Raw genomic sequence first — 56708 nt, forward strand, 5'->3', positions numbered from 1 at the left:
CGACGACGAAGTCGATCTGTCCGGCACCCCTATCGAAGCCTGGGTGGCCTTGGCCTTTTTCTGGATGCTGGGTGCCACGGTGTTTTACCAATTCATCACGCGCTATGTGATGAACAACTCGGCCTCCTGGACGGAAGAGATCGCCCGTTACATGCTGATCGCCACTGTGTTCACAGGTGCCACCATCGGTGTGGCCAAGAACAACCACATTCAGGTCGATTTCTTTTACCGCTTCATGCCCGACTGGCTCAGCCGCTTCATGGGCACGCTGGTCGATGTGATGCGCATCGCTTTCTTCGCTGCCGCCACTGTACTGACAGGCCAGATGATGGAAAAACTCGGCAGCTACAAGATGACCATCATCGACTTGCCGATGAACATCGTCTACGGCGTGGTGATGGCCGGCTTTGCCGCCATGACGCTGCGCGCCATCTGGGTGGCCCGCGTGCATTGGCAACGCGGCTACACCGTGCTGCAACGCCCCGAGTCTGAAATGACCGACCGCTGAAACGCCCTTAGAAAGTTCTCCATGCTGAAGATCCTTTTCCTCATCCTCATGAGCGGCGGCATTCCGGTGGCCATTGCGATGGCTGGCGCTTCTTTGCTGTATTTGTTTTTTGTCGAAAGCTCGCCACCCTTTGTGGTCATCCACCGCATGGTGTCGGGCATCGACAGCTTCCCTTTGTTGGCCGTGCCCTTCTTCATCTTGGCCGGCAACCTGATGAACAACGCGGGCATCACCAACCGCATCTACAACTACGCGCTGGCCCTGGTGGGCTGGCTCAAGGGCGGCCTCGGCCACGTCAACGTGGTCGGCTCGGTCGTGTTTGCGGGCATGAGCGGCACCGCCATTGCTGACGCTGCGGGCCTGGGCACCATCGAGATCAAGGCCATGAAAGACCATGGCTACAGCACCGAGTTTGCGGTGGGTGTCACGGCGGCCTCGGCCACGCTCGGCCCCATCATCCCGCCCAGCTTGCCCTTTGTGATTTACGGCATGATGGCCAACGTCTCAGTCGGCGCCTTGTTTTTGGCGGGCATCTTGCCAGGCATCCTGATGGCCTTGCTGATGATGGTCACCGTGGCCTATTTCGCGCATAAAAACGGCTGGGGTTCCGACGTCAAATTCGAGTGGTCCAAAGTGATCAAGGCCTTGATCGAAACCGCCGTGGTCATCGGCTGGCCCCTGTCCATCTGGTGGTTGGTCACGGCCATGGGCACCCCACCGCAAATCACCGTGTTCGCTGCCTTGTTCGTGCTGTTCGCAGCCGACAAGCTGTTCAACTTCCAGGCCGTGCTGCCCATCATGACGCCCGTGCTGCTGATCGGCGGCATGACGACCGGGGTGTTCACCCCCACCGAGGGCGCGATTGCCGCCTGCGTCTGGGCGATTGCGTTGGGTTTCTTTTGGTACCGCACACTCAACTTCAAGATGTTCGTGAAGATCTGTCTTGACACCGTCGAGACCACGGCCACCGTGCTCTTCATCGTAGCCGCTGCCAGCATTTTTGGCTGGATGCTCACGGCCACCGGTGTGACGGCCGCCATCAGCGAATGGGTGTTGGGCTTCACACAAACGCCTTGGGTCTTCCTGTTGCTGGCCAACGCATTGATGTTGTTTGTCGGTTGCTTCCTGGAGCCTACAGCGGCCATCACCATCTTGGTGCCGATTTTGGTGCCGATCTGCCAGAAGCTGGGCATTGACCTGGTGCACTTCGGCCTGGTCATGGTGCTCAACCTGATGATTGGCTTGCTGCACCCCCCCATGGGCATGGTGCTGTTCGTGCTGGCCCGCGTGGCACGCCTGAGTGTTGAAGCCACCACCCGAGCCATCTTGCCCTGGCTGTTCCCGTTGCTGGGCAGCCTGATCATCATCACTTACGTGCCCAGTCTGGTGCTGTGGTTGCCTAAACAGTTTTATTGAGGCTTGGTCATGAGTTCTTTCATTCGCTTGCATCCCGCCGATGACGTCGTCATTGCCCGCGCCCAGCTCATGAGCGGCAGCACGGTGGACGGCGTGGCCGTGCGCGGCTTGATACCGCCGGGCCACAAGGTGGCGACACGCGCCATCGCGGCGGGCGAGCCGGTGCGCCGCTACAACCAGATCATTGGTTTCGCCTCACAAGCCATTGCCCCCGGTGAACATGTGCACACGCACAACCTCAACATGGGGGCTGAAAAAGGCAACTTCGAGCGCGACTACGCCATCGGGCAAGACGTCAAAGCCGAGCCAGTGCGCAAGCAGGCCACCTTCATGGGCTACAAACGCTCGGATGGTCGCGTGGCCACACGCAACTACATCGGCGTGCTGTCCAGCGTGAACTGCTCAGCCACCGCAGCACGCGCCATTGCCGACCATTTTTCCAAACGCAACAACCCGCAAGCGCTGGCCAACTTTCCAAATGTGGACGGCGTGGTGGCGCTGACCCACGGCACTGGCTGCGGCATGGACACCGAAGGTCTGGGCATCCAGTTGCTCGAACGCACGCTGGCCGGTTATGCCACGCACGCCAATTTCTGGGGCGTGGTGGTGGTGGGCCTGGGCTGTGAAGCGAATCAACTGAACACCTGGCTGGCGCACAGCAGCCTGCGCGAGGGCGACACGCTCAAGGTCTTCAACATCCAGGACACGGGCGGTACGCGCCTCACCGTCGAGAAAGGCATTGCCTTGATCGAAGAAATGCTGCCCCGCGCCAACGCGATCACACGCGAGCCTTGCAGCGCCGAGCACATCACCGTAGGCCTGCAGTGCGGCGGCTCGGATGGGTATTCTGGCATCAGCGCCAACCCCGCTTTAGGCGCGGCGGTGGACTTGCTGGTGCAACACGGTGGCACCGCGATCCTGAGCGAAACGCCCGAGATTTACGGGGCCGAGCATTTGCTCACACGCCGCGCAGTGAAGCCCGAAGTGGCGCACAAGCTGATCGAACGCATACGCTGGTGGGAAAACTACACCGCCATCAATGGCGGCGAAATGAACAACAACCCCTCACCCGGCAACAAGGCGGGCGGCCTGACCACCATCCTCGAAAAGTCGCTGGGCGCAGTGGCCAAGGGCGGCACCAGCAACCTGCAGGCGGTGTACGAATACGCCGAACCCGTCACCGCCAAAGGCTTTGTCTACATGGACACGCCGGGCTACGACCCGGTGAGCGCCACGGGCCAGGTGGCCGGTGGGGCCAACCTGATTTGCTTCACGACCGGACGCGGCAGCGCCTACGGCTGCGCACCCTCGCCCAGCCTGAAGTTCTCGACCAACACCGCTTTGTGGAAAAAGCAGGAAGAAGACATGGACCTGAACTGCGGCGAAATCGTGGACGGCGGCGTGAGCATTGCTGAGATGGGTCAACGCATTTTTGAAATGATCCTGGCGGCAGCATCGGGCGAACCCACCAAGAGCGAGCGCCACGGCTACGGCCAAAACGAATTTGTGCCGTGGCAAGTCGGCGCGGTCATGTGAAGGCACCGTCATGAGTCACACCATTTCTGCGCAAGAACTGCGCGTCAAAGTCGCCCGCATCATTGAGCAAGCAGGCAGCGCGCCTGCCGAGGCCGCACAAGTGGCCGACAATCTGGTCATGGCCAACCTGAGTGGGCACGACTCGCACGGCGTGGGCATGGTGCCGCGCTATGTGGACGCCGTGCTCGAAGGCGGCCTGTCACCCAACACGGGTGTGAAAGTGCTGCTCGACACCGGCCCGCTGCTGAACCTCGACGGCCAGCGCGGCTATGGCCAGATCACTGGCGTGCAGGCCATGCAAATGGGCATCGCGCGCGCCAAGCAACACGGGGTGTGCACCGTGGCCCTGAGCCGCTCGCACCACCTGGGCCGCATCGGTCATTTTGCCGAGATGGCCGTGGCGCAAGGCCTGGTGTCGGTGCATTTTGTGAACGTGCTCTCGCGCCCCGTGGTCGCGCCTTTTGGTGGCGGCGACGGGCGCTTTGGCACCAACCCCTGCTGCATCGGTGTGCCCATGGGCAGCCGCGCGCCCTTTGTGCTCGACTTTGCCACCAGCCGCGTGGCGCAAGGCAAGATGCGCGTGGCCCACAACAAGGGCGAGCAAGTTCCGCCCGGCTATTTGATCGACGAACACGGCCACCCCACCACCGACCCTGGCGTGGTGGTGGTGCCGCAGTCCAACGGCCTGTTTGGTGCACTCATGACCTTTGGCGACCACAAAGGCTTTGGCATGGCCATGGCCTGTGAGCTGTTGGGCGGCGCGCTCACCGGCAGCGGCACCTGGCACCGCGAAGCGGACCATCAGCGCGCCGTGCTCAACGGCATGCTGACGATGCTGATCGACCCGGTGCGCTTGGGTACGCAAACCATGTTTGAGCAAGAAGCCCTGGCCTTTGCCGACTGGCTGCGCCAAAGCCCGGATGCCCCCGGCAGCGATGGCGTCAAGCTGGCAGGGGAACCCGAACGCACCGCACGCGCTGAGCGCGAGCAAAACGGCATCTGGATCGACGACGCCACCTGGGCCGAGATCGAGGCGTCCGAGAAAAAGCTGCAGACAAGGCCATGATGCGATCGCAGTCTGAAGCCTGTGCAAGAGCCCACCCCCTGGATGAATTTGGCGCAGGCAGTCCATCCAGTCAGGGCGTGTTCCACGCCCATCGCGCACAGGGGTGCGCTCCCACATTCAAACGCCCATACTTTTGACGCCATGCACCTGAGCGCCCACTCACTCTCAACGCTGCCCGCAGACATTCAAACACCTGCGTATGACCGCACGGCCCATGATCCTGGCGTTGTGCACCTCGGATTAGGCGCCTTTCACCGAGCACACCAGGCCATGGTGTTTGACCAGCTGCTGGCCGGTGGCGACACGCGCTGGGGCATCCACGGCGTGGGCATGACGCGGCCTGATCTGGTAAACCAGCTGCGCGCACAAGACGGCCTGTATGCCGTGCGCATTGCCGATGGACAAGGCGTGAAGTGGCAAGTGCCCGGTACGTTGTGGCGCATGAATGTAGCGGCCACTGAGCGCGATGCAGTCGTGCAAGCCATCGCCGCGCCCAGCACCCGCTGGGTCACGCTCACCGTGACCGAAAAAGGCTACACACCCGCCTTGGCGCAACTGCTGCTGGACGGTTTGCGCCTGCGCCAGCAAGCGGGGCTTTCGGGCATCACCATCGCCTCGTGCGACAACCTGCAAGGCAACGGTCACAAGCTGCAGGCCCTGGTCAAAGCTGCCGCAACACCACAAGACGCCGACGTGCTGGGCTGGCTGGACGCGCACTGCGCCTTTCCGTGCAGCATGGTCGACCGCATCGTGCCGGCCGCCACGTCCGAAGTGATGGCCGCAGCCCAAGAGGCCTTGGGCGTTCAAGATCAATGCGCCCTGAGCACCGAAGGTTTTTGGGAATGGGTGATCGAAGACCGCTTTGCCGACCCGCTTGATGCCGCCCTGCTGCAAAGTGCCGGGGTGCGCGTGACGGGCGATGTACACAGTTACGAAGAAGCCAAACTGCGCATGCTCAACGGCAGCCATTCGGCCATGGCACTGATGGGCGCGGTCACCGGCAGGCCATTCATTGCCAGCTGCATCGGTGAGCCACACATCCGCAGCTTTGTTCACCGCCTGATGAGCCGTGAGGTCGCGCCGCACCTCAGTCGCAGCGACTGGGCCGACTACCGCGACGCGCTGATCGCCCGCTTTGGCAACCCGTATCTGAAGCACAGCGTGCACCAGATCGCCACCGACAGCTCGCAAAAAATCCCGCAGCGTTGGCCGCCTTCGGTGCTGGGGCAAATCGCACAAGGCACTTCTTTTGAACACCACGCACTGGCAGCAGCTGTCTTCTTGTGCTACACGCTGGGCGTGGACGAACAAGGCCAGGCCTACACCCTGAACGACCCGCAAACCGAAAGCCTCATGGCTCTGGGTGCCGCACAGCGCAATGAGCCCGAAGCCTGCGTGCACGCCCTGCTGGCCCGCGAAGACCTGTGGGGCAAGGCCCTGCCCAGCAACACCGCTTGGACCGCCCGCGTGACGCACTGGCACCAGCAGATTTTGCAGCACGGCGTGGACGCGGCCATCCAACATTTGCTGCAACAAGAAGTCTGAGCACGGAGGCCACGCCATGAAAATCACCGCCGCCCGCGTCATCGTCTGCAGCCCTGGCCGCAACTTCGTCACCCTCAAGATCGAGACCGACCAAGGCGTCACCGGCATCGGCGACGCCACGCTCAACGGCCGCGAACTGGCCGTGGTCAGCTACCTCGAAGAGCACATCATCCCCTGCCTGATCGGGCGCGACCCGCAGCAGATCGAAGACATCTGGCAATACCTCTACAAAGGTGCCTACTGGCGGCGCGGCCCAGTGACCATGAGCGCCATTGCGGCCGTGGACACGGCGCTGTGGGACATCAAAGCCAAGATGGCCAACATGCCGCTGTACCAGCTGCTGGGTGGGCGCAGCCGCACGGGCGTGATGGTCTACGGCCACGCGAATGGCCGCGACACCGCCGAAACGGTGGACGAAGTTTTGCGCCACAAGGAAGAAGGCTACCTGGCCATCCGCGCCCAAAGCGGCGTGCCGGGTCTGAACAAGGTCTATGGCGTGAGCGGTGCGAACCGCATGTACGAGCCCGCTGATGGCAGCCTGCCCGGCGAACACGACTGGAGCACCGAAAAGTATTTGCGCCACACCCCCGGCCTGTTTGAAGCCGTGCGCGAAGCCGTGGGGCCTGACATCCATTTACTGCACGACGTGCACCACCGCCTGACGCCGATTGAGGCGGGGCAGCTGGGCAAGGCGCTGGAGCCGGTGCGCATGTTCTGGATGGAAGACCCGACCCCGGCCGAAAACCAGGACGCCTTCCAGTGGATACGGCACCACACCACCACGCCCATCGCGGTGGGGGAGATTTTCAACAGCATCTGGGACTGCAAAACGCTGATCGAAAAACAGCTGATCGACTACATCCGCACCACCGTGGTCCACGCGGGCGGCATCACCCACCTGCGGCGCATCGCCGACCTGGCTAGCCTCTACCAAGTGCGCACCGGCTGCCACGGCGCGACCGACCTGTCACCCGTGTGCATGGGCGCGGCCCTGCACTTTGACACCTGGGTGCCCAACTTTGGCGTGCAAGAGTTCATGCCGCACAGCGAAGAAATGCTCTCAGTTTTTCCGCACGACTATCACTTTGAGCGGGGCATGATGCACTGTGGCGAAACACCCGGCCACGGGGTGGACATTGACGAGAAGCTGGCGGCCAAATATCCGTATCAACGGGCTTATTTGCCCGTTAACCGGTTGCAGCATGATGGGACTTTGTGGAATTGGTGAGCGACAACAGGTCAGTTCGTTGTTAAACCTACTAGATTTCGGAATGACAGGATCTACCACAAATAGCAGCTATTCGGTTGCTATGCGAAGGAGACTCTGGACATGCCATTTTGCGACTCGAGAAATTCATTAGACCAAGAACTCGCGCACACTGATGCCAAATGCTTTTTCAAGAAACTCTACGGTTCTTGGCTGGCCATCCAATGACGCACGAACGTGCGTTGTGGTGTAAATACCGGACTTGGGCTCCCACTTAGCTTCGAGACGATCTACAGCCTTGAGCCACCTAACTGTAGAAACATACTCGCATAGCACTATTGACGACGAATTTTCAGCCATGCCCGAACAGCGTAGTTGATTACTAAGCAGTGGTTTATTTCCAATACAAACTTGACTGATCGGTTTCGCTTCTGATGTGAGCGTTCCAATGCCAACGAATCCGCGGCCTTTAAGGTAGGCGGCTACAACATCGCCTTTTTTGAAGCCAAGCATGGCATCTCGCCATCGTTCGCCTTGACCGGCAGAGATGAATCCAAATTCCTTGTAGTCATCCCAATTGCGTGTAGGGCCTTCACCGATGTTGTAGTAATAAAAGCCAGACTGATAGTCAAAACCCGTAAGTTCCAGATGAAGTGTGCTGTGAGGGCGAAAATTACTTGCGTAGTGCCCAGAGGCGATATTGGTCAGTTGCCGCCCAAGCTTCCAAAGTAGCGTCTTCTCAACTAACAGAGCGTCATGTTCCGAAAGACCCTTTGCAATGACTCTGACTATTGGTTGAAGCCCTTCTTTAATGATCGCAGCTATGCGTCTGGCCTTTTCTGAGTCCGAACCATCTGATAGGTGAGCGTCCTTCCTCGATCCGCGCCCTTTTCCGTAGTAAAACTCCTCATAGTTACGGGGGTCGATATAAACGTAAACGTAGTAATCCTGCAAGGTGCTCATTGCTGATGGGTTTAAATTATTTAGATTGCACTACCCCAGAGGGACACCCTCCACTTATAGCATCCGTGCCAGCGCCGCCTGCAAATGCTCCGAAGGCAGCCGCTTGAAGCCCGAACGGGCAAAGCGCTGCAAGCGCCCTTGCATGAATGCCACCAGCAAAGAGGCTACCAACTGCGCGTCAGCGGTGGGGGTTGCCGACTCGATGCCTTTGAGGGATTGACGCAGCTGCGCCTCGATCTTGTCAAACAACAAGTTGATGCGCTCTTGCAAGCGTTCGTGCTCCAGCACCAACGCATCGCCAATCATCACGCGGCTCATGCCCGGGTTCTTCTCGGCAAACTGCAGCAACAAGGCTACGATGCGGCTGGCTTGCACAGGGCCTGCGGGCTCGCGGTCGGTGACCTGACGGATCAGGCCGATCACCGATTGGTCGACAAAATCAATCAGGCCTTCAAACATCTGCGCCTTGCTGGCAAAGTGCCGGTACAAGGCCGCTTCGCTCACGCCGATCTTGGCGGCTAAACTGGCCGTGGTCACCCGCTCTGCACCGGGTTGCTCCAGCATGGCGGCCAAGGTTTGCAAAATCTGCAAGCGCCGCTCGCCCGGACGTGGGCGCTTGCGTGCAGGCGTTGCATCTTCGTCTGAAAAACGCTCGCTTTGTGCTTCTTGGTCGGCCATGTCTCCCCCCTCTTTTTTAATGCTGGTCGCGCGGCCCTGCGTTTGCCTTCAGCGGCTGCGGATCATGGTGCCGAAGGCTTGTTCGGACAGCACCTCCAGCAGCATCGCGTGGGGCACGCGGCCGTCGATGATGTGCACCGCGTTGACGCCACTCTTGGCCGCGTCCAATGCGCCGGCAATTTTGGGGATCATGCCGCCGCTGATGGTGCCGTCGGCGCACAGCTCGTCAATGCGGCTGGGCGTTAGCTCGGTCAGCAGTTGGCCTTCTTTATCGAGCACACCACGGATGTTGGTGAGCATGAGCAACTTTTCGGCCTGCAGCACGGTGGCCAGTTTGGCGGCCACCACGTCAGCGTTGATGTTGTAGCTTTCGTTGTTAACGCCAAAACCAATGGGGCTGACCACGGGGATGAAGGCGTCGTCTTGCAGGCATTGCAGGATCGCGGGGTCGATGCTTTCGATGTCGCCCACCTGGCCCACATCGTGTTCTTTGGTCGGGTCCTGGCTGTCCACCAGGCGCAGTTTTTTGGCACGAATCAGGCCGCCGTCACGACCCGTGAGGCCCACGGCTTTGCCGCCTGCGCGGTTGATCATGCCCACGATGTCTTGTTGCACTTCGCCGCCCAGCACCCACTCCACCACTTCCATAGTTTCGGCGTCGGTCACGCGCATGCCCTGAATGAACTCGCCCTTTTTTCCCAAACGCTTGAGGGCCGTCTCGATCTGCGGACCGCCGCCGTGCACCACCACCGGGTTCATGCCCACCAGCTTGAGCAGCACCACGTCTTCGGCAAAGGCTTGCTGCAAGGCCGGGTCGGTCATGGCGTTGCCACCGTATTTGATGACCAGTGTCTTGCCGTGGAACTTGCGGATGTAGGGCATGGCCTGCGCCAGGATTTGGGCTTGGTCGTGCGGTGCAACGGTGGAGGCAGCAGTGGTGTCGGTCATGGTGCGAAACGGGGTTGTCAAAGAAGGTTCAAAAAGTTCTGGGGATTGTGCCGCAAGCCTGTGACCGCTCAGAGGATCTCGGCCAGCATGCGGTTGACGCCTTGTTGCCACGGCGGCAGCACCAACCCAAAGGCTTGTTGCAGCTTGTGGGTGCTCAAGCGCGAGTTCAAGGGCCGCTGGGCGGGCGTCGGGAAGGCGGTGGTGGGCACGGGGGCGATGTCGGTCACTTTCAGGCCCAGCTCGGGTTGGATGTGTCGCGCCTGCGCGATCACATGGCTGGCATAGCCGTGCCAGCTGGTCTCGCCTGCGGCCACCAGGTGGTACAGCCCGCCCAGTGCCGGTTGCTGCATGGCGCTGCGGATCGCATGGGCCGTCACATCGGCGATCAGATCGGCCCCGGTGGGTGCACCATGCTGGTCATCAATCACGGTGAGGCGTTCGCGTTCACCGGCCAGGCGCAGCATGGTCTTGGCAAAGTTGCCGCCCCGCGCCGCATACACCCAGCTGGTGCGAAAGATCAGGTGCTTGCAGCCGCTGGCGGCAATGGCTTGCTCGCCTTCGAGTTTGGTCTGGCCGTACAGACTCAGCGGCCCGGTGGCATCGTCCTCTTGCCAAGGCTGCTCGCCCTCGCCTTTGAACACGTAGTCGGTCGAGTAATGCACCAACCAAGCACCAATTTCGGCAGCGGCCTGCGCCAGCGCGGCAGGAGCGGTGGCATTCAGGCAGCGGGCAACGTCGGGTTCGGACTCGGCCTTGTCAACCGCCGTATGGGCGGCGGCATTGACGATCACGTCGGGTCGCCAGTCGCGCACCGTTTGCGCCAGGCGCTCGGGCTGGCTCAAATCGCCGCAGTGCGTGGTGCTGTGCCGGTCCAGCGCCAGCACTTCACCCAAAGGGGCAAGGCTGCGTTGCAGCTCCCAGCCCACCTGACCGTTTTTGCCGAGCAGCAAGATCTTCATGCTTGGCGGCCTGCGTAGTTCTTGCTCACCCAATCACGGTAGGCGCCGCTTTGTACGTGCTGCACCCACTCGGGGTTGGCCAAGTACCACGCCACGGTTTTGCGGATGCCCGTCTCAAAGGTCTCGGCGGGCTTCCAGCCCAGCTCGGCTTCGAGCTTGCGGGCGTCAATGGCGTAGCGGCGGTCGTGGCCTGGGCGGTCGGTCACGTAGGTGATCTGCGTGGCATAGCTTGTGCCGTCGGCCTTGGGGCGCAGCTCGTCCAAGAGCTTGCACACAGTGTGGACGATCTCGATGTTGGGTTTTTCGTTCCAGCCGCCCACGTTGTAAGTCTCGCCCAAGCGCCCGGCTTCGAGCACACGGCGGATCGCGCTGCAGTGGTCTTTGACGTAAAGCCAGTCACGGATCTGCATGCCGTCGCCATACACGGGCAAGGGCTTGCCTGCCAGCGCATTGACGATCATCAGCGGGATGAGCTTTTCGGGGAAATGGTAAGGGCCGTAGTTGTTGGAGCAGTTGGTGGTGAGCACCGGCAAGCCATAGGTGTGGTGCCAGGCGCGCACCAGGTGGTCGCTGGCGGCCTTGCTGGCGCTGTAGGGGCTGTTGGGCTCGTAACGGTTCGTTTCGGCAAAGGCCGGATCAGATTGGCTCAGCGAGCCATAGACCTCGTCGGTAGAGACGTGCAAAAACCTGAAGCCGCCTTTTGTGGGGGCCTGAGCCTGCACCCCTGTGGGAGCGAGCCCCTGCTCGCGAATGTCTGAATCAAGCAAGCCGCTCCAATACCCCCGCACCGACTCCAACAGCCTGAAGGTGCCCACGATGTTGGTCTCAATGAACTCCCCCGGGCCATGGATGGAGCGGTCCACATGGCTTTCGGCGGCAAAGTTGACCACGGCACGAGGCTGGTGCTCGGCCAACAGGCGGCTGACCAAGGCTGCATCGCCGATGTCACCTTGCACCAACTGGTGGCGTGCGTCGCCTTGCAAGCTGGCCAGGGTCTCGGGGTTGCCCGCATAGGTGAGCTTGTCGAGGTTGATGACGGCCTCGTTACTGGCGGCCAGCCAGTCGAGGACAAAGTTGGCGCCAATGAAGCCGGCGCCGCCGGTGACGAGAATGGTCATGAGGATGCGGATCAGGTGGGTGCCACGGGACGCGGCACCACTGTGTTGCGATTTTAGAAGCATTGCGCTTGAACGCAGGTTAAAGTGGCAGCTTGTTCAGGAAGTACACCATGGCCAAATCAAACGACACCACGCGCAACAAAAGCAGCGCCACCGCGCCACAAGACAGCACCACGCCACCGGCCCAACATGTCTGGCTGGCAGGCTTGGGAGCCATGGCCAAAGCCCAGGAGCAAGGCAGCAAAGCCATTGAGACCCTGGTGAATGACGGTTTGGCCTTTCAGCGCAAAAGCCAGGCCGAAGCGCAGCAACGCTTGCACGAAGCCACCGAACGACTGAGCCACATGGCCAGCGACTTTGGCCAGCAAGCCACAGGCCGGGTGGACAAACTGGAGCACTTGTTTGAAGACCGCGTGGCCAAGGCATTGCACCGCCTGGGCATGCCAGCGCTGCTGGACATTCAGATGCTGAACGACCGAGTGGCGCAACTGGAAGCACAGCTTGCCGCACTGCAAGCCAAGGGTGCGCCCAAACCGGCTTCGACCACTGCAAAACCCAAAACAGCCGCCACCGGCAAAACGGTCAAAGCCAAAACCCCCGTGGCCAGCGCCGCGAAGCGTTCTAAAAAGACGGTTTGATTGATCGGCCCCGTCTTCAGATATGGCCAAAAAAGCACCCCGCCGCACCGCCGAGCGCATCGCCGAGGTCACGCTGGAGCTGTTCAACCGCTTCGGTGAGCCCAATGTGTCGACGACGCTGATCTCAGCCGAACTCAACATCAGCCCCGGCAACCTGTACTACCACTTCGCATCCAAAGACGCCTTGGTCAACCGCTTGTTTGACCAATACGAAGTGGCCATGCTGGGCTTGCTCGATGCGGCCCCGGATGTGCAAGACGTCGAAGACGCCTGGTTTTTTCTGCACTCGCTGTTTGAGCAGGTTTGGAACCACCGCTTTTTGTACCGCGATCTGAACAACCTGCTGTCCGGCAACCGGCACTTGGAGACGCATTTCCATGCGGTGCTGGAGCGCAAAACCCACGCCTTCCGGTTGATGCTGGAATCTTTGGCCGCGGCAGGCCTGATGCGCATCGACCCCGACAGCATCGAAACCCTGTCGGCCAGCATGTCGGTGATGGTGACCTATTGGCTCAGCTATGAATATGTGCGCAACCCTCGGCAAGCACTGGAGCCAGCCAGCGCAGGTCTGGCGCTGACCCGGGGTGCGCAGCATGTGCTGGCACTTTTAACGCCCTACATGGCCAGCACCGACCTTCAGACCCACTTGCAAGGTTTGACGGCGGCTTACAGCTCGCCCGCAGCCTGATACGGCCAAACGGCCGTCAAGCGAACCGCAGGGCGGCCATGGCCAACAGGCCATCAAAAATCAGGTTATCCACCAGCTCAAATTGCAGCGACATGCTGGGGGCCATTTTCCAGCCCGCGCCACCGGTCATGATGCACAGGGGTTCTTGCCCGGTGTGCTCGCGCAGGTGCTGCACCATGCGCTCACACGCGCCCGCGATGGCGTAGGTGCCGCCACTGGTCAGGGCATCGCTGGTGTTGGTCGGGAAAGGCGTCACCTCGCCTGTGGGCACATGCAAGCCTGCCGTGCCGGATTCGAGTGCGCGCAGCATGATGCCGTGGCCCGGCAAGATCAAGCCGCCCAAGAATCGGCCTTCGGCATCAATCGCCTCCACCGTCACCGCCGTGCCCACCATGACCACAACCAAGGGACGGGCAGGCCCACCTTGGGCCAGCATGCGTTGGCGCGCACCGATCATGGCCACCCAACGGTCTGCCCCCAATCGGCTGGGGTGGTCGTAGCCATTGATCAGCCCCGCCTCTTGCACGCTGGGCACCACCCATTTGGGATGGATGTCCCAGATTTCCATCTGCTCTTGCACGCGGCGTTTGATGGCATCACCCGCCACCACACAGCCCAGCATGTGCTCGGGCTCGGGCAAATCGGCCCAAGGGCCTTCGGCCAGGCGGTCGATGTTTTCCAGAAACTCCGCGCCATGGGCCAACAGCGCGGCATCCGGGTGTGGACGCTCGTAGAGCGCCCACTTGAGCCGGGTGTTGCCGACGTCAAGAGCTAAAAAGGTCATCCGCTGATGATAATGATTTTTGGCTGTGGCCCGAACAGGCTCAGCCTCAGTCGTTTTGGCCTGTGGTTTTGGCCTTGCGGATGGCAGCCTGGGCATCCAGGCCCAAGCCGGCGGGGGCCTCCAGGGCCAAGCCGAGGGGCGCTACGGCCTCCTCTACCTGCAGCATCCGCCCCAGCAGGCGTGCCCCATGCTCCATCGCCATGGAGGCGTATTGGATGTCACCCTGAACCAACGCGCTGGCCATGAGCTCCACCCGTTCAAAGCCGTGCAGATTGCCCGAAACTTTGCCCGCCACGATGATGCGACTGGCGATCACATCGCCTTGAATCTCGCCTGTGGGGCCAATCACGACGGAGATGGCTGCGTCATGGGGCGCTTCGATATTGCCCACCACCTTGCCGTCGATCCGCACGCTCTCTTGCAGTTTCAGGCAGCCATGGATTTCGGCATGACGGCCTATCAGGGTGTCGAATTTCTCCTGGGCCATCAGCAAAGGGGTGTGCTTTGTTTTTTTTGTTCCGAACATGTCGACTCCTTGTTGTCTTGAAAATGGGCCGATTCAGGAACGGCTCCAAGCGGCCAAAGCTTTGACGGGGTGTAAAGCACGCCCATTGAAAATCACTTCGTAATGCAGGTGGGGGCCTGTGGATCGGCCCGTGTTGCCCAAGGTGCCCACGGTTTGCTGCGGCGCAATGGCCTGCCCGGCTTGCACATGGATGGCCTGCAGGTGCGCATAGCGGGTCACAAAACCCTCTGCGTGCCGAATATCCACCATGTTTCCATAAGCCCCCGAAAACTCGGCCTGCAGCACCACGCCCGGCGCGGTGGCCAAGACAGGCGTGCCCTGCTGCGCCACAAAATCGATGCCTTGGTGCAAGCTGGGCAGGTGCGTCATCGGGTCAGAACGAAAGCCAAAACCACTGGTCACGACAAAGTCCCCCGATATGGGCAGCAAGGTCGGCAACAAGTCGATGCGCCCGAGGTCTTTTTGCCACCGACTTTGCATGTCCTGCATGGCATCGTCGTAACGCTGGGCTTTTTCCAAAGACTGCTCGATCTGGGCTTTGAGCGTGCCCTCTGTCGAGCGCCACAAAGGCAACAAGTGCATGGGGCCTCCCCGGCCCAACAAGCCATCGGTTGGGACCGAGGACGAAAAAGACAAGAGCTTTTGAATACCCAAGCGACCCAAGGCCTGGTTTTTCAGGCGCTCGAGTTGCGTCAGGCGGTCACTCACGCTGGTCAGCTGGCGGTTCAACTCATCGAGCTTGCCACGGTAATCGGCCTCGATTTTTTGCTGTTCACTTTGGCTGGTGACGCCACCCATGCGCTGGGCCAATTCAGGCACGTATTCCACAGCGACTCGCAACCCGATCAAATTGAACAAAATGCCCAACAAGATCAAAAACCCAGACACGGCCGCAACCGCCACCAACACCGTGCGGGTGGTGATGGAAAAGGTGACCACTTTGGCGGCAGGCCCCGCCACCCAAATCAATTGCATTGCTCCCCCCTGAAACGCGCGAATCCCACACAATGCGTTGAATGGGCCAATTGCTTATTAAACCAAAAGAATGTGTCGCGGCAATTGGGGCAATACCGGAGTGAGCCTGTGAGCCGCCCTGCCTTGACCCAGTCACAAAGCACGCTGATGGCGGGTTGCGGCCTCAGGCACAAGGACAACAAGGCACGCGGCGGTTTGCGTCAAGATGGGGACATGGCTCAAGGGTCCAGAACCCTATAAAGCGAGACATGACGACTGCTTCTCAGACCATCACCCAACTCGGCGCACAGGATTTGTCCCGCGCCATCCACCAAAAACAGGTTTCCTGTCGCGAGGTCATGGCAGCCACCTTGGCGCAGGTAGACCGACTCAACCCCAGCAGCAACGCCATCGTCAGCCGTGTGGACAGCGAACTGCTGCTGCAACAAGCCGATGAGCGGGATGCCCAACTGGCCCGAGGCAAGTCGATGGGCTGGATGCACGGCATCCCGCAGGCCATCAAGGACCTGTCCAACGTGCAGGGCCTGCGCTCCACCTTGGGCAGCCCCTTGATGAAAGACTTTGTGGCCAGCGAAGACGGCCTGATGACGCAGCGCATGAAAGCTGCCGGAGCCATCATCATCGGCAAGACCAACACCCCTGAGTTTGGCCTGGGCTCACACACCTTCAACGAAGTCTTTGGCCCCACCCGAAACGCCTGGGACCCGAGCAAGTCCGCCGGCGGCAGCAGCGGCGGCGCGGCCGTGGCACTGGCCCAACGCCTGTTGCCTGTGGTCGATGGCTCGGACTTCATGGGCAGCTTGCGCAACCCGGCAGGCTGGAACCATGTGTTTGGCCTGCGCCCCTCACAGGGCCGCGTGCCCATGTGGCCCGCGCAAGATGTGTTCATTGCCCAGCTGGGCACCGAAGGCCCCATGGGTCGCCACGTGCGAGATGTGGCCATGCTGCTGTCCACACAAGCCGGAGCGCACCCTGCCAGCCCCTTGAGCCTGACAGACGACCCGACCCTGTTCGCGGGCGCACTCGACAGCGACCCCAAAGGCCAGCGCATCGGCTGGCTGGGCGACCTGCAAGGCTATTTGCCCATGGAGGGCGGCATTCTGGACCTGTGCGCATCGGCACTGAACAGCTTTTCGGGCATGGGCTGCGCGGTGGACGAAGCGCGGCTGGGCATGCCGCCTGAACAAATTTGGCAAGCCTGGCTGGTCTGGCGGCAGGCCTTGGTCGGGCCGCGCATCGCGCCGTTTCTGATCAATCCGGCCAACCGCGCGCACATCAAACCCGAGGCCCTGTGGGAGCACGACCAGTCACTCACCCTGACAGGTGCCCAGCTGATGTCGGCCAGCGCCAGCCGCACGCGCTTTTACCAAAGCATGTTGCAGTTGTTCGAAAAATTCGATGTGCTGGCCATTCCTGTGGCGCAGGTTTGGCCGTTTGATGTGTCGCTGCGCTGGCCACAAAACGTGGCGGGGCGCGGCATGGACACCTACCACCGCTGGATGGAGGTGGTGATTTACGCCACCTTTGCGGGCTTGCCTTCCATCAGCGTGCCCGCAGGCTTTGGCGCAAACGGTTTGCCCATGGGCTTGGCACTGATCGGCAAACCGCAGGGCGACTGGGATTTGCTGAAACTGGCGCACGCCTACGAGATGGCCAACCAGACCATGATCGCCCAAAAGCCCCCGGGGGTTTAGCAGGTCAGAGGCCTCGGCCCCGACCCAAAGGCTTTGCCAAAGCCGCCCTGAAGATGCAGGCCTTCAGGCGGCCGCCAGTCGCGTCCAACCCGTCAGGTCCAGCGAGGCCAGCGCCATGATCTTGGCCGAATCGACCAGCTCCTGAATGCCCACGTACTCATCGGGCTGGTGCGCCAGATCGAGGATGCCCGGGCCGTAAGCGATGCAGTCTTGCAACTTGCCCGTGCGCACGATGTGCTTCTGGTCATAGGTGCCTGGGCTGGCAATGTAGCTCGGCTCGCGGCCCAGCACCCGGGCGATGGCGCGCGCCGTGGCATCGACCACCGGCGCGTCTTTGGGCGTGGCGGTGGGCACAAAACTCATGATGTCGCGGATGCCATAGTCAAAACCCGGCCGGGTGCGCTTGAGTTCATCGAGCATGTCGATGATTTCCTGCTTGACGGCCTCGAGGTTTTCTTCGGCAATGAAGCGCCGGTCCAGCACCGTGCGGCAGCTGTGCGCCACCACCGGCGCAGGCGTTTGCGCCGTGGGCCAGCCGCGCGCGTCGTTGGCGTAATGCTGCTCGACCTGGCCGCCGTGGATGCTGTTGATGTTGAGCGTGCTCACGCGTGCGCCCGGTGGCTCCACCGGCTCGGCGGTGTGGCGGCCTTGCAGGCGCGGCTGCAATTGTGTCTCCAGCAAATGGATGAAGGCGCTCATGTGGTTGATGGCGCTGTCGCCCAAAAAAGGCATGGAGCCATGCGCGATGCGGCCACGCGTCTCAACCTCGCCCCACCACACGCCCCGGTGGCCCAGGCAAATGCGGTCCACCCCCAAAGGCTCTGGAATGATCACATGGTGCACACGCGGTTTGCTGAAATAACCACGCTCGGCCAAATAGCCCACACCGGCAAAACCGCCCGACTCTTCGTCCACCGTGCCGCTGATTTCCAAAGCGCCAGGAATGGGCAGCCCGGATTCGATCAGGGCTTCGCAGGCAATGATGCTGGACGCCAAGCCGCCTTTCATGTCGCAGGTGCCCCGGCCATACACACGCCCATTGACCACCTGCCCACCGAAGGGCTCGTACGTCCAGCCGGAACCGGCCTCGACCACGTCGATGTGGCTGTTGAAGTGCACGCACTCCCCCGGTGTCTGCCCTTGCCAGCGCGCCACCACATTGGTGCGCGGGTGACTGTCGCTGTCGCCCGGTGCGCCGATGGCCCGGACATATTCGACAGCAAAGCCTTTTTTGGCCAAGCGTTCGCCAATGAAATGGGCGCAGGCTTCATAAGCATCGCCAGGCGGGTTGACGGTGGGAATGCGCACCAGGTCTTGCGTGAGGGCGGTGACCTCATCGCGTTTGGCTTCGATGCGGTCCAGGAGCTTTTGGGCAGAGGCGTTCATGGCCTCAGTCTATCGCCCGCCGCCTGGGGCGTGAAGTCACGCAGGGCTCAGGGAGCAGGGCTTCAGTTTTGCTGCCAGGGCAGGCCGCGATAGCGCCAACCGCCCGTCAATCCACGGTGTGCGTTGGCGTCCGGGTCGCCCTCAAACCCTTCCAGAATGTTGTAGGCCTGCAGTCCCAACTCGGTCGCACGCTGGGCGGCGGCAATCGAGCGCACACCGCTGCGGCACAACAGCACCAGCTTTTTGCCACCAGCGCCCAGCGCCTGCACGCCCGCATCAAAACCGGGGTTCATCGCCATGCCGGGCCATTGCTTCCAGGCCAAGGCGTGTGCGCCAGGCACAAAGCCCACCCAGGCGCGCTCGGCATCGCTGCGTACATCGATCAATTCGGCCTCCCCGGCCTGAACCCAAGCCCACGCCAGATCGGGGCTGATGTCACCGGCGTAAGCGGCAGCCGGCTGGACGCCGGAGGGCAAAGAGGCTTGAGGCGCATTCATGGGAGGTCCTGTGGGGCTGAAAACAGGCGTGAATGATAACTTTTCGAAGCCAAACCGACCTGAATCAGGCCGTCAGTGACAGGAAAGCCACCAGCGGATAAGATGCGGGTCTTGATTGACGTTTACGTCAACGTCAACTGAACCCACACAGAGACAACCATGACCGACCTGTCCGCTGAATTCAAAGCCCTGGCTGAATACCGTCCCACGAACAAGGTGCGCTTTGTCACCGCCGCCAGTCTGTTTGACGGCCACGACGCCGCCATCAACATCATGCGCCGCATCTTGCAGAGCATGGGCGCCGAGGTCATCCACCTGGGCCACAACCGCTCCGTGGACGAAGTGGTGACCGCCGCCCTGCAAGAAGACGCACAGGGCATCGCCATCAGCTCTTACCAGGGCGGGCACAACGAATACTTCACTTACATGACCGAGCTGCTCAAAGCCCGGGGTGGCGAGCACATCAAGGTGTTTGGCGGCGGTGGCGGCGTGATCGTGCCGTCCGAGATTCGCATGCTGGCCGAACATGGCGTGCGCATTTTCAGCCCCGAAGACGGCCAAAAAATGGGCCTGGCCGGGATGATCGGCGAAATGGTCATGCGCTGCGACCAGGATGTGAGCGCCCTGGCACCCAAAGACGTGGCCGCCATTCAGGGCCACGGCGAGATGAACTGGCGCGCTCTGGCCCAGCTGATCACCGCACTCGAAAACGACAAGGCCGATGCAGGCGTGGTCAAAGCTGTGCGTGAGCAGGCTGCAGCCAAGAAGGTGCCCGTGCTGGGCATCACCGGCACCGGCGGTGCGGGCAAGTCGTCGCTGACCGATGAGTTGATCCGCCGCCTTCGCCTGGACCAGGACGACGCACTGCGCGTGGCCGTGATCTCGATCGACCCGTCGCGCCGCAAGAGCGGTGGCGCACTGCTGGGCGACCGCATCCGCATGAACGCCATCAGCCCCTGGTCGCAAGGCCCGCGTGTGTTCATGCGCTCGCTGGCCACGCGTGACTTTGGCAGCGAAATCAGCGCCGCTCTGCCCGACGTGGTGGCGGCCTGCAAGGTGGCGGGCTTTGACTTGATCGTGGTCGAAACCTCGGGCATTGGCCAGGGCGACGCCGCCATCGTGCCGCATGTGGATGTGCCCATGTATGTGATGACGCCCGAGTTTGGCGCGGCCAGCCAGCTCGAGAAAATTGACATGCTGGACTTCGCCGAGTTCGTGGCGATCAACAAATTTGACCGCAAGGGCGCGTCTGACGCCCTGCGCGACGTGGCCAAGCAGGTGCAACGCAACAAAGAAGCCTGGACCGTGCCGACCGAGCAGATGCCGGTGTTTGGCACCATGGCCGCCCGCTTCAACGACGACGGCGTGACCGCGCTGTACCAGGCGCTCAAAACCCGCCTGGCCGAGCTGGGCATGCAGACGACCGAAGGCCGTTTGCCCGTGGTCAACGTGCGCCACAGCACCCACCAGAACCCGGTCGTGCCATCGGCTCGCACCCGTTATCTGGCCGAGATCAGCGACACCGTGCGTGGCTACAAAAAGCGCGCCATCGCCCAGGCCCGTCTGGCACGCGAAATCCAGCAACTGCGCGCTGCGGCCCGCATGCTCGAGGAAGGCAAGCCCGGCCGCGCCAAGGCGTCAGAAGCCGCCATCGACCTGGCCGTGGCCCGCGAGCAAACGCAAGACCCGACCGCCCGCAAGCTGTTGGCCCAGTGGCCCGACATGCAAAAAGCCTACGCGGGCGACGAATACGTGGTGAAGATCCGCGACAAGGAGATTCGCACGGCGCTCACCACCAAATCGCTGAGCGGCACGACCATCCGCAAAGTCGCGCTGCCGCAATACGAAGACGACGGCGAAGTGCTCAAGTGGCTGATGCTGGACAACGTGCCCGGCAGCTACCCCTACACCGCCGGCACCTTTGCCTTCAAGCGCGAGGGCGAAGACCCGACCCGCATGTTTGCCGGTGAAGGCGACCCCTTCCGCACCAACCGCCGCTTCAAACTGGTCAGCGAAGGCCTGCCTGCCAAGCGCCTGTCCACCGCGTTCGACTCGGTCACGCTCTATGGCAACGACCCCGACCTGCGCCCCGACATCTACGGCAAGATCGGCAACTCGGGCGTGAACGTGGCCACGCTCGACGACATGAAGGTGCTGTACTCGGGCTTTGACCTGTGCAACCCCACCACATCCGTTTCGATGACCATCAACGGCCCCGCGCCTTCGATTCTGGCCATGTTCATGAACACGGCCATCGACCAGAACATCGACAAGTTCAAAGCCGAGAACGGCCGCGAGCCCACCGAGACAGAAACCGCCAAGATCAAGGAATGGGTGCTGGCCAATGTGCGCGGCACGGTGCAGGCCGACATCCTGAAAGAAGACCAGGGCCAAAACACCTGCATCTTCTCGACTGAATTCAGCCTGAAAGTGATGGGTGACATCGCGCAGTATTTTGTGCACCACGACGTGCGCAACTTCTACAGCGTGTCCATCTCGGGTTACCACATCGCCGAAGCCGGGGCCAACCCGATCAGCCAGCTGGCCTTCACGCTGAGCAACGGCTTCACCTTTGTGGAAGCGTACTTGGCACGCGGCATGCACATCGACGACTTCGCGCCCAACCTCAGCTTCTTCTTCAGCAACGGCATGGACCCCGAATACACGGTGCTGGGCCGTGTGGCGCGCCGCATTTGGGCGGTGGCGATGAAAGAGAAATACGGCGCGAACGAGCGCAGCCAAAAGCTCAAGTACCACATCCAAACCAGTGGCCGCTCGCTGCACGCGCAAGAGATCCAGTTCAACGACATCCGCACCACGCTGCAGGCGCTGATCGCGATCTACGACAACTGCAACAGCCTGCACACCAACGCGTTTGACGAAGCCATCACCACGCCCACCGAAGACTCGGTGCGCCGCGCCATGGCGATCCAGATGATCATCAACCGCGAGTGGGGCCTGGCCAAAAACGAAAACCCCAGCCAGGGCGCCTTCATCATCGAAGAGCTGACCGAATTGCTGGAAGAAGCCGTGCTGGCCGAGTTTGAAAAGATCGCTGAGCGCGGCGGCGTGCTGGGCGCGATGGAAACCGGCTACCAGCGCGGGAAGATCCAAGACGAATCCATGCACTACGAGATGCTCAAGCACACCGGCGAGCTGCCCATCATCGGCGTCAACACCTTCCGCAACCCCAAGGGCGACGAAGTCATGGAAACGCTGGAACTGGCCCGCTCGACCGAAGAAGAAAAGCAGAGCCAGCTCAAGCGCCTTCAGGATTTCCACGCGCTGCACGCCAAAGAATCACCCGCCATGCTCAAACGCCTGCAACAAGCCGTGATCGACAACGGCAATGTGTTTGAGGTGCTGATGGACGCGGTGCGTGTCTGCTCGCTCGGTCAGATCACCAACGCCTTGTTTGAGGTGGGTGGTCAGTACCGCCGCAACATGTAAGCGTAGGCTGGGGAATGCCCATCTGAAACGGATTGAATTGAAGCTGCATCAGTGATCTTGGCAAGCAAGATCACTGATGATGGATCACGCTGTAACAGATTTCGTCAAGCCCAGCTCTTTGGCCATCATTTCGCTCATCACAAATTTCTGAGGCTTGCCGGTGACCGTCATAGGCAATGCCTGAACGAACTTCACATACCGGGGCACCTTGTAATGTGCGATCTGACCCCGGCAAAAGTTCTTGACTTCGTCTTCAGTCATTGATTGCCCGGATTTGAGAACGATCCAGGCGCAAATTTCTTCCCCGTACTTTGGGTCTGGAACACCAAATATTTGGACTTCGCTGACTTTGGGGTTGCGGAATAAAAATTCCTCGATCTCACGAGGGTAAATATTCTCACCACCACGTATGAGCATGTCCTTCACGCGGCCGACGATGTTGCAATAGCCGTCTTCATCCAAAGTAGCCAAGTCACCCGTGAACATCCATCCATCGTGAATCGCATCGGCAGATTTATCGGGGTCTTCCCAGTACCCCTTCATGACCGAATAACCACGGGTACACAATTCACCCTTTGTACCCACTGGAACAACCTGCCCCTGGTCATCAACAATTTTGATTTCCAAATGAGGCATCACGCGACCAACCGTCGAAACGCGCTTCTCCAAGGGATCGTCTGTCGAGCTCTGGAAAGACACCGGACTTGTTTCGGTCATTCCATAAGCAATCGTGACCTCATGCATGTTCATGTCTTGCACCACGCGTTTCATCGTTTCGATGGGGCATGGTGCTCCTGCCATGATTCCTGTTCGCAGAGATGAAAGGTCATATTCGGAGAAGTTGGGAAGAGCCAGCTCGGCGATGAACATCGTCGGAACGCCATGGAGCGCGGTACAACGCTCTTCACTGACGGCCTTCAATGTCGCGGCCGGTTCAAATGCTTCTCCGGGGAAAACCATACTGGCACCCACGCTTACACAAGCAAGGACAGACAGAACCATACCGAAGCAGTGGTAAAGCGGCACAGGCACGCACAATCGGTCTTGATGTGTCAACTTCATGGCTTGAGCGACACACCATGCATTGTTGATGATGTTGTGGTGACTCAATGTTGCGCCTTTCGGGCTACCTGTTGTGCCACTGGTGAATTGCACATTGATCGCATCATCAGGTTGAAGTGAGCGTGCAATTTCACCAAGTCTTGCTTTTTGCGCAGGGCCACCGTACTTCAGTAAATCACTGAAGTTCTGCATGCCGGGCAAATGGTTTTTACCCGTCTGAATGACCCACCGCAAATGGGGTAAACGCTGCGAATACAGTCGACCTGGTTCTGAATTTTCCAACTCTGGGGCCAATGAGCGAACCATATCGACATAGTCGCTGGTCTTGAACTTTTCGGCCAGAATCAATGCCTTGATTCGGACTTTGTTCAACGCGTATTCCAGCTCAGCAACTCGGTACGCTGGATTGATATTGACCAACACAATGCCAATCTGTGCCGTGGCAAATTGAGTCACCACCCATTCACTACGATTGGGTGACCAAATTCCGACACGGTCACCCGCCTTCAACCCAATAGCCAACAACCCTGCCGCGAGGTCCTCCACTTGCCGTTTGAATTCAAGCCAGGACCAGCGTATACCCTGTTCGCTGAGAACGAATGCAGAACCGCTGGGATTCTTCTGCACGGTCTCGTCCAGAAGCTGGGGGATGGTCTTGCGCAGCAATGGACTTGTCGTGTCTCCTTTGACATAGGAAAGTCTATTCAACGGCGATTGGCGATTGCCTCCGGAGGCTTTTTCAAATGTTTCAAAACTGCTGAAGGGGTTGTTGAGCATGTGCGTCTCCAGCGTCAGAAGCTTTTCCAGTCGCCACTTTGCTCAAAGGCATGCGCTGCGCGATAAATGGTGGACTCCGCCCAATGCTTGCCGACCAGCATCATGCCAACAGGCAAACCATCACACAATCCAACCGGCACACTCATGGCGGGATGACCTGAAGCATCAAACGGCGCCGTGTTGCCAATCATCTCGAAAGCACGTTCAATGACCTCCGACAAGGGTGCCCCTGGTGCCGGAATGGGTTTGGCCTTGATGGGCAAGGTCGGCATCAACAACAAGTCATATTGGCTCAATGCTTCATCGTATTTCGAGCGTAGAAGTCGGGACAGGTTTTGCGCTTTGGCATAAAAGCGTCCACCGTACTGGCGCAATGCATATTCGCCAACAAACATCGAAATCTTCAACGTTGGAGACAGCTCGTTTGCACGATTTCTCCAACTTGCATGTCGATCCATCAAACTGGTGGAGTACAGACCTTCCCAGTTAAACCCCATTCCATTTCCATGCATCATCTGCGCCTGCAAGCCCTCCAGCGCAATGGGTGTCCAGATGGCTGCTCCGTCCAGATGCATCGGAATACTGATCTCTTCTGCGATGGCGCCCAACTTCACCAGGCGATCCACTGCCTGACGGACTTTGTTCGCAACATCCGACTCCATATTGGGCAACTCAAAACCCTCACGGACCACGCCAATACGCAGACCGTTGATGCCACGGCCCAATGCCGATGTGTATTTGTCCACTCTTGGACTGTATTGCCGAGGATCAAGACCATCAGCACCTGCAATGACTTCCAGCAGCAAGGCATTGTCTGCAACCGTTGTGGTGATCGGTCCCGCATGATCAATGGTGGCTTCAATCGGCATGATCCCTGTGTAGGGAACCAGTCCATGAGTGGGCTTCATGCCATACGCGCCACAGAACGCAGAAGGGATCCGGATAGACCCACCTTGATCACCTCCGATGGCCATCTCAATCTCACCCGCACCGACCAAGGCGCCACAACCAGAAGATGATCCGCCTGCGATATAACCCATGCGCCATGGGTTGTGCACCGGCCCTGTCGCATTGGTATGGCTGCCACCGGAAAGGCAAAAATATTCACAATGCGCTTTACCGACAATCGTTCCACCCGCATCGAGAATCCGTCGGACAACGGTCGCATCCATATCGGGTACATAGCCCTCCAAGGTGGAGGCACCATTCATCATCAGCACGCCCGCCAAGCTGACGTTGTCTTTCAAGACAATCTTTTTGCCTTGCAACGGACCTGAATTCGCACCTTTCACATCCGTTTTGACATACCACGCATTCATCGGATTGTCTTGCGCCGCAGGCCTGCTCCCTGGTGTGCGCGGGTAAGCCACTTCCGGTATGTTGTCTGGCAATGCATCTATGCGGTCATACGCTTGGAAGCTGCCTTCCATGAGTGCCATGTATTCTTGCGTTTCAGATTCGCTCATGGTCATGTGCAAGCTTGAAATCACTTCACGCATTTGCTCTGTTGTGGGTCTTCTGATGGACATGTATTTCCCTTCGTGATGTTGTTCAATGGAGATTTGGCTCTGCCTGGCTTGCTTCGTTGGCTCAACCAAATCCAGGCGTGCTTGGCCAGTTTTTATGGCGGTTGTTCTTGGAGCTGAGTTTTGAGATGTGATGCGCCCGGCCCCCATGCCCATCAACTCAGCCAAACCCACATGGCTCTGCAGTTGCTGCTCGTTGAGATCGCCCACGAAGCACCCTTTCTCAAGGACGAGAACCCGCTGGGCACAACTGAGCATGAAGTCCATGTTTTGCTCAACCAACAAAACAGTCAGGTCTTTTCTTGTCTTGAGATGAACCAGTGTCTCGGCCATCTCTTCAATGATGTTGGGCTGAATTCCCTCTGTAGGCTCATCCAGCAACAAAATCCAAGGCTCCGGAATCAGACTCCTTGCCAGCGCCAAGAGCTGCTGCTCACCACCTGAGAGGCTGCCGCCTTTTCGATCCAGCAGTCGCTTCAGACGTGGAAATAACTCCAACACAGATTCAAGTGAATCCTCTTCTGACAAGCCCGAATCCTTGAACCAGGCAAGACGTAGGTTTTCTTCAGCAGTGATCGTTGCAATGATCCCTCTGCCTTGTGGCACGTAACCAATGCCCGCGGAAGCCCGAGCGTGAGCCGCCACATGGGTAAAGTCATGGTCATTGAAAAAAATCTGACCTGATGTCGATGAAACCAAGCCCATCAAGGTTTTCATCAGAGTGGTCTTGCCCATGCCGTTGTGGCCCAACACGCCCACAATTTGTCCGTGCTCCACTTCAAGATTCAATCCTTGAAGAATAGGGATGGCCCCATAACCTGCATGAAGCCCATCCACTTTCAATGCAAAGTTGCCGAGATTTTCATCTGCAAATTCTGTTTTTTGATCGTGCTTCATTTGGCTTTTTTCCCCAGATAGACTTCACGCACTACGGGATCTGATAGAACTTCATCAACATCCCCCTCTCTGAGTACACGCCCTTGATGAAAGACGGTGACCTGTTGAGCGATCTGCCGCACGAAGGCCATGTCGTGCTCGACCACAATCACGCTGGTTGTTTTTCCTACCTCATGAATCAGCTCAGCCATTTGCTCGACCTCGTCGTGGGTCAACCCGCCTGCAGGTTCGTCAAGCAGTAAGAGCCAAGGCTCCGCGACCAGCACCATGCCCAGTTCGACACGCTGACGCAAACCATGTGATAGCTGGCCCGCCGACTGCATGGCCACTTTTTTTAGGCTCAATCGTTCCAGCATCTTTTCGGCGAATTCGCTCGCACGTTTGCCGGAATGTTCGCGTCGAGCAGCCAGCCACAGGTTCTCTCGAACCGTCAAGCCATTCATCAAATTCGGAATTTGGGTTTTGATCCCCACGCCCAGTCGCGCAACCTCATGCGAGGGCCAACCTGTGATTTTTTTCCCCGCCAACCAGACATCACCCTGCGTAGGTGTGTATTGACCCGTCAGGCATCGAAAAAATGATGTTTTGCCTGCACCGTTGGGGCCAATCAGGCATCGCAATTCATTTTTCCTGAGCTTGAAATTGACACTGTCTACTGCAACAACGCCGCCAAATCGAACACCCAGACCGCGTGTTTCAAGTACGCATTCCTTCTTGTTGCTTTTATTCATGGTGCTCTACCCGGCCTGGCCTGACATGCTGAAATGATTTTTCATTGGAAGACTTGAAACTCTTGATGCGCCCGCTTGTTGCTTTTTGAAGCCAGCGCTCCAGAGTAGGAATCGCACCACTGGGCAACAGCAACACCACGACAACCAGCACACCCCCCATCACCAAGGTGTTATCAATCAAAGTCTGTGTCGCCAGCGCTGACTTCAGGCTACCCAATGCAAAGGCCCCAATGACCGGCCCAATCCAGGTACCCAAGCCGCCAGCGATGACCCAGATGATCGTTTCAGCAGCCTGCCCCAAAGAGAACAAACCCGGCGTGACAATTTCAGCCCAGCAAGCGAACAACACGCCAGACAAGCCTGCGATCAGGCCTGACAGGGCAAAGATTCCGGTTTTGAGTGCGCGAGGGTCGTATCCCAACAACTGGACCCTCAGTTCGTTTTCGCGTACACCTGCCAGTGTTCGGCCCCAATGGGTGTGGGAAATCCACTTGCAGGCCAGCCACACCAGCAACAGCAGCACTGCACACAGGTAATACAGTGCATCGCCGGTCACAAAGTAGGTTTCCCCCATCGGAACCGTCAAAGGGGAGAATCCCGGTATGCCATTGAAGCCGCCCAACCTTGCATTACCAATCTCGTACGCACTGCCTGCCGCGGCATTCAGGAATTTAAAGAACAACAGCGTCACAACCAAGGTGATGACACCCAGATAAACATCACTGATACGGCCAAAAAACATCATGGCTCCCAGTGCTGCAGCAAACAGTCCTGTAACAGTCAATGCCACCAAAACGGCATAAACAGAACCCCATTCATAACTTTGCAAATTCATGGCCGTGACCGCGTAGGTATATGCCCCAAGCCCATAGAACGCTGATTGACCAAAACACAAAATTCCAGCCTGTCCCCACATCAACCCCAAAGAGAGCGCGAGCATCCCTTGCACGACCAACAGGGTCAAATGGAAAGTCCCCCAAAAGATCGGGGCAACTGCAAGCGCTAGCGCAAATACGCCGAAGCCAACCCACCAGCCAGGGCTGAATTGATACTGCACATTGCGCATCAAACTTTTCCTTTGAAATAACGACCCGTGATGCCCTGCGGCATCAAACGCAGCAACACAATGGCGACCAGCAGCAATGCCAATTCACCCCACACAGGTGTAGACAGCCATTCAACGCCCTTGCTGACCAATCCAAACAGGGTGCCTGCACTCAATGTGCCTGTGACCACAGATGCACCACCGCTGATGACTGTGATGAACGATTTAGCGATGAATTGCCCCCCTGAAGCTGGCGTCAAACCGATCAGCGGTGCCATGAGTCCACCCGCCAAACCCGACAATGCAGCGCCCAGTGCAAACGTAAATCGATAAACTGTTTTCGGGTTGTAGCCAAGACCAGAAACAACGTCCGCAGATTGCATGGCCGCCCTGACGATAAGACCGGCACGCGTGTATCTCAACACCACGTAGCTCAACAGCATCAGTGCAACAGTGACTCCGATGATGAGAACGCTGTAACCACCGACTTGGTATTCGCCTATGGTGATCGCGCCAATTGGATTGGTAACACCTGTTGTGGTGTTACCAAATACAGTCACCAACGCGCCTGAGATCAGCATGGACAAACCCCAGGTTGCCAGCATGGTGTCCATCATCCGGCCATACAAATGGCGGATGATGGCCCATTCCACAAGCAAGCCAAACAGGCCAACCAGTAGCGGAGATATCACGAACATGGCCAACCAAATTGGAACGCCTGCATGAGTCGCTACCAGCGTGACATACCCACCCATGACGATGAACTCTCCGTGCGCCAGATTGATGATCCTCATGAGACCAAAAACCAAGGCCAGCCCCGCCGAGAGCAAACAAAGCGTTGATATCGCATAGGCGACATCCAGTAAATTGACGGCAAACTGTTCCAATTGCTTGACCTTGCTGATTTACAACTTGATTTCGAACTGCGTATTGCTGTTCGGGTTCTTGCCCAAGTCGCACATGGCCTGGGTTTCCCTCGGTGGGCGCTGTGCAAACGACTGCTTGACTTGCAACTTCTGACCGCGAATTTCCATCACATGCACATCTAGTGATGCATGATGCGTTTGAGAATCAATCAAGACTTTTCCTGACGGTCCTTCAATAGAAAGACCACCTTCAAGCACTTTGATCACGTCGTCCCGTTTGATGCTTCCGGCTTTTTGCACGGCTGCAGCCCACAGTTTTGTAGTCTGGTATTGCGACGCTGCCATTTCGCTGATCGCTTTGTCAGAGCCGTATTTTTTTGTCCAGGCACTGACAAAGGATTTGCTGGTCCCGGTATTAAGTTCAGGCGAATAGTTGTAAGCCACCAAGATGCCATCGCCTTCTGCAGCGGTCAGCACTTGATGCTCATTGCCAACGCCTAGAGTGGTCGATGCCATTGGAATCTTCGCCTTCATCCCTGCAGCAGCCCACTGACGGTAGAACGAAAGATGAGCGCCGCCCACCAGCGCTGAGATCACGAAATCAGGCTTGGCATCCTGGATTTTTTTGATGGTTGAATTGAAGTCGGCCACATCCAGTGGGAAGAACTCAACCCCTGCTGCAGTGCCGCCGTTGTCTTTCAAATACTTCTGAAACCAGCGGGCCATGTATTGCCCATAGTTGTAATCTGCGGCCAGGATGTATGCTTTCTTGCCATTGAAAGCTTTCATCGCGTATGGCACCAAAACCTCGGCTTGTTGCGCGGGGGTGATACCGGTCAACACACTGTTCCGATCACAGACACCACCTTCATACAAGGGGGTGTAAAAATACAATGTTTTCTCTCGATTCAAAAGAGGACGAATGGCTTCTCGCGATGCAGACAAGATGCCGCCGATGACCAAATCTGCTTTGTCTTGACGCGTCAGCTGCTGTGCAAATTTGGTGTATTGAGCCATGTCTGACTGTGTGTCATAGCCGATTTTTTTGACCTTTCGACCCAACAAGCCGCCTGCGGCATTGATTTCATCAATCGCCAAATCAAGTCCCATGTTCATGGGCTTGCCATATGCATCAAAGTTACCGGAGGTGTCCAACAAACTTCCGAGCTTGATGTCATCTGCGGCCCATGCTGTTGGTGAAAACTGCGCTGCCATAAGCGTTGCGGCTGCAATTGCAAGTGCTTTACGTCTTTGAATCATGTCGTGTCTCCTTCAGGTTGAGTGTGAATTGGCGATGTCTTAACTGCCGATCGCTGTCGCCCCAGCGGTCATTCTTTGTCTTGAGGTTTTGTGGATATCAACGCACTTTGAACATCTGCGCCCAGGACATCACCGACCCTTTGAAGAACAGGCATCTGTAATGCCATGTCCAAAATGCTGTTGACAACCTGGTTGATAGGCGAGTTGTTTGCGACAGTGGTCTGTGAGCCGTCTACCGCCGCCTGCCTGCGCCCCAACTCCATGCCACCAATGTGATTGATACGGATCGAATCAATTTTTTCTACTGGCTTCATCATTTGCGCCGCCAATTCAGGCAACTTGTCCAAACGATGAATCTCAAGACGTTGACGAAGTAATGCTTCCGAAGTGAGGTTTTCTGCCTGTATCAATGCAGACCGTCCTTGTGCGTCCTCTGCCATGCGCAATTTGTCGGCCTGCGCTTGCCGCTCAATATTTTTGGCCTTTGTTTCTGCTTCCACCAACCATGCATCGGTTTGGGATTTGGTCTTGGCCATCAATATGGCGGCATCTTTCTGAGATCGAGCCATCCCAATTTCCCGCTCTCTTTCAACAATGACTTTTTCGCGTTCCGTTTGCACACGCTCTTGGACCATCACCACTTTGGCCTTGACCTGCTCGGTTTCTGCGATGACTTCTGCCTCTTGTTTTTGTTTTTGTGCCAGAGCGACAGCCATTTCGACCCGATGGATCTCTTTACTCAAATGCGCCTGTTGGCGTTCTTTTTCCAGCGATTTGTCTTTATGAATTTCAGCGACTTGAATTTCCATTTCCCGTTCAATCCGCGCTTGTTCCGACAGTCGCTGCGCCTCTTCCTGCTTCTGTGCCGTCTTTGCTTTTGCGTCTGCTTGTGCTTCTGCCAAATTCAAAACCTGTGCAATGGTTGCGTGCTCTTGCTCGCGTTCGATTTCCAACCTTTTCTTCATCGCATCCAACTGCGTTTTCCGGACAGAAATTTCAGCATCAGATTCAATTTCTGCGCGCTTTTTCTTATTGGTGGCGACAATTTCAGCCAACTTCCGCATACCCACCGCATTGAATGCGTTGTTCTCATTCAGTGATGAAAACGATGCTTGATCCAACCTTGTCACGGAAACCGATTCAAGACTCAATCCTTTTGCTTGCAATTCTTCGCTGACGCGATGCTTCACTTCTTTGACAAATTTGCCTCGGCCTTCATGCAATGCATCCATGGTCAAAGTTGCAGCAACCGCTTGCAACGCATCCACAAAAGGTGCTTCCAAATAATCCGACAATGTTTCTCCGCGCAAGGCATCGGCTCCAAATGCCTGCGCCGCCGTTGCAACGCCTTCGACTGTTGGTTGCACTCGGATATGGAATTCGACATCCAGATCAACACGAAGACGATCTTCCGTGATCAAACTTTTCTCTCCCGCCCGCTTCACTTCCAAACGATGGGTCCTCATGTTGATTTCATCAATGCGATGAAGAAATGGCAGAGCAATCACGCCGCCGTCCAGTGCCACCCTTTGGCCGCCGGCACCTGTTCGAATCAACGCCGCATCTCTGGTTGACTTCCTGTAAAACCGCTGCATCAATGCGATGACAACACCAACTACAACGATGGCGAGAACTACCCATGCGAACCAATTCATCTGTATCTCCTGACTTCTGTTCAGCAGATGCGCGCACCTGCCTTTAATTTCCATGGAAAATGATAACCCGATTTAGTTTCCTTGGAAAACAATTTCTCAAAAACCTAGGGTATGTCCTTATCCGGGAACCGTCAGATGAAGTGGTTCAGAACGCGAAAAGCATGGCCGTGCGCTTCAGCCAGGTAGATAGGTGCGCTGGAATATCCATTGCTGCGGTAGTCAATGCCACGGACACTGCAAAAGCTAAAAGGCTTGTCCACGGAAGTCAGCCATTCTTCATGCCCAAAGGAGATCGTCCTACTTGCCAATGCAGCAAGAAAATGCATGCCTTCGTAGGTGGATTGCCCAATGGCATTCAGCGTGGGTGCTCGTTCGCCATAGCGCGTGTAATAGCGTTCCTTAAATGACATGTTGGCATCGCTTTTAAGTGCCGCGAAGTAGCCGGAAGACACGAAAAGTCCATCGGTGTTTTCTGCACCAATTGCCAACAATCCGTTCTCTTCAATTGCGCAAGACAAGCGAATGATTTTTGTGCTGAGCTTCAAGCGACCGAATTGACGGTTGAAATCAATCGCATCCTGCCCTACCAACGAGATTAGGATGGCATCAGGCAAGGATTGTTCAATGAGTTCGAAAATTTCATCGAAATTTTGTCGCCCCGGCCCCTGCCCAATGTGCAGGTACTGCTCAGAAATGACCTCAGCACCGCTTTCAGCCAGGTACGCTTTTGCAAGTGCATGAGACTTGCGCGGCCAAATGTAATCGTTACCGATCAACATCCATCGCCTTGCACGATATCGCTCTGTAAGCAACCGTATGGCGGGCCGCAACTGTTTGTCTGGCGTCTCACCAATGGCATACACACCTGGGGTTGTCTCACCGCCCTCATACAGAGGCGTGTAGACATAGGGAACTTTGCTGTATGCAACTTTTTTGATGATGTTCCGAACTGAGCTGGTGTGCATACCGACGATGGCGTCCACCCGGACCGTTGACAATGCGTGCTGCGCATTGAATTCGACATCGGCCTCGTCATCTGCACTGAAGCAATGAGAACGAATCATTCGACCGCAAATACCACCGGCGTCGTTAAGTTCCTCGATAGCCAACATGGCGCAAGCCATTGTGGACGGACCCCATACACCTGCAACGCCATCATTAGGGTTAAAAAGCCCCACACGAAAATCGCGGACCGTCCCACGTCCTTTGCCATCAACAGCGCAGTGGATTGCTGCCGGTACGGACTTTGCACTCGACGCCATGACGAATCTCCACTTCAGCGACAAAATAATTTGGTTTCTTTGGAAAAGATTACTACAATTTGGACCGACAGCACACTCTGACTAACCCGAGCAATGCAAAAAAATCTAGATTCATTTCTGCCGATTCTGCTTGAGAACGCTCATCGGCATCTCAATCAGTTGTTGACGCAAGCACTTGCAGCAGAAGGAATGCAGCCAGATTATTGGCGTGTGCTTTTTGTACTGGGTGACGAAAAGGGACGTACCATGGGAGACCTTGCGGAATCCTTAGGCATGAACCCCCCGAAGGTAAGCAAGCTTATGGACAAGATGGTAAGTAAGGGCTTGGTTCTGCGGAATGCAGACGGACAAGACAGTAGGCGAGTGCTGGCCTACATCACTGACAAAGGACTAACGACTTTAGAGCGAATGTCCTCGCCCGTAGAAAATTTTGAAGCGCAACTTGAAGCCAAACTTGGGGCGACGAGTCATAAGCAATTACAAAAAATACTGATCAAACTTCAGAAAGATTTCTCTTCTTAACGCGTGCCTACAACGGCAGTCATCATCAAAATGACTTGACTCAAAACGCTTACAGTTTCTCGTCGGCGTTATCGCATCAAGGCATAGCTGAACTCGCGCAATACTTTGTGCACCTCGCTCGACAGCATCGCTGCGAATGAGCATTCATAAACCAAGCTCGCCGAGCGTGGAGCGGTGCTGGGCTCGACAAGAGTCGCCTGCCATGCTCAAACGCCCGCAACAAGCCGTGATCGACAACGGCAACGTGTTCGAGGTGCTGATGGACGCGGTGCGGGTGTGTTCGCTGGGTCAGATCACCAATGCGCTGTTTGAAGTGGGTGGTCAGTACCGCCGCAACATGTAAGCGCTCCGACCAGCCCCCTGTGTGCGCAGCAGTGCACACAGGGGGCTTTTTCACGTCAGGCACCACCCAAAATGTCACCCGGGGTGTGCACAATGGGGCCATGCAAAGACCGATCCCATTCATCGCCCCCGAAGTGTTCAACGATGCCGAAACCGCCTTGCAGCGGGTGCAGGCCATCTACGAGCAAAGCTTGAGCCATTTGCGTGAGGCCATGCGCCGCTTCGTGGCGGGTGAGCCGATGGTGGACAAGGTGCGGGCCTGCTACCCTTTTGTGCGACTGCAAACCACCACCGGTTGGACGCCCCCCAAGAGCCAAGAGGCCGAGTGGCTGAGCTACGGTTTTGTGGCCACGGCCGGGCGCTACGAAACCACGCTGACCCGCCCGGACTTGTTTGCCGTTTACCTGCGCCAGCAATTTGCCTTGCTGCTGGCCAACCACGGCGTGGCGCTGGAGGTCGGCACCAGCCAGTTGCCGATCCCGGTGCATTTTTCCTTCGCCGAGAACGACCACATCGAAGGCGAGATGAGTGCCGAACGCCGCGCCCAGATGCGCGAGGTGTTTGATCTGCCCGACCTCACGGCCATGGACGACGGCATTGCCAACGGCACCTACGAGCCTGCACCGGGCCAAGCCGCGCCGCTGTCGCTGTTCACCGCGCCGCGCATCGACTATTCGCTGCACCGGCTGCGCCACTACTGCGGCACCAACCCGGCACATTTCCAGAACTTTGTGCTGTTCACCAATTACCAGTTCTACATCGACGAGTTCATCGCGCTGGGTCACGCCGAAATGGCCAAGGCCGACAGCCCCTATGCGGCCTTTGTGGAGCCAGGCAACGTGGTCACGCGCCGCGTGGGCTTGCCCGCGCAGGCAGACGACGCTTTGGGCGCTGCGCCGTCGCGCCTGCCACAAATGCCGGGCTACCACCTGGTGCGCGAAGACCACAGCGGCATCACCATGGTCAACATCGGGGTGGGACCGGCCAACGCCAAAACCATCACCGACCACATCGCCGTACTTCGCCCGCACACCTGGCTGATGCTGGGCCACTGCGCGGGCCTGCGCACCACACAGCAGCTGGGCGACTATGTGCTGGCCCACGCCTATGTGCGCGAAGACCATGTGCTCGACGAAGATCTGCCGCTGTGGGTGCCGATTCCGGCACTGGCCGAAATTCAGGTGGCACTCGAAAATGCGGTGGCCGAAGTCACCGGCTGCGATGGACACGACCTCAAACGCATCATGCGCACCGGCACCGTGGCCAGCACCGACAACCGCAACTGGGAGCTGCTGCCCGACAACACCCCGCAGCGGCGTTTCAGCCAAAGCCGCGCCGTGGCGCTCGACATGGAAAGCGCCACCATTGCCGCCAACGGTTTTCGCTTTCGGGTGCCCTACGGCACGCTGCTGTGCGTGAGCGACAAACCGCTGCACGGCGAGATCAAGCTGCCGGGCATGGCCAACCACTTTTACCGCGAGCGGGTCAACCAGCACCTGCAAATCGGCATCCGTGCACTCGAGTTGCTGCGCGCCGCAGGCCCGGCCCAATTGCACAGCCGCAAGCTGCGCAGTTTTGCCGAAGTCGCATTCCAATAAGCCATGGCCCTGGTCCTGCTCAACCCCCATGCGCAAGGTGGCCGTGCGGCCCACCGCATCCCGGCGCTGCGCGACTGGCTGAGCCAACACGCGCCAGATGCGCAGCTGGCAGCGCCCGAGGCACTGGAGGGCAGCATCGCCTTGCTGCAGGCCCTGCCCGAAGGCAGCCGCGTGGTCGTGGTGGGGGGCGACGGCACGCTCAACCGCTGGCTGCCCACCTTGTTGGCGCGGCAGCTCACCGTGGGCTTGGTGCCCATGGGCAGCGGCAACGACAGTGCCAGGGCTTGGGGCGTCTTTGGCCTGCCGTGGCGGCAAGCCCTCACACATGCGCTGCAAGGGCCGGCGCAAAACATCGACACCGGCTTGACCCACTGGATGGACATGCAGGGCCGTCCGCATGAAACGCCTTTTTTGTCGAGCCTGACCGCCGGCTTCGACTCGGCAGTGGGGCTGCGCGCCATAAACGGGCCGACTTGGCTTCAAGGCTTACCCCGCTACCTGTGGGCCACGCTGCACGAATTGATCCACCTGCACACCTGGGACCTGACGCTGCACAGCGATGGCCTGCTCAAACACCAAGGACCCAGTCTCTTTGCCTCCAGCATGAACACACCGACCTTCGGCTCGGGCATGCCAGCTGTTCCCCATGCGCAGTTGAGCGACGGCCAACTCGATGCCCTGCTTGCAGGCTCGTTTGACCGGTTGGGGGCATTGCTCATGCTGCCCAGACTGTTGATCGGTCAGCACCTGAGCCACCCATGCGTGAGCAGTTGGCCCTATCGTCAGCTGGAGATCGCCTGCACGCAGGGTGTGCCCTTGGCCGCTGATGGAGAATACTTGGGTCAAGCACGGCAAGCGTCCGTCAGGTGCCAGGCCGCCAGCTTGCAGGTAGTGCGCGGCTGATGTCAGCTGGATGCCACCCTTTTTTGGCGTTCTGTGTCACAGTGCGCCCATTGAATTTGGACACCGAACTCTTATGAAAATCCTCTTTGTTGCCGACCCTCTCGAATCCTTCAAAATTTACAAGGACACCACGTTCTCGATGATGCGTGAAGCGCAAAAGCGCGGCCACCAGGTCGTGGCCTGCCAAATGACCGATGTGCGCTGGCAGCAAGGCGAAGCCGTGTCGGCCCAGGTGCGGGACATCAGACTCACAGGACAGCCAGACAGCTGGTTCACCCAGACCGCCACACGCCGAGCCGCGCTGAAGGACTTCGACGCCGTCATCATGCGCACCGACCCGCCGTTTGACAGCGAGTACTTCTACGCCACCCACCTGCTGAGCCAAGCCGAGCGGGAGGGTGCCAAGGTGTTCAACAGCCCGGCTGCACTGCGCAACCACCCTGAGAAACTGGCGATCTTGGAATTTCCCCAATTCATCGCACCCACCCTGGTCACACGCAACGAAGCGGACATCCGCGAGTTCCACGCCACGCACGGCACCATCATCTTGAAGCCCCTGGACGGCATGGGCGGCATGGGCATCTTCAAGGTGGGGGCTGATGGCCTGAACCTGGGTGCGATCATTGAAACGCTTAACCAAGGTGGCGCACAAACCGTGATGGTGCAAAAGTTCCTGCCTGGCATCGCCCAAGGCGACAAGCGCGTGCTCTTGATTGGCGGCAAACCGGTGCCGTTTTGCCTGGCGCGTATTCCGCAAGGCGGCGAGGTGCGTGGCAACCTGGCAGCGGGCGGCAAGGGCGTGGCGCAACCCATCTCTGAGCGTGACCGCGAAATTGCCGAAGCGCTGGGCCCGATCCTGTTTGCACGCGGCCTGATGCTGGTGGGTCTGGACATCATTGGCGAGAGCCTGACCGAGATCAACGTGACCAGCCCCACCTGCTTTCAGGAAATCACCGATCAAATGGGCTGCGACGTGGCGGCGCTGTTCATGGACGCGGTGGAAGCGGCCATCTGAAGAAACTCGGTCAGGGGTTCAGAGTCCCACCCTCAAAGGTGTACAGCCGCCCCGGCTCAAAGGCCACCCAACTTTCATCGGTGGTGAGGGGCTGCGTGACCACCACAGCCACCCGATCGGTCTCGCGGGTGTGCTCGGCAAAGTTCACACTCAGGTCCTCGTCACTCAAGGTGGCTTGCGTGAAGGGGTGTTTGCGCAGCACGTAGTGCAAGTGTGTGCTGGCATGCGACCACAGCGCCTGGCCGTTGGACAGCAAAAAGTTGAACGTCCCATGCTTGGCGATCTGCGGCACCAGCTCGCGCAGGGTGCAGCTGAGTTCGTGCACGCTGGGCACACTGGCGTGTGACTTGGCCAGTTCTTGCATGAGCCAGCAAAACGCCCGCTCGCTGTCGGTCTGGCCCACGGGTTTGAAGCTGCCGTGCAGGCGCGGCGAATAGTCCACCAAGTTGCCGTTGTGCGCGAACACCCAATAGCGGCCCCACAGCTCGCGCACAAAGGGGTGGCAGTTTTCCAGGCTCACTTCGCCCTGTGTGGCTTTTCGGATGTGGGCAATGACGTTCTGGCTTTTGATCGGGTAGCGTCGGATCAGCTCGGCAATCGGCGAGCTGCTGGCACTTTGGTGGTCCACAAAGTGGCGCACGCCCTGCCCTTCAAAAAAGGCAATGCCCCAGCCGTCCCCGTGGTGGTCGGTGTGGCCGCCGCGCTGGACAAAGCCGCTGAAGCTGAAGGTGACGTCAGTGGGGGTGTTGGCGTTCATGCCGAGCAGTTGGCACATGGTTCAGTCCTTGGCGGTTGCGGCTACAGGTTCGGCCATTTTCCAGGCGGCCAACAAAGCCAGCGCGGTCATGGTGGCCAGAAAAACAAAGGTCTCGTTGAAAGCCCGCAAGTCGGCGCTGCCTGAGCTGCCCAGACGGCTTGAAGCGTGGGCATACACCGCCAAACGCCACTCCAGCACGATGGCACAAATGCTCACGCCCGCGGCGCCGCCAAGCATGCGCACAAAACCAATCACGCTGGACGCCTGTGGGATCAGGTCCTTGGGCAAACCGCGCATCGCGCCCAGATTGAGCGAAGGCAAGATGAAGCCCAGACCGATGCGCCCGAGGATGACCAAAATCCAGAGCAAGGCCAAACCCGCCGCCGGGTGGATCAAGGGCATGAGCGCAAACGACAGCGCCAACAAAGCCAGGCCCCAACTCACCCAATGGGCTGGCGGCATGCGGTGCGACAAACGCCCCACCGACGCGATGGTCACGGCCAACAAGATGCCGGCTGGCAACAAAGCGGCGCCGATGTAAGACGGCGACAGACCCAAGCCCATCTGCATATAAACCGGTAACAAATACGTGGAGCCAAACAGCGCGATGCCGTAGGTGAACGACACCAGCGCCCCCATGGCGAAATGACGGTGGCCAAACACCTGCAGGTTCATGAGCGGACCACGCCGCACCCGAGGGACTTGGCGCAAGGACTTGGCTTTTCGGCCTGAAGTTGCAGAACGCACGCGTCGGCCAGGCTGCAGCAAATGCCGCTGCCAAACCACAAACACCGCCATGCCCAAGCCTGCCAGCACCAGCAGGACCACGGCCACCGTGTGGTCATCGCCGCGCAGCTGCACCAAGCCGTTGAGCAGCATCAGGGTGGAAACACTGGCCAGCGCCAGCCCGATCCAATCGAGCCCTGGGCTGTCGGCATCGGCCTGCACACCGCCCGGGGCCGAGGTGGGCACGTAGCGGCGCGACAGCCACAACGCCACCATGGCCAGCGGCACCACCATGAAAAAGATCGAGCGCCAGCCGAACACATCGACCAGCACACCGCCGATGCTCGGGCCAATGGCCGGGGCCAGCACCACGCCCATGCCAAACAAGCCGCTGGCACGGCCCTGCTCTTCGGACGCAAAAGCGCGCAAGATGATGATCGCTGGAATGGGCTGCACGACGCCTGCAGCCAAACCCTCGGCCACGCGCGCGGCCATGACCAGAGGAAAGTCGTTGGCCAAACCGCCCACCACCCCGCCACCCAACAGCAGCCACATGCAGACTTCGTAGACCCGGCGGTAGCCGTAGCGCGACAGCAACCAGGGGGTGGTGAGCATGGACACCGTCATGGCGACCATGAAGCCCGAGGTGACCCACTGCACCCGGCTTTGCCCCAAGGTGAAGTGCTGGCTCATGTCGGGAATGGCCACGTTCATGATGGTGGACGACATGACCGCTGCCATGGAACCCAGCATCACGGACAGCAGCAGCAACCAGCGGTGCCGCTCACCATAACGCGCTTGCAGCGCTTGCAGGCTGTGGGGGCCTTGGGCCTGGGTCATGCGCGCCCCGTCTGCAACGCGTCTTGCGATGTGTCTTGGGACTTGGCCACACAAGCCGCACAAATGCAGGCCTTGTTGCGCGCCGCCTCAGGCACCTGTTTCAGCAAATCGGCGCTGAAGGGCACCAACGTACACCAGCAGGGGCCGGAGGCCGCTTGGCCCGGCGTCGCCATGGCGCAGGCATTGGGCTGCCCACACAAGGGGCAGCGGCAAGGGTCCAGGATAGTGAAGGGTTGGGTCATGGCAGCAGGCATTCAGTCCTTGCCCTGCCGACGCCGCAGGGCATCACGCCACAGGCGAATGGCCAACACCACCAGGGGCGTGGTGTGCAAGAAAAAGTCAAAGATGTCGATGGGTTTTCTCAAGTTGCTATCCAAGAGCATGCGCCATTTTTCGGTCAAGTGCGGCTCGGGCACAAAGGGGGCTCCCGCCAAATAAACGGCAATGGCCAGCAACCACAGCAAGGGGATTCGGTCTATCCAGCGCATGACGCCCTCCAAAAGTGCCATTTTCAGGCATAGCCGGTACAGCCACGCACGACACACAGCAAAAACGGCTCCCGAAGGAGCCGTTTTTTCAGTAACCGGAATCCATCCGGCTCAATCGCGTCAGGCCGCTTTGACCTTCAAGCGCCAAGCGTGCAGCAGCGGCTCGGTGTAACCGGAAGGTTGCGCCTTGCCTTTGAAGACCAAATCACAAGCCGCTTTGTAAGCCGCCGACTTGGCGAAGTTACCGGCCATGGGCTGGTAAGCCGCGTCGCCCGCGTTTTGCGCGTCCACCACAGCGGCCATGCGCTCCATCGTGGCTTTGACCTGCTTTTCGGTCACCACGCCGTGGTGCAGCCAGTTGGCCATGTGCTGGCTGCTGATGCGCAGCGTGGCACGGTCTTCCATCAGGCCCACGCCATTGATGTCGGGCACCTTGGAGCAACCCACGCCCTGGTCAACCCAGCGCACCACGTAACCCAAAATGCCTTGGGCGTTGTTGTCGAGTTCCTTTTGCTTGTCTTCTTCGGACCAGTTGGCCGCATCTTTGGCCACCACGGGGAACTGCAGCAAGGCGTTGAGGGTGTCTTCACGCAGTTGTTTCGGGTCTTGCTTGGCCACGGCCTTTTCCATTTGCTTTTGCAGCGCAGGCACATCCACCTGGTGGTAGTGCATGGCGTGCAGCGTTGCAGCGGTGGGGCTGGGCACCCAGGCGGTGTTGGCACCGGCCAGGGGGTGACCGATCTTGGCTTTGAGCATGTCGGCCATCAGGTCGGGCATGGCCCACATGCCTTTGCCGATCTGGGCACGGCCGCGCAGGCCGCAGGCCAGGCCCACGTTGACGTTGTTCTTCTCGTAAGCACCCAACCAAGTGCTGTTCTTGATGTCACCCTTGCGCATGACGGGACCCGCCAACATGCAGGTGTGCATTTCGTCGCCGGTGCGGTCCAGGAAGCCGGTGTTGATGAAGGCCACTCGGCTCTTGGCAGCGGCAATACAGGCCTTGAGGTTGGCGCTGGTGCGGCGCTCTTCGTCCATGATGCCCAACTTGACGGTGAACGGCTTCATGCCGATGACTTTTTCGACGCGGCCAAACAACTCGTCGGCAAACGCGACTTCGGCGGGGCCGTGCATCTTGGGCTTGACGATGTAGACGCTGCCGGTGCGGCTGTTGCGCAGGGGGTGCGAAGACTTTTTCTGCAAGTCGACCAGGGCGCAGGTCACGGTGACCATGGCGTCCAGGATGCCTTCAGGGATCTCTTTGGTGCTGCCGTCGGCGGCTTTGTAGAGGATGGCGGGGTTGGTCATCAGGTGACCGACGTTGCGCACGAACATCAGCGAGCGGCCGTGCAGCTTGACGGTGCCTTTGCCTGCGGGTTTGGTGTACTCGCGGTCACCGTTCATGGTGCGGGTGAAGGTCTTGCCGCCCTTTTGCACTTCTTCGCTCAGGGTGCCTTGCAAGATTCCCAGCCAATTGGCATATGCCAGCACTTTGTCATCGGCGTCCACAGCGGCCACCGAGTCTTCCAGGTCGAGGATGGTGGACAGCGCGCTTTCAGCGATCAGGTCAGACACGCCAGCCGGGTCGGTCTTGCCAATGGGGGTGGACTTGTTGATTTGCAGGTCGAGGTGGATGCCGTTGTGCACGAACAGCACCGATGCAGGGGCCTTGGCATCACCCGTGTAGCCCACGAACTGCTTGGCATCGGCCAAGGTGGTGCTCTTGCCGTTGGCCAAGGTCACGACCAGCTTGCCCGCCTTGACGGCGTAGCCCTTGCTGCCGACGTGAGAGCCGGTCTTCAGGGGTGCCGTGCGGTCGAGCACATTGCGGCAGTAGTCGATGACTTTGGCGCCACGCTTGGGGTTGTAGCCCGTGCCTTTTTCACAGCCGTCGGCTTCACTGATCGCGTCAGTGCCGTACAGCGCGTCATACAAAGAACCCCAACGGGCGTTGGCCGCATTCAGGGCGTAGCGGGCGTTCAGGATGGGCACCACCAGTTGGGGGCCGGCCAGCTTGGCCAGTTCGGCGTCCACGTTGGCGGTGGTGGCCTGGGCATTGCGTGGCTCGGGCACCAGATAACCGATTTGGCTGAGGTATTTGCGGTAGGCCTTCATGGCCTTGCCTTCACCGACCGGGCCAGGGTTGGCGGTGTGCCACTCGTCCATGGCAGTTTGGATGCGGTCACGCTCGGCCAGCAAGGCGATGTTTTTCGGGGCCAGGTCGGCCACGATGTCGTTGAAGCCTTTCCAGAACACGTCTTTGTCCACGCCGGTGGCGGGCAGCATCTGGTCGTTGATGAAACTCAGCAAGGGGTTCGCCACTTGCAGGTTGTGGATCGCGGTGCGTGCAGTCATGGAAGCCTCGAAAGGATGTTGAAAAACAGGAATATCGGTCATTGAATGGACGCCATCGGACAAAGCAAACGCGCCCCATTCAGTGAGAAAGGACTTTATTCTAAGTTTGTATGCGGATAAACAGGCCAAAAAGCCATAAACCCATGACTTTTCCGCACAAATCCGCTGTTGTCTAATCGTGGCATGACAAGCATTCATGCCCCTGAAGTCCTGATCAGCGAAGTCGGCCCGCGCGATGGCCTGCAATCGGTCAAGGCCACCATGCCCACCGCCGACAAGCTGCGCTGGATCGATGCGCTGGCCGCAGCGGGCCTGCGCGAGATCGAAGTGGCCTCGTTCGTCCCCGCCCAGCTTTTGCCGCAAATGGCCGATGCCGCGCAGGTGGTGCAGCACGCGCTGCGCCACACGGGTGTGCGCATCATGGCGCTGGTGCCCAACCTGCGCGGCGCACAGGCCGCGCTGGCTGCTGGGGCGCAAAAACTCACACTACCGGTATCGGCCAGCCCCGCCCACTCCATGGCCAATGTGCGCAAAACACCCGAAGCCATGGTCGAAGAGGTCAAAGCGGTCTTGCGACTGCGCGACGAGATCGCGCCCGGCGTGCCGGTCGAAGTCGGCATGTCCACCGCCTTTGGCTGCACCTTGCAAGGCCAAGTGCCCGAGGACGATGTGTTGCGCCTGGCGCTGTGGCTGGCCGAAGCGGGCGTGGACGAAATTGGCCTGTCGGACACCACCGGGATGGGCAACCCCGCCCTGGTGAGCCGGCTGTTCAAACGCATGTTTCAGGAGATCGGCCCCCTCACGGGCTCGGCCCACATGCACAACACCCGGGGTCTGGGCTTGGCCAATTGCCTGGCCGCTTACGAGGCGGGCGTGCGCACTTTTGACAGCTCGCTCGGTGGCTTGGGCGGCTGCCCTTACGCCCCGGGCGCTTCGGGCAATGTGGTGACCGAAGACCTGGTCTTCATGTTCGAGGCCATGGGCGTGAGCACCGGCATTGACCTGGGCAAACTCATGGCCGCACGCGAACCGCTCAAGGCCGGACTGCCGGGCGAGCCGGTGTACGGCATGACGCCCGAAGCGGGCCTGCCCAAGGGTTGGGCTTGATGGGCAAGCCGCAGCCCGCAAGCATTCGCGCACGGGGGTGCGCTCCCACAAAAACCTCGGCGAAGCATCCAACTTTGCGCCCCAATCACCCGCCAGGGAGGCTGCATTGCAACCTTGAACCCGCATAATCGGCTCACATGGACAAGCTCAAAGCCTTCGAAACCTTCGTCTCGGTTGCCACCAAAGGCAGCCTGACCGCCGCCGCCCGGACCGAAGGTGTGGCCCCGGCCATCATCGGCCGCAGGCTCGATGCGCTGGAAGAAAACCTGGGCGTGAAGCTGCTGGTGCGCACCACCCGGCGTATCACCCTCACGCACGAAGGCAGCGCTTTTCTGGAAGATTGTCAGCGCTTGCTCTCCGATGTGGCCAATGCAGAAGCCAGCGTGTCGGCGGGTGGTGTCAAGGCCAGCGGGCATTTGCGCATCACCGCCCCGGCCGGTTTCGGACGCAGGCATGTGGCCCCCTTGGTGCCGCGCTTTCACGAACTGCACCCCGATGTGTCGATTTCACTCAACCTGAGCGACCGGGTGGTGGACCTCGCGGCCGAAGGATTTGACTGCGCGGTGCGCGTGGGCGATCTGCCCGATTCGTCGCTGGTGAGCGTGCGCATGGCCGACAACCGCCGCCTGTGCGTCGCGACCCCTGCTTATCTGGCGCGGCGCGGCACGCCCACACAACCGTCCGACCTGTTGCAGCACGATTGCCTGACCTTGTCGAGCGATGCCTCGCAAACCCGGGGCTGGGCTTTTCGCACGCCAACCGACGCGGGCCATGAGGTCACACACCTGCGCCCCGGCGGCCCACTCGACTGCTCGGACGGCCAAGTGCTGCACGACTGGTGCCTGGCGGGCTATGGGATTGCCTGGCGCAGCACCTGGGAGGTGGAAAGCGAAATCCAGTCGGGCCAACTGGTCGCGGTGCTGGAAGCGTTTGCCGCGCCACCGAACGGCATTTTTGTGGTGTTCCCTCAGCGCAAACATTTGCCCTTGCGGGTGAGGCTGTGGATCGACTACCTGAAACACCACTACGCTCAAGCCGGTTACTGGCAAACAGCCCTCAACTGAACCCCTGTGAACCGGGGCGACGCGAGCGGGCACAAAAAAGCCCGGACATGCCGGGCCGATCCGCTTCAGGCAAGAAAGGCGTGACCTTTTCCTGCCGTCAGATCACTTTTTCAGGCATTCAGACATGAAGGCCTTGCGCTCATCGCCTTTTTTGCCCGCCGCTTCAGCGTTGCAAGTTTTCATCTTGCTTTGCTGTTTTTCTTGTTTGTTGGCACTCAAACAATCTTTCATGAAGGCTTTGCGTTCGTCGCCCTTTTTGCCTTCGGCCGACTTGTTGCAAGTGGCCATTTTGCTTTGCTGAGGGGTTTTTTCTGCGGCGGGAGCCGACGCCGACGCAGCAGCAGGGGCTGCGGCAGGAGCCGCATTGGCAGCGGGACCTGCAGCGAAAGCCATGCCAGAGACCAAGGCAAAACCCAAAGCAACAACAGAGATGGAATGACGCATGAATGAACTCCCAAAAAGATGATCAATGCTGCACGGATGTGCAGGCCCTTCATTAACGCTCAAAAAATGCCGCAGGACGACACCAGATGTGACCAACTGTAATGAACGCACAGAAAATGGCCCCGGCGGCAGACTCTGCGGCTGCCAGCCACCCCGTCCCCGTAAAATCGCTCCCTATGCTTTCTGCCAAACAACATTTGCTCACGGCCCTGGCCGCCGAGCTCGAAAAACTCCAAACCGGTGCCGGTGCGCGCGCGGCCTTTGAATCGCCCAAAGTCGCTGCCCATGGCGACCTGGCATGCACAGCCGCCATGCAGTTGGCCAAAGCCCTCAAGCAAAACCCCAGGCAGTTGTCCGAAACCCTGCGCACCGCCTTGCTGCTGACCCCCGCTTTCGAGCGCTGGGTGGATGCGATCGAGATTGCCGGGCCGGGCTTCATCAACATCCGCCTCAAGGATGCCGCCAAGCAAGCCGTGGTGCACGAAGTGCTGCAAGCCGGTGCCGGCTTTGGCAGCCAAAGCGCAAAAACAGACAAAGTGCTGGTCGAGTTCGTCTCGGCCAACCCCACCGGCCCGCTGCATGTGGGCCACGGCCGCCAGGCCGCTTTGGGCGATGCGATTTGCAATTTGCTGGCTACGCAGGGGCAGCAGGTTTACCGCGAGTTCTATTACAACGATGCGGGCGTGCAGATCGGCACGCTGGCCAAGAGCACGCAAATGCGCGCCCGAGGCGTCAAGCCTGGCGACGATGGCTGGCCCATCGACCCTGAAAACCCCGAAAGCAAAGCGTTCTACAACGGCGACTACATCCAGGACATCGCCAACGACTTTTTGGCCCGAAAGACCGTCAAGTCGGATGACCGCGAGTTCACGGGCAGCGGCGATGTGAATGACCTGGACGGCATGCGCCTGTTTGCCGTGGCCTACCTGCGCCACGAGCAAGACCTGGACCTGAAAGCCTTTGACGTCCAGTTCGACAACTATTACCTGGAATCGAGCCTGTACACCAGCGGCAAGGTCGATGCGGCCGTGCAGAAGCTGCGCGAAGCGGGCAAGACCTACGAACACGACGGCGCGCTGTGGCTGAAATCCACCGACTACGGTGACGACAAGGACCGCGTCATGCGCAAGGGCGATGGCAGCTACACCTACTTTGTGCCCGATGTGGCCTACCACATCAGCAAGTGGGAGCGTGGCTTTTCGCGGGTCGTGAACATCCAGGGCACCGACCACCACGGCACCATCGCCCGTGTGCGTGCGGGCCTGCAGGCGGCCAATGTGGGCATCCCCGAGGGCTACCCCGACTACGTGCTGCACACCATGGTGCGCGTGATGCGCGGCGGCGAAGAGGTCAAAATCTCCAAGCGTGCGGGCAGTTACGTCACGCTGCGCGACCTGATCGAGTGGACCAGCAAAGACGCGGTGCGTTTCTTTTTGCTCAGCCGCAAGCCCGACACCGAATACATCTTCGACATCGACCTGGCGCTGGCGCAAAACAACGACAACCCGGTGTATTACATTCAGTACGCCCACGCCCGCATCTGCTCGGTGTTGACCGCATGGGGTGGCGACACAGCAACACTGGCCCAAGCCGACCTGTCGCCACTGCAAAGCCCACAAGCCCACGCGCTGATGCTGGCCCTGGCCAAATACCCCGAGATGCTGACGTCTGCCGCCACCGAGTTTGCGCCGCACGACGTGACCTTCTACCTGCGCGACTTGGCATCGCTGTACCACAGCTACTACGATGCCGAGCGCATTTTGGTGGACGACGAAGCCGTCAAAACCGCCCGACTGGCCCTGGTCGCGGCCACGGCACAGGTGCTGAAAAATGGCCTGCAAGTCCTGGGCGTGTCGGCACCCCAAAAAATGTGAATGGATCCAACAGCATGAAACTCCACCCCCAACGCGGCGGTACTTTTTTGGGCTTCATCATCGGGCTGGTGATCGGTCTGGGCGTGGCTTTGGCCGTGGCCGTTTATGTGACCAAGGTGCCCACGCCTTTTTCAAACAAGAACCAGACACGCACGAATGACCAGGACGTGCAGGAGAGCCAGAAAAACAAAGACTGGAACCCGAACGGTGTGTTCCAGCCCAAGCCACCCGCAGATGTCCCGGCAACACCTGGTGCGGTACCTGGTGCGACACCAACCCCAGCTACTGCAGCCGACAAACCCGCCACCGTGCCACCCACAAAAAGCGCGCCCGAAGTCAGCAAGACCGAGCAGCGTCCTGCGGTCACGGCCGACCCCTTGGGCGATTTGGCCAAATCCAAGTCGGGGCTCTCCACCCCTGCCGCCAACAGTGCAAGCGCCGATCCGTTTGACTACGTCATCCAGGTGGGCGCTTACCGGACAAGCAACGATGCCGATGCCCAAAAAGCCAAGCTGGCCTTAATGGGTCTGGATGCCAAGGTTTCTGAGCGAGATCAAGCCGGGCGCACGGTCTTCCGTGTACGCTTGGGCCCCTTTGCAGACAAAGCCGCCGCTGAACGCATTCGCGCCCGCCTGGAGGGCAGCGGCGTTGAAAACACCTTGGTGCGTGTTCAACGCTGAACACGCACGCCACACTGTTTGGAGTCACCCATGAAACGCCGTTTTTTCACTTCTGCCGTGGTCACCGCTACAGCATGGCTCAGCACCTCCGCCGCTTGGGCGCAAGCCGCCTTGTTCAAGTCAGGCAAGGACTTCCTGACACTCGATCGCCCCGTGGCCACCGAAGCGGGCACAGGCAAAGTCGAGGTCATCGAGTTCTTCTGGTACAGCTGCCCCCACTGCAATGCGTTTGAGCCCACATTTGCCCAGTGGGTCAAAAATGTCCCCAAAGACGTGATGGTGCGCCGCATTCCCGTGTCTTTCCGCGACGACTTCGCGCCCCAGCAACGCCTGTTTTTCACGCTCGAGGCCATGAATTTGCTGGACAGCTTGCACGCCAAGGTCTTTGCCGCGGTGCATGTGGAAAAGTTGCCTCTGAACACCGATGCCAGCGTGCTGGCTTGGGCAGAAAAGCAGCCCTTGGACAAAACCAAGTTCAACGAAATCTACAAATCGTTTGGCGTGGCCAGCAAGCTCAAGCGTGCGGTTCAGCTGCAAAACGACTTCAAAGTGGAAGGCGTGCCCTCGCTGGGCGTGGCGGGTCGTTATTACGTGGACGGCAGTCTGGCCGGCAGCATGGAGCAAGCGCTGAAAGTGACGGAAGCCCTGATCGCGCAGTCTCGCCCTGCTCAAAGCAACGCCAAAGCAAGCCAGAAGAAAAGCTGAGCCTGCGCCAGCAGGCCCAAGCCAAGCCCGCGGGTGAGTCACCTGAGCGGGCTTTTTTTATGCCTTGACGCCCGCTGCGAGGCCGATCTGCTCGCTCTTGCCCCTACAATCAAAATTCGTCATCAGCAAGATTCATGCCCCCAATGACAATTCTCCGGACCATCAGCATCCTCGCCTCAGCGCTGAGCTTGTTTTGTACGCCTGCCTGGGCGGAAAAAGCCGACCGCGACAAGCCCATGCTCATTGAAGCGGACGCGATGCGTCACGACGAGAACAAGCTGCTCACCCATTTCATCGGTAACGTGGTCGCCTTCAAAGGCACCATGGTGCTGCGCGGTGCCCGCATGGAAGTGCAGCAAGACAATCAGGGCCAGCAAGTGGCCCACGTCTGGGCTGCGCCCAAAGAGCGGGTGTTTTTTCGCCAAAAGCGCGAAGGGGTCGACGAATTCACTGAGGGTGAAGGCGAAACAGCCATTTACGACAGCCAGGCCGATGTGGTGACGCTGATCCAGCGGGCAGAAGTCCGGATTTTGCGCGGCACGGAGTTGGCCGATCAGATCAATGGCGAAAAAATCGTCTTCAACAACACGACCGAAGTGATGACCGTTGACGGCTTGCCCAAAGGCAGCCCAGCCGTCGCGGGCCGCGACCAGCGCGTCCGGGCGGTGCTGACCCCCCGAAAAACGGCGCCTGCCCCAGCAGCCCAAACAGCCCCGGCCAGCACTGCGCCAACGCTGCGGATCAGCCCCAGCACCGGCGAAAGCAAGAAGCCATGAGTGAACCTCTCGATAGCAGCCGGCTGGAAGCGCACCACCTGAAGAAGGCCTACGGCAGTCGCAAGGTGGTGCACGATGTGTCTGTCCAGGTGGGCAAGGGCGAAGTGGTTGGCCTGCTGGGCCCCAACGGCGCAGGCAAGACCACCTCGTTTTACATGATCGTGGGCTTGGTGCGCGGCGATGGCGGACAAATCCTGATCGATGGCGAAGACGTCACGCGCATGCCCATCCACAAGCGTTCGCGCATGGGCCTGTCTTACCTGCCGCAAGAAGCTTCGATCTTTCGCAAACTGACCGTGGCAGAAAACGTGCGCGCCATTCTGGAGCTGCAAACCGATGCCCAAGGCCAAGCGCTGTCTCCAGCCGATATCGAAAAACGCCTGAGCGAGCTGCTGGCCGACCTGCGCGTCGACCATTTGCGCGATTCTCCGGCTGTCGCCCTGTCGGGCGGTGAACGCCGCCGGGTGGAAATTGCCCGCGCCTTGGCCACCGACCCGCGCTTCATCTTGCTGGACGAACCCTTTGCCGGCATCGACCCGATCGCCGTGATTGAAATCCAGCGCATCATCGCCTTCCTCAAGCAACGCGGCATTGGCGTCTTGATCACCGACCACAACGTGCGCGAGACACTGGGTATTTGCGACCACGCTTACATCATCAGTGAAGGCCGTGTGCTGGCGGCAGGCACGCCTGACGAGATCGTGTCCAACGCCGAGGTGCGACGGGTGTACCTGGGCGAACACTTCCGAATGTGATGAACCGCACGCCGTTCGTTCAAAACAGAAAAGCACAGCCATGAAACCCGGTCTGTCGCTTCGCATGTCGCAGCACCTGGCGCTCACGCCCCAGTTGCAACAATCGATTCGCCTTCTGCAACTGTCCACACTGGAGTTGTCGCAAGAAGTCGACCAGATGCTGGACGAAAACCCGTTTCTGGAGCGCAGCGAAGAAGAAGCCCCCATGGAGGCCTTTGGTCTGGACCAGACCGACACCCGCGTGAGTCTGGGCGACCGCGTCAGTGAAACAGCGAGCACCGCCAGCAGCAGCGATGACGGCCCCAGCGAAACACGCGATGAAGCGGTCACCGACGTGGCAGAGAGTTGGGACGGAGACGGCAGCGTCGACATGCGCCCCGACGACAGCGAATGGGGCGGCGACGCCGGGCCTCGCCAAAACAACGGCGAAGAAACCGCCGACGCCATCGATCTGGCCCGCAGCAGCGGTTCACTGACCGATTTTTTGCACCGCCAGGCCTTGTCGCTGCGCCTTTCAGAGATCGACCGCGCAGCGCTGCGCTTTTTGATCGAATCGCTCAACGACGACGGCTACCTGACCGACACCCTGCCCGAGCTGGCCGCCAGCCTCGCCGGCAGCGACGACTACGAACAACTCGACGAACTGGTGCACCGCTTCACTGTGGCGCTGGGTTTGCTGCAATCGCTCGAACCCGTCGGCGTGGGCGCGCGCGACCTGGCCGAGTGCATGCGCATCCAGATCAAGGCCTGGCTCAAAGACGAACCCGACGACGCCGTGGCACAAGCCGCATTGGCCGTGTGTGCGCAGCCCCTGGAAATGCTGGCCAAGCGCGACTTCAAACGCCTGGCTGTGGCCTGTGGCCTGGACGAGGCCGTGGTCAAAGCCGCGATCCCGTTCATTGCCAGGCTGGAGCCCAAACCTGGTCGCCCGTTTGCACAGGCCGAACAAAACATCATCATCCCCGACGTGTTGGTGGTGAACACCAGCAAAACCGCCACACCCAAGTTCCGCATCCAGCTCAACCCGGATGTGATGCCCAAACTGCGTGTGCACGACATCTATGCCAACGCCTTGCGCGGCAGCAAGGGCTCATCGCATGCGGGTTTGCAGCAGCGCCTGCAAGAGGCGCGCTGGTTCATCAAGAACATCCAGCAGCGCTTTGACACGATCTTGCGCGTGTCCACCGCCATCGTGGAGCGGCAGAAAAACTTTCTGACCCACGGCGAACTGGCCATGCGCCCCCTGGTGCTGCGCGAAATTGCCGACGAGCTGGGCATGCACGAGTCCACCATCAGCCGCGTGACCACGGCCAAATACATGTCCACGCCACAAGGCACCTTTGAGCTGAAGTATTTCTTCGGCTCGGGCCTGGGCACCGACAGTGGCAGCGCGGCATCCAGCACCGCCGTGCGCGCCCTGATCAAGCAGTTTGTCGCCGCAGAAAAACCCGCCAAACCGCTGTCGGACAACCAGATTTCTGAAATGCTGAAAGAGCAAGGCATCGACTGCGCACGTCGCACCGTGGCCAAATACCGCGAAGCCCTGAAGATCGCGCCTGCGAACCTGCGCAAAACCCTTTGAGAGTATTTGAGTGAATTCATTGAACCTGTTCATGCCCTGCGCCGCTGGCGTTGAGGGCTTTTTGGCCGACGAGGTCCACGCCATCACCGGCCTCACGGGCCACGACCTGATGACCGGCCGCGGCGGCGTGATGGCCCGCGCCTCGTGGCGCGATGCGATGCGCATCAACCTGCACAGCCGCCTGACCCAGCGCGTGCTGGTGCAGCTGTCGGTCACCGATTACCGCAACGAAAACGACCTGTACAACGCCGCCAGCGAAGTGGCGTGGGAAATCTGGTTCACGCCCAAACAAACCTTCAAGATCGACATCACGGCGCAGCACAGCCCGCTGACCAGCCTGAATTTTGCGGCCCTGAAAATCAAGGACGCCGTGGCCGACCGCTTCCGCGCCAAGCGCGGAGAGCGCCCCAACGTGGACACCACTTGGCCCGATGTGCGCATCTACGCCCACGTCACGCCCGAAACCCTCACGCTGTACATCGACACCTCGGGCGAGCCCCTGTTCAAGCGCGGCTGGCGCACCGACAAAGGCGACGCACCGCTCAAAGAAACTCTGGCCGCTGCCATGATCGCGGCCAGTGGCTGGGACGCCACTGTGCCGCTGTACGACCCCTGCTGCGGCAGCGGCACCATTCCGATCGAAGCGGCGCAAATCGCGTGCGGCATCGCGCCCGGCTTGCAACGGCGCTTTGGCTTCGAGAAATTGCTGCCCTTCCAAAACCACGTCTGGCAAGGCCTGATCGAAGAAGCCCGCGATCTGGAACACGAACCCACCGCGCCTGTTTTTGGCAGCGATGTGGCTTTCCGGATGGTCGACTTTGCCGAGCGCAACGCCGAGCGCGCAGGCGTCTCGGGCGTGATCGAGTTCCGGGGCGGCGACGCCCTGCAGCGCATGCCGCCTTGCGAAACACCGGGCGTGATGCTGCTCAACCCACCGTATGGCGAGCGCATTGCGGCGGCGGGTGTGGCGGGCCGGGGGCGAGACAGCTTCCAGCCCGGGGCTTTGGCTGATGCGCGCTCAAGCACACGCGCAGCCGACCAAAGCCACCACCGCGAAACAGCCCAAACAAATGACGGCGACGACAGCGTCGACTTCTTTGCCCAACTGGCCAGCCACTGGAAGAAAAACTACAGCGGCTGGAGCGCCTGGATGCTCACGCCCGACCTGAAATTGCCCAGCAAAATGCGCCTGAAAGAATCGCGCCGCGTGCCCATGTGGAACGGCCCCATCGAATGCCGCTTGTTCCGCTTTGACATGATCAAAGGCAGCTTGAAGCGCGTACCCAACGATGCCAACGGCCCCGACATCACGCCTGGAACGCCCGACGCGTCGGGAACGCCTGCAGCATGAGGGAGGCGGAGGGCTCGGTTGCGGACGCGGTTGTGGGCGAGGCCTCGGGCGCAGAACGCATGCATTCCCCCGTGCGCCGCGTGCTGGACACCAATATCGTGCTCGACCTGTGGGTGTTTGAAGAGCCACGGGCCGAGGCGCTGCGCCTGAGCGTCGAGACCGGTAGCACGCACTGGCTGGCCACAGCAGCCATGCGCGAAGAACTGGCCCGCGTGCTGGCCTACCCGCAAATCGTCAAACGCTTGACTCACCGCGCCTTGCCTGCTGACACGGTGCTCGGCCACTTTGACCGCTGGGCCAAGCTGCATCCGGACGCGCCAAAAGCCGAATACGCCTGCAAAGACCCCGACGACCAGAAATTCATCGACCTGGCCGTGACCCATGCCGCCGCCCTGCACAGCAAAGACGCGCAAGTGCTGTGCATGAAAAAGCGGCTGGAGCGCTGCGGCGTGGCGCTCAACCCGGCCACCACCTGACGCGTTGGCTTTTGGCTTTTGGCTTTTGGCTTTTGGCTTTTGGCTTTTGGCTTTTGGCTTTTGGCTTTTGGCTTTTGGTTGTTGGCTGTTCTGTGGGAGGCCGCCCCTGCGGCCGAATGTGTGCAGTGGCTCAATCACTCTTTCGCGAGAATGTGCGCAGCGGCTCAATCACTTATTCGCGAGCAGGGGCTCGCTCCCACAGAGAAAACCGACTTAACTGAGAACGGTGTTCTTGTAGGAGGCCGCCCCTGCGGCCGAATGCAAGCCCAGGCACACACCGCCCACCGCCCACAGCCCATCACCCACATACAATCCACGCCTGAGAACAGGAACACACCATGAACACCACAGCTGGCTTGGAAGCCGAAGACTTCGACACCCTGGACAACATCCTCGACGACCTGCGCGAGCGGTTTGAAGAAACCCCGCAATGGGAATTTTGCGAAGGTTTTCTGGCCGCCATGGTGTGCTGCCGCCGCCCCTTGGCAGAAGACGAATGGCTGCCCATGCTGCTGGGCATTGACGCCGACGATGCCGAAGGCGGCAGTTTTGCAGACGACGCTCAGCGCCAGCAGTTCATGGCTTTGTGGCAGCGCCGCTTTGACGAAATCAAACTGGCGCTGGACACCCCCGTGGAAGCACTGGACGACGACAAAGCCTATGCCCCCGAAGTGATGGATGTGCGCGGTGCGATTGCCTCGCTGCCCCCCGAAGAGCGTGCAGAAATCGACGACAGCGAAATCCCGTCGTTTGCCCAGGTGTGGGCATTGGGCTTCATGTTCGCCGTGGAAAACTGGCCCGAAGAATGGGCCGCCCCCAAAGACAAAGACGCCACCAAGTGGCATGACCTGTCTCTCGAAGCCATCGTGGCCCTGACCGAAGACGACACCGATGTGCCCACCTTGTCGGCTCTGTCCGAAGACGGTCCGCCCAGCGTGAGCGAGAACCGGCTGAACGCCTACGGCGAAGCCCTGTGGGCGGTGTACGACCTGCGCGAAATTTGGCGCAACATCGGGCCCCGCGTGGCGCAAGTGATCAAAGAAGCCACGCCGGGCCGAAACGACGCCTGCTCATGCGGCAGCGGCAAAAAATACAAAAAGTGTTGCGGGGCTTGATCGCTTAGACGGAGACCTATCGCACACAGGGAGTGGCCTTGTGGGAGCCCCGCCCTCGGGGCGAATGCCAATGGTCCACTTTTCGCGGCGAGGGCGCCGCTCCCACAGGGGATCAGCTCCCCAAAACCTTTAAACCATCCACTGGGCCAGCGCAGTGCTGGTGGCTTCGGGCAGCTCTTCGGGTATGAAGTGACCTGAAGGCATGACCTGGCCGCTGACGTGCCCTGCACATTGCGCCTGCCAAAGCTCAACTGGCTTGAACATGCGGTTGACCACGCCGCGCTCGCCCCACAGCACCAGGGTATCGCAAGCGATTTGGTCGCCGCGCTCGCGGCTTTCCCGGTCGTGCTGCAAGTCGATGCCCGCGCTGGCGCGGTAGTCTTCGGCCGCGCTGTGAATCGCCGCTGACCAGCCTTTGTCGTTCAAGGCCGGGTTGCAAAATGCGCGCTCGTATTCGGCCAAGGCCTCGGGCTCGATGTAGCCCAGCCCCTGACTGCCCCAGCCGCCCAGCTTGGCGTGCAAATAAGCCTTGGGGTTGCCGCCAATCATGAACTCAGGCAGCGGCGCGGGTTGCGTGAGGTGGAACCAATGGTAATAAGCCTGCGCAAAAGCAAAGTACGGGTCTGCCACCGGGCCTGATACTTCGGGTTTTTTGCCCCACAAGCCGCTGTACATGTCGAAGGTGGGTGCGATGTCGATCACACACAGTTTGCGTACCCGAGAGGCATGGTCCAGCGCCAGCCGATGGGCCACACGGCCACCCCGGTCATGGCCGCACAAAAAGAAGTCATCCACACCCAAGGCATCGAGCAGATCAATCACTTCCTGCGCCATGGCGCGTTTGCTGTAGTGCAAGTGCTGGGCGTCACCCACGGCGTGCGACGAATCGCCGTAGCCACGCAGGTCGGGCATGACCAGGCGGTAGCGGCCGCGCAGGTTTTGAGCGACGCGCTGCCACATGACATGGGTTTGTGGAAAACCATGCAGCAAGACCAGCACCGGCAAATGCGCTTGCGCTGCCCAATCGGCGGAGCGGCGAAAGCACACGGTCAGTCCCGCCACATTCAGCGTTTGCCGCTCGAAGCCGTCAAACCAGGCCATCAGTCCACCTTGGCGCCAGAGGCCTTGACGACTTCAGCCCATTTTTTGTGTTCGCTGTCGATGAGGGTGACAAATTGTGCGGGCGTGTTGCCGCTGGGAATCGCGCCCAGAGTGGCCAGGCGCTCTTTCATGGCAGGGGTGGCCAAGGACTTGGCCACTTCTTGCTGAATGCGGCTGACCACATCGGCCGGGGTGCCCGCCGGTGCCAACAAGCCAAACCAACTGCTTGCCTCAAACCCCTTGAGCCCGGCCGCTTCTTCTACCGTGGGCAGTTCAGGCAAGGCCGCCGATCTCTGGCTGCTGGTCACGGCCAAGGCTTTGAGCTTGCCGGCTTTGATGAGCTGCATGGCCGAAGGCAGGTTGTCAAACATCACATCCATGCTGCCGCCCGCCAGGTCCAGCAAGGCAGGGCCGGAGCCACGATAAGGAATGTGGGCCATGAAGATGCCGGTTTTTGTCTTGAACAACTCGC

The 56708-nt window shown here is 59.6% G+C and carries 52 protein-coding genes and 1 pseudogene (2 of these 53 only partly in view); 26 read left to right on the top strand and 27 right to left on the bottom strand.

Annotated features, from left to right (window positions below):
- The 6 genes from B9Z33_RS01150 to manD all read left to right on the top strand — a co-directional run.
- Nucleotides 1-508: the 3' portion of a TRAP transporter small permease gene (locus B9Z33_RS01150; protein ID WP_108285210.1), read on the top strand. 68 nt of this gene lie to the left of the window's left edge; only the last 508 of its 576 coding nucleotides appear in the window; its start codon lies beyond the left edge, outside the window; the stop codon is at nucleotides 506-508.
- A gap of 21 nt (nucleotides 509-529) precedes the next feature.
- On the top strand, nucleotides 530-1924 hold the full coding sequence (locus tag B9Z33_RS01155) for a TRAP transporter large permease (RefSeq protein ID WP_108285211.1): 1395 nt from the start codon (nucleotides 530-532) through the stop codon (nucleotides 1922-1924).
- 9 nt (nucleotides 1925-1933) lie between these two features.
- Nucleotides 1934-3460, top strand: coding sequence for a UxaA family hydrolase (locus B9Z33_RS01160; protein ID WP_108285212.1), 1527 nt, complete (start codon nucleotides 1934-1936; stop codon nucleotides 3458-3460).
- A 10-nt stretch (nucleotides 3461-3470) separates the two neighbouring features.
- Nucleotides 3471-4526 carry a malate/lactate/ureidoglycolate dehydrogenase gene (locus B9Z33_RS01165; protein WP_108285213.1) on the top strand — a complete coding sequence of 352 codons (1056 nt, stop codon included), beginning with the start codon at nucleotides 3471-3473 and terminating at the stop codon, nucleotides 4524-4526.
- Nucleotides 4527-4667: 141 nt separating this feature from the next.
- Nucleotides 4668-6071, top strand: coding sequence for a mannitol dehydrogenase family protein (locus B9Z33_RS01170; protein WP_108285214.1), 1404 nt, complete (start codon nucleotides 4668-4670; stop codon nucleotides 6069-6071).
- A gap of 16 nt (nucleotides 6072-6087) precedes the next feature.
- Nucleotides 6088-7299: a D-mannonate dehydratase ManD gene (manD, locus tag B9Z33_RS01175; RefSeq protein WP_108285215.1), complete on the top strand. Its 1212-nt coding sequence runs from the start codon at nucleotides 6088-6090 to the stop codon at nucleotides 7297-7299.
- Nucleotides 7300-7428: 129 nt separating this feature from the next.
- On the opposite strand, the gene B9Z33_RS01180 is transcribed toward manD, so the two are convergent.
- The 5 genes from B9Z33_RS01180 to rfbB all read right to left on the bottom strand — a co-directional run bounded on the left by B9Z33_RS01180 (nucleotide 7429) and on the right by rfbB (nucleotide 11944).
- Nucleotides 7429-8241 (bottom strand): GIY-YIG nuclease family protein, encoded by an 813-nt coding sequence (locus tag B9Z33_RS01180; RefSeq protein WP_199220258.1) that lies wholly within the window; start codon nucleotides 8239-8241, stop codon nucleotides 7429-7431.
- A gap of 54 nt (nucleotides 8242-8295) precedes the next feature.
- The gene (gene slmA, locus B9Z33_RS01185; protein ID WP_108285216.1) at nucleotides 8296-8919 is read right to left on the bottom strand and encodes a nucleoid occlusion factor SlmA; all 624 of its coding nucleotides are present in this window, start codon (nucleotides 8917-8919) and stop codon (nucleotides 8296-8298) included.
- 48 nt (nucleotides 8920-8967) lie between these two features.
- Nucleotides 8968-9867 (bottom strand): acetylglutamate kinase, encoded by a 900-nt coding sequence (argB, locus tag B9Z33_RS01190; protein WP_108285217.1) that lies wholly within the window; start codon nucleotides 9865-9867, stop codon nucleotides 8968-8970.
- A gap of 68 nt (nucleotides 9868-9935) precedes the next feature.
- Nucleotides 9936-10826 carry a dTDP-4-dehydrorhamnose reductase gene (gene rfbD, locus B9Z33_RS01195; RefSeq protein ID WP_108285218.1) on the bottom strand — a complete coding sequence of 297 codons (891 nt, stop codon included), beginning with the start codon at nucleotides 10824-10826 and terminating at the stop codon, nucleotides 9936-9938.
- Nucleotides 10823-11944 (bottom strand): dTDP-glucose 4,6-dehydratase, encoded by a 1122-nt coding sequence (gene rfbB / locus B9Z33_RS01200; protein WP_108286069.1) that lies wholly within the window; start codon nucleotides 11942-11944, stop codon nucleotides 10823-10825. Before rfbB ends, rfbD begins: the two co-directional genes overlap by 4 nt.
- A gap of 110 nt (nucleotides 11945-12054) precedes the next feature.
- Here rfbB and B9Z33_RS01205 point away from each other — a divergent pair, with 110 nt between their 5' ends.
- The gene (locus B9Z33_RS01205; RefSeq protein WP_108285219.1) at nucleotides 12055-12582 is read left to right on the top strand and encodes a phasin family protein; all 528 of its coding nucleotides are present in this window, start codon (nucleotides 12055-12057) and stop codon (nucleotides 12580-12582) included.
- A gap of 22 nt (nucleotides 12583-12604) precedes the next feature.
- Nucleotides 12605-13270: a TetR/AcrR family transcriptional regulator gene (locus tag B9Z33_RS01210; protein ID WP_108285220.1), complete on the top strand. Its 666-nt coding sequence runs from the start codon at nucleotides 12605-12607 to the stop codon at nucleotides 13268-13270.
- Nucleotides 13271-13286: 16 nt separating this feature from the next.
- Here B9Z33_RS01210 and B9Z33_RS01215 read toward each other — a convergent pair whose 3' ends face one another.
- The 3 genes from B9Z33_RS01215 to B9Z33_RS01225 are packed head-to-tail and all read right to left on the bottom strand — an operon-like array spanning nucleotide 13287 to nucleotide 15555.
- Nucleotides 13287-14054, bottom strand: coding sequence for a type III pantothenate kinase (locus B9Z33_RS01215; RefSeq protein ID WP_108285221.1), 768 nt, complete (start codon nucleotides 14052-14054; stop codon nucleotides 13287-13289).
- A 46-nt stretch (nucleotides 14055-14100) separates the two neighbouring features.
- A complete protein-coding gene (locus B9Z33_RS01220) occupies nucleotides 14101-14580 on the bottom strand; it encodes a polymer-forming cytoskeletal protein (RefSeq protein WP_108285222.1) in 480 nt (159 codons plus the stop codon).
- Between the two features lie 33 nt (nucleotides 14581-14613).
- The gene (locus B9Z33_RS01225) at nucleotides 14614-15555 is read right to left on the bottom strand and encodes a M23 family metallopeptidase (RefSeq protein ID WP_108285223.1); all 942 of its coding nucleotides are present in this window, start codon (nucleotides 15553-15555) and stop codon (nucleotides 14614-14616) included.
- A 248-nt stretch (nucleotides 15556-15803) separates the two neighbouring features.
- On the opposite strand from B9Z33_RS01225, the gene B9Z33_RS01230 reads away from it, so the two are divergent.
- A complete protein-coding gene (locus tag B9Z33_RS01230; protein WP_108285224.1) occupies nucleotides 15804-17249 on the top strand; it encodes an amidase in 1446 nt (481 codons plus the stop codon).
- 63 nt (nucleotides 17250-17312) lie between these two features.
- Here B9Z33_RS01230 and B9Z33_RS01235 read toward each other — a convergent pair whose 3' ends face one another.
- Both B9Z33_RS01235 and B9Z33_RS01240 read right to left on the bottom strand, forming a co-directional pair.
- Nucleotides 17313-18635, bottom strand: coding sequence for an acetylornithine deacetylase/succinyl-diaminopimelate desuccinylase family protein (locus tag B9Z33_RS01235; RefSeq protein ID WP_108285225.1), 1323 nt, complete (start codon nucleotides 18633-18635; stop codon nucleotides 17313-17315).
- 62 nt (nucleotides 18636-18697) lie between these two features.
- Nucleotides 18698-19132 (bottom strand): rhodanese-like domain-containing protein, encoded by a 435-nt coding sequence (locus B9Z33_RS01240; RefSeq protein ID WP_108285226.1) that lies wholly within the window; start codon nucleotides 19130-19132, stop codon nucleotides 18698-18700.
- Nucleotides 19133-19291: 159 nt separating this feature from the next.
- On the opposite strand from B9Z33_RS01240, the gene icmF reads away from it, so the two are divergent.
- On the top strand, nucleotides 19292-22582 hold the full coding sequence (gene icmF, locus B9Z33_RS01245) for a fused isobutyryl-CoA mutase/GTPase IcmF (protein ID WP_108285227.1): 3291 nt from the start codon (nucleotides 19292-19294) through the stop codon (nucleotides 22580-22582).
- A gap of 84 nt (nucleotides 22583-22666) precedes the next feature.
- Here the strand turns inward: icmF and B9Z33_RS01250 are convergent, their stop codons facing one another.
- The 9 genes and pseudogenes from B9Z33_RS01250 to B9Z33_RS01285 all read right to left on the bottom strand — a co-directional run bounded on the left by B9Z33_RS01250 (nucleotide 22667) and on the right by B9Z33_RS01285 (nucleotide 33663).
- Entirely contained in the window at nucleotides 22667-24421 is a 1755-nt protein-coding gene (locus tag B9Z33_RS01250; protein WP_108285228.1) for an AMP-binding protein, read from the bottom strand.
- Nucleotides 24422-24435: 14 nt separating this feature from the next.
- Nucleotides 24436-25950 carry an amidase gene (locus B9Z33_RS15660; protein WP_233252743.1) on the bottom strand — a complete coding sequence of 505 codons (1515 nt, stop codon included), beginning with the start codon at nucleotides 25948-25950 and terminating at the stop codon, nucleotides 24436-24438.
- Between the two features lie 372 nt (nucleotides 25951-26322).
- Nucleotides 26323-26844, bottom strand: a pseudogene (locus tag B9Z33_RS15665) (ABC transporter ATP-binding protein); the annotation flags it as partial.
- Nucleotides 26841-27575, bottom strand: a complete 735-nt coding sequence (locus B9Z33_RS01260; protein ID WP_108285230.1) for an ABC transporter ATP-binding protein — start codon at nucleotides 27573-27575, stop codon at nucleotides 26841-26843. The pseudogene B9Z33_RS15665 and the gene B9Z33_RS01260, both read right to left, overlap by 4 nt.
- Nucleotides 27568-28641, bottom strand: coding sequence for a branched-chain amino acid ABC transporter permease (locus B9Z33_RS01265; protein ID WP_108285231.1), 1074 nt, complete (start codon nucleotides 28639-28641; stop codon nucleotides 27568-27570). Before B9Z33_RS01265 ends, B9Z33_RS01260 begins: the two co-directional genes overlap by 8 nt.
- On the bottom strand, nucleotides 28641-29507 hold the full coding sequence (locus B9Z33_RS01270; protein ID WP_108285232.1) for a branched-chain amino acid ABC transporter permease: 867 nt from the start codon (nucleotides 29505-29507) through the stop codon (nucleotides 28641-28643). The genes B9Z33_RS01265 and B9Z33_RS01270 overlap by 1 nt, the downstream gene beginning before the upstream one ends.
- Nucleotides 29508-29525: 18 nt before the next feature.
- On the bottom strand, nucleotides 29526-30746 hold the full coding sequence (locus tag B9Z33_RS01275) for an ABC transporter substrate-binding protein (RefSeq protein ID WP_108285233.1): 1221 nt from the start codon (nucleotides 30744-30746) through the stop codon (nucleotides 29526-29528).
- Between the two features lie 68 nt (nucleotides 30747-30814).
- Nucleotides 30815-32401, bottom strand: coding sequence for a flotillin family protein (locus tag B9Z33_RS01280; protein ID WP_158270156.1), 1587 nt, complete (start codon nucleotides 32399-32401; stop codon nucleotides 30815-30817).
- A 131-nt stretch (nucleotides 32402-32532) separates the two neighbouring features.
- Nucleotides 32533-33663 carry a substrate-binding domain-containing protein gene (locus tag B9Z33_RS01285; protein ID WP_108285235.1) on the bottom strand — a complete coding sequence of 377 codons (1131 nt, stop codon included), beginning with the start codon at nucleotides 33661-33663 and terminating at the stop codon, nucleotides 32533-32535.
- 93 nt (nucleotides 33664-33756) lie between these two features.
- On the opposite strand from B9Z33_RS01285, the gene B9Z33_RS01290 reads away from it, so the two are divergent.
- The 5 genes from B9Z33_RS01290 (at nucleotide 33757) to gshB (ending at nucleotide 38043) form a co-directional block, all read left to right on the top strand.
- Nucleotides 33757-34185 (top strand): MarR family winged helix-turn-helix transcriptional regulator, encoded by a 429-nt coding sequence (locus B9Z33_RS01290; RefSeq protein WP_108285236.1) that lies wholly within the window; start codon nucleotides 33757-33759, stop codon nucleotides 34183-34185.
- A 202-nt stretch (nucleotides 34186-34387) separates the two neighbouring features.
- Nucleotides 34388-34528, top strand: coding sequence for a methylmalonyl-CoA mutase (locus B9Z33_RS15375; protein ID WP_146183806.1), 141 nt, complete (start codon nucleotides 34388-34390; stop codon nucleotides 34526-34528).
- A 100-nt stretch (nucleotides 34529-34628) separates the two neighbouring features.
- Nucleotides 34629-36125, top strand: coding sequence for an AMP nucleosidase (locus tag B9Z33_RS01295; protein WP_108286070.1), 1497 nt, complete (start codon nucleotides 34629-34631; stop codon nucleotides 36123-36125).
- Nucleotides 36126-36128: 3 nt separating this feature from the next.
- Entirely contained in the window at nucleotides 36129-37028 is a 900-nt protein-coding gene (locus tag B9Z33_RS01300; protein ID WP_108285237.1) for a diacylglycerol kinase family protein, read from the top strand.
- A 73-nt stretch (nucleotides 37029-37101) separates the two neighbouring features.
- On the top strand, nucleotides 37102-38043 hold the full coding sequence (gshB, locus tag B9Z33_RS01305; protein WP_108285238.1) for a glutathione synthase: 942 nt from the start codon (nucleotides 37102-37104) through the stop codon (nucleotides 38041-38043).
- A gap of 10 nt (nucleotides 38044-38053) precedes the next feature.
- Here the strand turns inward: gshB and B9Z33_RS01310 are convergent, their stop codons facing one another.
- The 5 genes from B9Z33_RS01310 to B9Z33_RS01330 form a co-directional block, all read right to left on the bottom strand.
- On the bottom strand, nucleotides 38054-38818 hold the full coding sequence (locus B9Z33_RS01310; protein WP_108285239.1) for a class II glutamine amidotransferase: 765 nt from the start codon (nucleotides 38816-38818) through the stop codon (nucleotides 38054-38056).
- A gap of 3 nt (nucleotides 38819-38821) precedes the next feature.
- Complete coding sequence (locus tag B9Z33_RS01315) at nucleotides 38822-40366, bottom strand: MFS transporter (RefSeq protein ID WP_108285240.1); 1545 nt, start codon at nucleotides 40364-40366, stop codon at nucleotides 38822-38824.
- Nucleotides 40363-40608 carry a cysteine-rich CWC family protein gene (locus B9Z33_RS01320; protein ID WP_108286071.1) on the bottom strand — a complete coding sequence of 82 codons (246 nt, stop codon included), beginning with the start codon at nucleotides 40606-40608 and terminating at the stop codon, nucleotides 40363-40365. Before B9Z33_RS01320 ends, B9Z33_RS01315 begins: the two co-directional genes overlap by 4 nt.
- A gap of 12 nt (nucleotides 40609-40620) precedes the next feature.
- Entirely contained in the window at nucleotides 40621-40854 is a 234-nt protein-coding gene (locus B9Z33_RS01325; protein WP_108285241.1) for a hypothetical protein, read from the bottom strand.
- 120 nt (nucleotides 40855-40974) lie between these two features.
- On the bottom strand, nucleotides 40975-43206 hold the full coding sequence (locus B9Z33_RS01330) for a malate synthase G (RefSeq protein WP_108285242.1): 2232 nt from the start codon (nucleotides 43204-43206) through the stop codon (nucleotides 40975-40977).
- A 183-nt stretch (nucleotides 43207-43389) separates the two neighbouring features.
- On the opposite strand from B9Z33_RS01330, the gene B9Z33_RS01335 reads away from it, so the two are divergent.
- Together B9Z33_RS01335 and B9Z33_RS01340 are read left to right on the top strand one after the other, a co-directional pair.
- Nucleotides 43390-44313 carry a hydroxymethylglutaryl-CoA lyase gene (locus B9Z33_RS01335; RefSeq protein ID WP_108285243.1) on the top strand — a complete coding sequence of 308 codons (924 nt, stop codon included), beginning with the start codon at nucleotides 43390-43392 and terminating at the stop codon, nucleotides 44311-44313.
- A 137-nt stretch (nucleotides 44314-44450) separates the two neighbouring features.
- Complete coding sequence (locus tag B9Z33_RS01340) at nucleotides 44451-45377, top strand: LysR family transcriptional regulator (RefSeq protein WP_108285244.1); 927 nt, start codon at nucleotides 44451-44453, stop codon at nucleotides 45375-45377.
- Between the two features lie 102 nt (nucleotides 45378-45479).
- On the opposite strand, the gene B9Z33_RS01345 is transcribed toward B9Z33_RS01340, so the two are convergent.
- Nucleotides 45480-45821: a PsiF family protein gene (locus B9Z33_RS01345; RefSeq protein ID WP_108285245.1), complete on the bottom strand. Its 342-nt coding sequence runs from the start codon at nucleotides 45819-45821 to the stop codon at nucleotides 45480-45482.
- Nucleotides 45822-45997: 176 nt separating this feature from the next.
- On the opposite strand from B9Z33_RS01345, the gene argS reads away from it, so the two are divergent.
- From argS to B9Z33_RS01395, 9 genes are all read left to right on the top strand, one after another.
- On the top strand, nucleotides 45998-47695 hold the full coding sequence (gene argS, locus B9Z33_RS01350; protein WP_108286072.1) for an arginine--tRNA ligase: 1698 nt from the start codon (nucleotides 45998-46000) through the stop codon (nucleotides 47693-47695).
- 14 nt (nucleotides 47696-47709) lie between these two features.
- Complete coding sequence (locus B9Z33_RS01355) at nucleotides 47710-48375, top strand: SPOR domain-containing protein (protein ID WP_108285246.1); 666 nt, start codon at nucleotides 47710-47712, stop codon at nucleotides 48373-48375.
- A gap of 30 nt (nucleotides 48376-48405) precedes the next feature.
- Nucleotides 48406-49080 carry a thiol:disulfide interchange protein DsbA/DsbL gene (locus B9Z33_RS01360; protein WP_108285247.1) on the top strand — a complete coding sequence of 225 codons (675 nt, stop codon included), beginning with the start codon at nucleotides 48406-48408 and terminating at the stop codon, nucleotides 49078-49080.
- Between the two features lie 143 nt (nucleotides 49081-49223).
- Nucleotides 49224-49856, top strand: coding sequence for a lipopolysaccharide transport periplasmic protein LptA (gene lptA, locus B9Z33_RS01365; protein ID WP_108285248.1), 633 nt, complete (start codon nucleotides 49224-49226; stop codon nucleotides 49854-49856).
- Nucleotides 49853-50611, top strand: coding sequence for an LPS export ABC transporter ATP-binding protein (gene lptB, locus B9Z33_RS01370; RefSeq protein ID WP_108285249.1), 759 nt, complete (start codon nucleotides 49853-49855; stop codon nucleotides 50609-50611). Before lptA ends, lptB begins: the two co-directional genes overlap by 4 nt.
- 40 nt (nucleotides 50612-50651) lie before the next feature.
- Nucleotides 50652-52193 (top strand): RNA polymerase factor sigma-54, encoded by a 1542-nt coding sequence (locus tag B9Z33_RS01375; protein ID WP_108285250.1) that lies wholly within the window; start codon nucleotides 50652-50654, stop codon nucleotides 52191-52193.
- Between the two features lie 10 nt (nucleotides 52194-52203).
- The gene (locus B9Z33_RS01380) at nucleotides 52204-53544 is read left to right on the top strand and encodes a class I SAM-dependent RNA methyltransferase (RefSeq protein ID WP_233252688.1); all 1341 of its coding nucleotides are present in this window, start codon (nucleotides 52204-52206) and stop codon (nucleotides 53542-53544) included.
- Between the two features lie 59 nt (nucleotides 53545-53603).
- Entirely contained in the window at nucleotides 53604-54020 is a 417-nt protein-coding gene (locus tag B9Z33_RS01385) for a putative toxin-antitoxin system toxin component, PIN family (RefSeq protein ID WP_199220260.1), read from the top strand.
- A 338-nt stretch (nucleotides 54021-54358) separates the two neighbouring features.
- Nucleotides 54359-55135, top strand: coding sequence for a YecA family protein (locus B9Z33_RS01395; protein WP_108285251.1), 777 nt, complete (start codon nucleotides 54359-54361; stop codon nucleotides 55133-55135).
- 129 nt (nucleotides 55136-55264) lie between these two features.
- Here B9Z33_RS01395 and B9Z33_RS01400 read toward each other — a convergent pair whose 3' ends face one another.
- On the bottom strand, nucleotides 55265-56236 hold the full coding sequence (locus B9Z33_RS01400; RefSeq protein WP_108285252.1) for an alpha/beta fold hydrolase: 972 nt from the start codon (nucleotides 56234-56236) through the stop codon (nucleotides 55265-55267).
- Nucleotides 56236-56708 carry the 3' portion of a tripartite tricarboxylate transporter substrate binding protein gene (locus B9Z33_RS01405; RefSeq protein ID WP_108286075.1) on the bottom strand. 538 nt of this gene lie beyond the right edge of the window, so only the last 473 of its 1011 coding nucleotides appear in the window; its start codon lies beyond the right edge, outside the window; it ends in the stop codon at nucleotides 56236-56238. The genes B9Z33_RS01400 and B9Z33_RS01405 overlap by 1 nt, the downstream gene beginning before the upstream one ends.

Source organism: Limnohabitans sp. T6-20 (assembly GCF_003063505.1).
Lineage (GTDB): Bacteria > Pseudomonadota > Gammaproteobacteria > Burkholderiales > Burkholderiaceae_C > Limnohabitans_A.

Excerpts from the sequence above, each read along its gene's own strand:
- B9Z33_RS01260 (WP_108285230.1), bottom strand. The coding sequence starts at position 27,575 with ATGAATAAAAGCAACAAGAAGGAATGCGTACTTGAAACACGCGGTCTG.
- B9Z33_RS01155 (WP_108285211.1), top strand. The coding sequence starts at position 530 with ATGCTGAAGATCCTTTTCCTCATCCTCATGAGCGGCGGCATTCCGGTG.
- manD (WP_108285215.1), top strand. The coding sequence starts at position 6,088 with ATGAAAATCACCGCCGCCCGCGTCATCGTCTGCAGCCCTGGCCGCAAC.
- B9Z33_RS01375 (WP_108285250.1), top strand. The coding sequence starts at position 50,652 with ATGAAACCCGGTCTGTCGCTTCGCATGTCGCAGCACCTGGCGCTCACG.
- rfbB (WP_108286069.1), bottom strand. The coding sequence starts at position 11,944 with ATGACCATTCTCGTCACCGGCGGCGCCGGCTTCATTGGCGCCAACTTT.
- rfbD (WP_108285218.1), bottom strand. The coding sequence starts at position 10,826 with ATGAAGATCTTGCTGCTCGGCAAAAACGGTCAGGTGGGCTGGGAGCTG.
- B9Z33_RS01215 (WP_108285221.1), bottom strand. The coding sequence starts at position 14,054 with ATGACCTTTTTAGCTCTTGACGTCGGCAACACCCGGCTCAAGTGGGCG.
- B9Z33_RS01210 (WP_108285220.1), top strand. The coding sequence starts at position 12,605 with ATGGCCAAAAAAGCACCCCGCCGCACCGCCGAGCGCATCGCCGAGGTC.
- argB (WP_108285217.1), bottom strand. The coding sequence starts at position 9,867 with ATGACCGACACCACTGCTGCCTCCACCGTTGCACCGCACGACCAAGCC.
- B9Z33_RS01250 (WP_108285228.1), bottom strand. The coding sequence starts at position 24,421 with ATGCTCAACAACCCCTTCAGCAGTTTTGAAACATTTGAAAAAGCCTCC.
- argS (WP_108286072.1), top strand. The coding sequence starts at position 45,998 with ATGCTTTCTGCCAAACAACATTTGCTCACGGCCCTGGCCGCCGAGCTC.
- icmF (WP_108285227.1), top strand. The coding sequence starts at position 19,292 with ATGACCGACCTGTCCGCTGAATTCAAAGCCCTGGCTGAATACCGTCCC.
- B9Z33_RS01180 (WP_199220258.1), bottom strand. The coding sequence starts at position 8,241 with ATGAGCACCTTGCAGGATTACTACGTTTACGTTTATATCGACCCCCGT.
- B9Z33_RS01265 (WP_108285231.1), bottom strand. The coding sequence starts at position 28,641 with ATGCGCAATGTGCAGTATCAATTCAGCCCTGGCTGGTGGGTTGGCTTC.
- B9Z33_RS01280 (WP_158270156.1), bottom strand. The coding sequence starts at position 32,401 with ATGAATTGGTTCGCATGGGTAGTTCTCGCCATCGTTGTAGTTGGTGTT.
- B9Z33_RS01205 (WP_108285219.1), top strand. The coding sequence starts at position 12,055 with ATGGCCAAATCAAACGACACCACGCGCAACAAAAGCAGCGCCACCGCG.
- B9Z33_RS01290 (WP_108285236.1), top strand. The coding sequence starts at position 33,757 with ATGCAAAAAAATCTAGATTCATTTCTGCCGATTCTGCTTGAGAACGCT.
- B9Z33_RS15375 (WP_146183806.1), top strand. The coding sequence starts at position 34,388 with ATGCTCAAACGCCCGCAACAAGCCGTGATCGACAACGGCAACGTGTTC.
- B9Z33_RS01285 (WP_108285235.1), bottom strand. The coding sequence starts at position 33,663 with ATGGCGTCGAGTGCAAAGTCCGTACCGGCAGCAATCCACTGCGCTGTT.
- B9Z33_RS01385 (WP_199220260.1), top strand. The coding sequence starts at position 53,604 with ATGCATTCCCCCGTGCGCCGCGTGCTGGACACCAATATCGTGCTCGAC.
- B9Z33_RS01275 (WP_108285233.1), bottom strand. The coding sequence starts at position 30,746 with ATGATTCAAAGACGTAAAGCACTTGCAATTGCAGCCGCAACGCTTATG.
- B9Z33_RS01220 (WP_108285222.1), bottom strand. The coding sequence starts at position 14,580 with ATGTTCGGAACAAAAAAAACAAAGCACACCCCTTTGCTGATGGCCCAG.
- B9Z33_RS01325 (WP_108285241.1), bottom strand. The coding sequence starts at position 40,854 with ATGCGCTGGATAGACCGAATCCCCTTGCTGTGGTTGCTGGCCATTGCC.
- B9Z33_RS01165 (WP_108285213.1), top strand. The coding sequence starts at position 3,471 with ATGAGTCACACCATTTCTGCGCAAGAACTGCGCGTCAAAGTCGCCCGC.
- B9Z33_RS01395 (WP_108285251.1), top strand. The coding sequence starts at position 54,359 with ATGAACACCACAGCTGGCTTGGAAGCCGAAGACTTCGACACCCTGGAC.
- B9Z33_RS01295 (WP_108286070.1), top strand. The coding sequence starts at position 34,629 with ATGCAAAGACCGATCCCATTCATCGCCCCCGAAGTGTTCAACGATGCC.
- B9Z33_RS01345 (WP_108285245.1), bottom strand. The coding sequence starts at position 45,821 with ATGCGTCATTCCATCTCTGTTGTTGCTTTGGGTTTTGCCTTGGTCTCT.
- B9Z33_RS01355 (WP_108285246.1), top strand. The coding sequence starts at position 47,710 with ATGAAACTCCACCCCCAACGCGGCGGTACTTTTTTGGGCTTCATCATC.
- B9Z33_RS01360 (WP_108285247.1), top strand. The coding sequence starts at position 48,406 with ATGAAACGCCGTTTTTTCACTTCTGCCGTGGTCACCGCTACAGCATGG.
- B9Z33_RS01315 (WP_108285240.1), bottom strand. The coding sequence starts at position 40,366 with ATGACCCAGGCCCAAGGCCCCCACAGCCTGCAAGCGCTGCAAGCGCGT.
- B9Z33_RS01170 (WP_108285214.1), top strand. The coding sequence starts at position 4,668 with ATGCACCTGAGCGCCCACTCACTCTCAACGCTGCCCGCAGACATTCAA.
- B9Z33_RS01240 (WP_108285226.1), bottom strand. The coding sequence starts at position 19,132 with ATGAATGCGCCTCAAGCCTCTTTGCCCTCCGGCGTCCAGCCGGCTGCC.
- B9Z33_RS01340 (WP_108285244.1), top strand. The coding sequence starts at position 44,451 with ATGGACAAGCTCAAAGCCTTCGAAACCTTCGTCTCGGTTGCCACCAAA.
- B9Z33_RS01230 (WP_108285224.1), top strand. The coding sequence starts at position 15,804 with ATGACGACTGCTTCTCAGACCATCACCCAACTCGGCGCACAGGATTTG.
- B9Z33_RS01335 (WP_108285243.1), top strand. The coding sequence starts at position 43,390 with ATGACAAGCATTCATGCCCCTGAAGTCCTGATCAGCGAAGTCGGCCCG.
- B9Z33_RS01320 (WP_108286071.1), bottom strand. The coding sequence starts at position 40,608 with ATGACCCAACCCTTCACTATCCTGGACCCTTGCCGCTGCCCCTTGTGT.
- B9Z33_RS01330 (WP_108285242.1), bottom strand. The coding sequence starts at position 43,206 with ATGACTGCACGCACCGCGATCCACAACCTGCAAGTGGCGAACCCCTTG.
- slmA (WP_108285216.1), bottom strand. The coding sequence starts at position 8,919 with ATGGCCGACCAAGAAGCACAAAGCGAGCGTTTTTCAGACGAAGATGCA.
- B9Z33_RS01300 (WP_108285237.1), top strand. The coding sequence starts at position 36,129 with ATGGCCCTGGTCCTGCTCAACCCCCATGCGCAAGGTGGCCGTGCGGCC.
- lptB (WP_108285249.1), top strand. The coding sequence starts at position 49,853 with ATGAGTGAACCTCTCGATAGCAGCCGGCTGGAAGCGCACCACCTGAAG.
- gshB (WP_108285238.1), top strand. The coding sequence starts at position 37,102 with ATGAAAATCCTCTTTGTTGCCGACCCTCTCGAATCCTTCAAAATTTAC.
- lptA (WP_108285248.1), top strand. The coding sequence starts at position 49,224 with ATGACAATTCTCCGGACCATCAGCATCCTCGCCTCAGCGCTGAGCTTG.
- B9Z33_RS01225 (WP_108285223.1), bottom strand. The coding sequence starts at position 15,555 with ATGCAATTGATTTGGGTGGCGGGGCCTGCCGCCAAAGTGGTCACCTTT.
- B9Z33_RS01235 (WP_108285225.1), bottom strand. The coding sequence starts at position 18,635 with ATGAACGCCTCTGCCCAAAAGCTCCTGGACCGCATCGAAGCCAAACGC.
- B9Z33_RS01400 (WP_108285252.1), bottom strand. The coding sequence starts at position 56,236 with ATGGCCTGGTTTGACGGCTTCGAGCGGCAAACGCTGAATGTGGCGGGA.
- B9Z33_RS15660 (WP_233252743.1), bottom strand. The coding sequence starts at position 25,950 with ATGTCCATCAGAAGACCCACAACAGAGCAAATGCGTGAAGTGATTTCA.
- B9Z33_RS01310 (WP_108285239.1), bottom strand. The coding sequence starts at position 38,818 with ATGTGCCAACTGCTCGGCATGAACGCCAACACCCCCACTGACGTCACC.
- B9Z33_RS01160 (WP_108285212.1), top strand. The coding sequence starts at position 1,934 with ATGAGTTCTTTCATTCGCTTGCATCCCGCCGATGACGTCGTCATTGCC.